Genomic DNA, 54,178 nt, shown 5'->3' on the forward strand with positions numbered 1-54,178 from the left:
GACGCTGGTGGCCTGGATCTGCACCAGTACCTCGCCCGCCTTGGGCGGCTCGACGTCGATCTCGGTGAGCTCGAGCGGCTTGCCCGCTTCCCAGGCAACGGCGGCGCGCGATTTCATGGCGAACTCCTGCAATTGGATTAAGTGGAGACGTGTAGTCTAGGCGCCCTTGCCGTAACGATGAAACTGCAACAGAATCATTACATTATTCCTGTTCAGCAATAATAATTGAGGTGGACCATGGCACGCTGGGACGGTATCGAAGCTTTCGTGGAGGTGGTTAGGCTCGGCACCTTCGCCGCCGCGGCACGCCAGTTACAAGTGTCCAACTCCCATATCAGCCGCCAGGTCGCCCAGTTGGAACAGCAACTCGGCCTTCCGCTGCTCTACCGCACCACGCGGCAAATTCGACTCACCGACGCTGGCGAGCGCTACTATGCGCGTTGTCGCGAACTGATCGAAGGCTTCCACGAAGCGGAGTCGGCCCTTCAAGCCTTACGCGAACGCCCCGAAGGCATCCTGCGCCTGAGCTCCGCCACGACCTTTGGCGAGCGCTTCATCGCCCCGCTGGTCAACGACTTCCTGCGCGAGCACCCGCAGCTCGAGACTCGCCTGCACCTGACCAACCGTCAGGTCGATGTCATCGACGAAGGCTACGACGTGGTGATCCGCATGGGTACCTTGCAGGACTCGTCATTGGTGGCTAGACGCCTGTGCCAACGACGCGAATTCGTGATCGGCTCGCCCGACTATTTCCAGCGCAACTCCCAGCCGCATACGGTCGCCGAGCTGGGCAAGCATCGTTGCCTGGTGGGTTCCCGCGATCTATGGCGCTTCGATATCGACGGCGTCCATCGCGAAGTCCGTGTTCACGGCCCGTGGCAGGCCAACTCCGGCCCTGCCCTGCTGGATGCGGCATTGAAGGGCCTGGGCCTGGCTCAGCTACCCGATTATTACGTACTGCCCTATCTGGCCAGTGGCGAACTGGTCGAGGTGCTCCATCCCTTTCGGTGCTGCGATGCCGGCGTCTGGGCGGTGATGCCTCGACACCGCCAGCATGCCGCCAAGGTGCGTCTGTTTGTCGACTATCTGGTCGAGAACCTGCCTACCCGGCTGACACAGGCCGCCTCATCCAAGCCGGCGTAATGAAACAGCGCCCCGCGGGGCGCCAGGAAAAGGCCTTGCGAAAATGGCCCTGCGCGAAGGGAGTCGCCTCACTTGAAATTCTTGCGATACATCTTCTGAATTTCGCCAACGATCCCGCTGCGAAAGCTGAGTACGCAGACCACGAAGATCAGGCCGAGGATCGGGCTCACCCAGTTGCCCAGCGGCGACTGGGCCAACAGGTGCTGCAGGCTGACCACCAGACCGGCGCCCGCCAGGGGGCCGAAAAGGGTGCCCACGCCACCCAACAGGGTCATCAGGATCACTTCGCCCGACATGTGCCAATGCGCGTCGGTCAGCGAGGCGAGCTGGAACACCACCGTCTTGGTGGAACCGGCCAGCCCGGCAAGACCCGCGGAAATCACGAAGGCCACCAGTTTATAGGCATCGACGTTGTAGCCGAGCGAAACGGCGCGCGGCTCGTTCTCGCGGATTGCCTTGAGCACTTGGCCGAACGGCGAATGAATGGTGCGCTGAATCAGAGCGAAGCCGAGCAGGAATACGGCGAAGACGAAATAGTACATCGCCAGGTTGCTGCGCAGGCTGATGATGCCGAACAGTTGGCCGCGCGGTACGCCATGCAGGCCATCCTCGCCACCGGTGAACGGAGCCTGGATATAGAAGAAGAACATCAACTGCGCCAGGGCCAGGGTGACCATGGCGAAGTAGATGCCCTGGCGACGAATCGACAAGGCGCCGAAAATCACGCCTAGCGCCACGGCAGCGACGGTGCCGGTGATGATGCCCATTTCCGGCGTCAAGGCCGGATAGCTCGACAGCAGATAGCCGGTCACGTACCCCCCGGTCGCCAGGAACGCCGCGTGGCCGAAAGAGAGCAGGCCGGCGTAGCCGAGCAGCAGGTTGAAGGCGCAGGCGAACAGGGCGAAGCACAACACCTTCATCAAGAACACGGGATAGACGGCCAGCGGTGCTACCAGTCCCATCGCGATCAACGCCAGATAGAAGGCGTTGCGCCGCAGATTGGCACGTCGGGCACGCGCCAAGGCTGGCGTCACTGTCTGTGTATTAACCATATCGTCATGCCTCCTTGCCGAACAGGCCGGCGGGTCGCAGCAGCAACACCAGTATCATCACCAGGAAGATCACTGTGTTGGCGGCTTCCGGGTAATACACCTTGGTCAACCCCTCGATCAGCCCCATGCCGAGACCGGTGAGAATCGCGCCCAATATCGAGCCCATACCGCCAATGACCACCACGGCGAAGACCACGATCAGCAGATTGGAGCCCATGGTCGGCGATACGGGATAGAGCGGTGCGGCCAGTACACCGGCGAAGGCCGCCAGCGCCACGCCGAAACCGTAGGTGAGCGTGACCAGTAGCGGCACGTTGACGCCGAAGGCCTGCATCAGCGCCGGATTCTCGGTACCGGCTCGCAGATAGGCACCAAGCCGCGTGCGCTCGATCATGTACCAGGTGAACAGGCACACGAGAATGGCCGCCAGCAGCACCCAGGCACGGTACTTGGGCAGGAACATGAAGCCCAGCTGATATCCGCCCTGAAGCGAATCGGGCGTCGGATAGCGGGCGCCGGAGACACCGAAGAAGTTGATCAGGCTGCCTTCGAAGATCAACGCCAGGCCGAAGGTCAGCAGCAGCCCGTAAAGATGATCGAGATGCGCGATGCGCCGCAGCAGCACACGCTCGACCAGCATGCCGCCCAGCCCCACCACCAGCGGTGTCAGCAGCAGAGCGGCCCAATAGTTGATGCCCAGATATTGCATTCCCAGCAGGGTGGTGAACGCACCCAGCATATACATGGCCCCGTGGGCGAAGTTGACGATCTTCAGCAGGCCAAAGATCACCGCCAGGCCCAAGCTCAACAGGGCATAGAAGGCGCCGTTGATCAGGCCTAGCAGCAACTGGCCCATGAACACCGCCAACGGCACCCCGAATATCATCGTCATGTCGGATTCTCCTCGCCGTCAGAGGAGCGGCGGCCGCAGCCGCCGCCGTAAGGTGTCACGCTCAGTTCTGGACCAGCTTGCACTGGCTCTCGGAAAGCGGACGGTAGGCCTCTTCCGCGGGAATGGAGGTGAGAATCTCGTAGAGATCCCATTCGTGGGTGGACGCTTCCGGCGACTTCACGCGGGCCAGGTACATGTCGTGCACCATGCGACCGTCCTCACGAATGCGGCCGTTGCGCGCGAAGAAGTCATGGACCGGCTGTTTCATCATGTAGTCACGCACCGTCTGAGTGTCGTCGCTGCCGGTCGCCTCGACGGCCTGAAGGTAGTGCATGGTGCTGGAGTAGATGCCGGCCTGGACCATGGTCGGCATGCTGCCCACGCGCTCGTAGTAGCGCTCGGCCCACTCGCGGGACTGTTCGTCCATGTTCCAGTACCAGCCGGTGGTCAACAGCAATCCCTGGGTCGCGTCGAGCCCCATGGCATAGACATCGTTGAGGAAAACCAGCAGGCCGGCGAGCTGCTGGCCGGCCTCGACCACGCCGAACTGGCTGGCGGTGTTGATCGCGTTGACGGTGTCGGCGCCAGCGTTGGCCAGACCGATGATCTTGGCTCCCGAGCCCTGTGCCTGGAGAATATAGGAAGAGAAATCATCGGTCGGGAATGGATGACGCACGCCACCGACGATCTCGCCGCCATTCTCCTCCACCACCTTGGTCACATCGGCTTCCAAGGCATGGCCAAAGGCATAATCGGCCGTCAGCATGAACCAGGTGTCACCCCCGTGCTCGACGATGGCCCGTGCGGTACCGTTGGCCAGCGGGTAGGTGTCGTAAACCCAATGGATATGATTGGGCGTGCAGTGCTCGTTGGTAATGCTCGACGCCGCAGAACCGGAGACGATACCGAAGCCGTCGTTCTCTTCGAGCACTTTGGTCACGGCGATCACCACCGAGGAGGCGACCATGCCGGCCACCAGGTCGACGTTGCGTTGATCGACCCACTCGCGCACGGTGTTGGCGCCAACGTCGGCGCTGTTGCGATCGTCGGCGCTGAACACTTCGATCGGCATGCCGCCGACGCTGCCGCCGAAATCCTCGATCGCCATCTGGAGGGCCTCGAGGCCACCCGGACCGGCCAGGTCGCGATAGGTGCCCGACATGTCGGCGAGATAGCCGATGCGCACCTCCCCATCGCTGATCTCGGCCTGGGCGGTCATGGCCGTCATCGAAGCAGTGGCGGCAATGGCGATATGGCTGGCGAGGGTCTTCTTGGTGAAGGTCATTTTCGTCTCCGTGGCCCGTTCGGGCGGCTTGTTGTTGTGGCGAGCTGCGTGACAGGTCGCGGTTGTGGTGGTGGTTACGAAAGTTGCTGTTAGGGGTTGGATGCGCCACCGACGCGGCGCGGGCAGTGTCGAGAGTGTCAAACACCCAGCAGCGTATGCAGGTGGTCGCGCTTCGATGGCAGCTCCGCCGCCGCGATCTCCTCGACGATACGTCCATGCTCCATGACGTAATGACGGTCGGCGAGCGGCGCGGCAAAGCGGAAGTTCTGCTCCACCAGCACGATGGTCATGCCGCGGTCGCGCAGTTGGATCAGCACCTCGCCAAGCGCCTGGACGATGACCGGCGCCAGCCCCTCGGTGATCTCGTCGAGCAGCAACATCTGGGCGCCGGTACGCAGAATGCGCGCCATCGCCAGCATCTGCTGCTCGCCACCCGAAAGCCGGGTGCCCTGGCTGCGACGCCGCTCGTAGAGGTTGGGAAACATCTCGTAAATTTCATCCAGCGACATCCCCCCCGATCGCACGGTCGGCGGCAGCAGCAAGTTCTCCTCCACATCGAGGCTGGCAAAGATGCCACGCTCCTCGGGGCAGTAGCCGATCCCGAGCCGCGGAATGCGATGCGGCTTCATGGCGATGGTTTCGGTGCCGTCGATCACGATCGAGCCGGTGCGGCGACCGACCATGCTCATGATCGCCTTGAGTGTCGTACTGCGCCCGGCGCCGTTGCGCCCCAGCAGGGTGACCAGTTCGCCACGACGAACCTCGAGGTCGACGCCATGCAGGATATGGGATTCACCGTAGAAGGCATGCAGATCCCTGATGCGCAACATGTCGACACGGTCATGATCCCGATACGGGGCGGCTGCGGGACGTTCCGCGACCTGATTCATGCACCGACCTCCTCTGCTTCGGCTTCGCTGCCCATGTAGGCTTCCCGCACCCGCGGGTCGGCGGAAACGGTGGCATAGTCGCCCTCCGCCAGTACGGCACCGCGCGCCAGCACGGTGATACGATCGCAAAGCCGACTCACTACGCTGAGGTTGTGTTCCACCATCAGCACGGTGCGCCCCTTGGCCACCCGGCGGATCAGTTCGACGATGCGATCCACGTCCTCGGCACCCATGCCTTGGGTCGGCTCGTCGAGCAGCATCAGGGTCGGCTCCATGGCGAGCGTCGTGGCCACTTCCAGCGCACGCTTGCGGCCATAGGGCATCTCCACGGTCAACACGTCGGCATCGTCGCGCAGCCCCACCTCGTCGAGCAGCTCGAGCGCGCGCACGTTGAGAGGCTCGAGGGTGCGCTCGGACTTCCAGAAGTGGAACGAGGTGCCGATCGGCCGCTGCAATGCCACACGTACGTTCTCGAGTGCGGTCATGTGACCGAATACCGCCGAGATCTGGAACGAGCGCACCAATCCCATGCGGGCAATCTCGTTGGCCTTCATCCGCGTGATCGACTTGCCTCGGTAATGAATCTCGCCACGGGTGGGAGACAGGAATTTGGTGAGAAGATTGAAGACGGTCGTCTTGCCGGCCCCATTGGGTCCGATCAGAGCGTGAATGTGTCCTTCCCGGACCTGCAGGTTGACATCGTCCACAGCCGTGAAGCCGCGGAACTGCTTGGTCAACCCGTGAGTTTCCAGTATGAACTCCTGGGTCATGTGACGTCCTCTCCGGATCGCTTGGCGGCGACCCATGCCGATTGTTGTCGTTGTCATGAAGGCTGCCGCTTGGCTCAGCCCGGGACTTCTAACCTTTACGTTAACGTAAGCTAGAGGAGAGATTCCTCGGTAGCAATAGCCTGAGGGCCATACTCGACCAATGGTGTAGAGATGCCTCCATTCAATAGCTTGCAAACGAAAACGCGACACCGTTCGGTGTCGCGTCTTCCGGCTCGGCGAGCCAAGGCGAAAGGGGAGCTCGAGTGCTCGCCCTCTTCAGCACTCGATGGCGTTGACTGCCAATCCGCCGCGGGAGGTTTCCTTGTACTTGTCCTGCATGTCGCGCCCGGTATCGCGCATGGTGCGGATCGCCTTGTCCAGCGAGATGAAATGGTCACCATCGCCGCGAAGCGCCATCTGAGCGGCATTGATCGCTTTGACCGAGGCAATGGCGTTGCGCTCGATGCAGGGTACCTGTACCAGGCCGCCCACCGGATCGCAGGTCAGCCCCAGGTTGTGTTCCAGACCGATTTCAGCGGCATTTTCCACCTGAGCCACACTGCCCCCCATCACCTCGGCAAGGCCCGCCGCGGCCATGGCGCAAGCCGAGCCGACCTCGCCCTGGCAGCCCACCTCGGCACCGGAGATGGAAGCGTTCTTCTTGCACAAGATGCCCACCGCCCCGGCGGCAAGCAGAAAATCCACCACATCCCGCTCGCAGGCGCCGGACTGGAACTTCATGTAGTAATGCAGCACGGCGGGAATGATGCCTGCCGCGCCATTGGTCGGCGCGGTCACCATACGCCCGCCTGCGGCGTTCTCCTCGTTCACTGCCAGGGCGAAGACGTTGACCCAATCCATCGCACCGAAAGTCGTGGCGATCAGGCCGCGGTCATCCTGTGCCGCCAGCAAGCGCCGATACAGCGCCGCGGCTCGCCGCTTGACGTTGAGCCCTCCGGGCAGTATGCCTTCATGTTGCAGTCCGGCGTCGACACAGTCCTGCATGGCTTGCCAGATCTGCCACAGGCCTTGGCGAACCTCGTCCTCGCTGCGCCAGGCCTTCTCGTTTTCCAGCATCAGCTCACTGATGCGCAGGTTATGCATGCGACACAGCGCCATCAGCTCGGCGGCGGAGTTGAAGTCGTAGGGCAGTACCGTCGTATCCTGGTCCAGCTCGCCCCGAGCCGCCTGTGCCTCATCGACGACGAAACCGCCTCCCACCGAGTAATAGGTGTTGTGCCATAGCGCGTCGGTATGCCCATGGGCGACGAGTGTCATGGCATTAGGGTGGTAGGGTAGGCACTCCTCGTACCATTGCATGTCCCGCGCCCACAGGAAGGGGATCGGCAACCGGCCATCCAGCATCAAGGTGCTGGACTCGAGCAATTCCTCGAGGCAGGGCGTGACGATGGCCGGATCGATCTTGTCGGGGCGCTCTCCCATCAGCCCCATGATCGCGGCACGATCGGTACCGTGCCCTTTGCCCGTCGCGCTGAGCGAACCGTAGAGCTTCACTTCAATCCGCGCGACCCGCTCCAGCAGGTCCCGCTCGCGTAGCGCCTGGATGAAATCGTAGGCAGCCCGCATCGGCCCCACGGTGTGCGAGCTGGAGGGTCCAAGGCCCACCTTGAAAAGATCGAAGACGCTGATTGCCATGCGGTTCACCTCGTTGTCGCCCAGGCCGCTCAATCCGGGACACGGACGGATCAGCCTGACTAAAACATCTTTGTCATTAGGGTGTGTCTGCCATTAGAGTGGTGGCATATTCCGCTTCAAACAAGCGAGAATAACTCCTTCTCAATATAGTATGACTAAACCATGAGTCGCCTCTTGCATGCCCAGACCCACGCTTGGCTGAAAGTCTTCGCCGTCAGCGCCCGTCATCTCTCCTTCACCCGCGCGGCGGAGGAGCTGCATGTCACTACCGGTGCGGTGAGTCAGCAGATCAAGCAGCTCGAGGAGCGACTCGGGTTCAAGCTCTTCCGCCGCCTGCCCCGACGCCTGGAGCTAACCGAAGAGGGTAAACGGCTCGCCGCCGTAGTCGACGAGGCTTACCAGTCGGTCGGCCTCGAGGTGAAGCGCCTGCGCAGCGGCGTAATGAGCGGCGTGATTCGGCTACGCAGCGTACCGGCCTTTCTCAGCAAGTGGCTGATGCCGAGACTGCCACGACTGCAGGCGCGTTTTCCCGATATCGAACTGCAGGTAATCGCCGAGGACAGCAGCCTGTCGCTGCGCGAGGGGGAGTTCGATCTGGCGGTCGATCTCAATGATGGCCACTATCCTGGGTTATCGATTACGCCACTGATGGAAGAGATCATTTTTCCCGTCTGCTCACCGGCGCTGATGCGCCGACGCCCCGCCCTATCGCGGCCACAAGACCTCGCCTGGTATCCGCTTCTACACGACGTTACCGCCTGGCGGGGTGGGCACCCCTACGCCGAATGGGAGCATTATCTGGAAGCCATCGAAGCTCCACCGCTCAATGTGCGCCGCGGCTACACGTTCAACCGACATCGCCTGACCCTGGAAGCGGCAGTGGCGGGCATGGGAGTCGCTATCGCGCGGCAGGCACTGCTGACCGACGAGCTACGGACCGGCAGCCTGATCGCGCCCTTCCCACAGCGCATACCGACCGGCAAGCGCTACGGCATCGTGTATGCGCAGGGCTCGCTCGACGACCGGCGTGTACGGGCCGTGCATGACTGGCTCTTGGAGGAGGCGTGCAGGGGAATGGTCATAAAGTGGTAAGAGAGGGAAGATGACGGTAAAATGACATACATCCTTGAATGTATTGTTGAAGTGTTCCCATGCCGCCTAATCCTACGACATACCCCATCGGCTTTGCCGCCACCTGCGCACGCGCCACGCTCTACATCCTGCTCGTGGCCGCGCTTCTCCAAGGCGCCTATCTGGAAGCGCTGTACCTGGATGAAACGCGCTTTACCGAACGCGGCTATACCGAACTGACCCAGAGCGCTCTGCTGGCGAGCGTTTCGCTGTTGCTAATCTATACACGTCAGGTGCTAAAAGCCGCCCCTACCCTGACGCTGCTGCTATTCGCCTTCGCCTTTAGCTCACTGATTCGGGAACAAGACGCCTGGCTGGATATCTATGTGGCCAAGCATACCTGGAAAGTGCTGGTGGCATTGGTCATTGTGCCCACCCTTTACTGGGTGATACAGAAACGACACCAATTTCTCGAGGAATTCGCCGCTTACTCCAATACCTTCTCCTTCGGCCTCTTCGCCTCGGGCTTCCTCGTCACCTACGTCTTCTCGCGCCTGTATGGACGCAGCGAGATGTGGATGGCCATCCTCGGGGAGCATTATCAGCGCACCTTCAAGGACGCCGCCGAAGAGATCACCGAGCTGCTGGGCTACAGCCTGATTCTTATCGCCGCCATCGAGCTGGTCCTGCTCGCGAGGCGCTGGCAGCAGGCCCGCTCCACGCCCTGAACGCCAGCGTCGCTCTTGAAAGACAGCCACCGTCGGCCAAACGCAAGACGCCCGCAGCCATGACTGCGGGCGTCTGCGTGATCGACCCCGGACCTATTCGTCGAGGAACGAGCGCAGCGGCTCCGAACGACTCGGGTGGCGTAGCTTGCGCAGCGCCTTGGCTTCAATCTGACGAATCCGCTCGCGTGTGACGTCGAACTGCTTGCCGACCTCCTCAAGGGTATGGTCGGTGTTCATGTCGATGCCGAAGCGCATACGCAGCACCTTCGCCTCGCGTGCGGTCAGACCGCCCAGTACGTTGCGAGTCGCCTCGATCAGTCCTTCCCCGGTGGCCAGATCGACCGGTAGCTGCATGGTCCCGTCTTCGATGAAGTCGCCCAGGTGGGAGTCGTCGTCGTCACCGATGGGCGTCTCCATGGAGATCGGCTCCTTGGCGATCTTGAGCACCTTGCGCACCTTGTCCTCGGGCATCTCGAGACGTTCGCCCAGCTCTTCCGGCGTAGGTTCGCGCCCCATCTCCTGCAGCATTTGACGCGATACGCGGTTGAGCTTGTTGATGGTCTCGATCATGTGAACCGGGATACGGATGGTCCGCGCCTGGTCGGCGATCGAGCGCGTGATCGCCTGGCGAATCCACCAGGTGGCATAGGTCGAGAACTTGTAGCCCCGCCGGTATTCGAACTTGTCCACCGCCTTCATCAGGCCGATGTTGCCCTCCTGAATGAGATCCAGGAACTGCAGGCCGCGATTGGTGTACTTCTTGGCGATGGAAATGACCAGGCGCAGGTTGGCTTCGACCATTTCCTTCTTGGCTCGGCGCGCCTTGGCCTCGCCGATGGAGAGACGCCGATTGATCTCCTTGAGCTCCGACACGGATAGTTGGACCATGTCTTCCTCGAAGGCGATACGCCGCTGGGCGCGCTGAATATCGGCACGCAGCGGCTCCAGACGATCGGCGAACTTGCTCTGTTCGGCCATGAACTCGTCGAGCCAGGCCTGGCGCGACTCGTTGCCCGGGAATTCCTTGATGAAATGCTTGCGCGGCACCTTCGCCTTCTTGACGAAGAGCTGCATGATCGCCTTTTCCTGCGTGCGGACCTGCTCCACGCTGATCCTCACTTGGCCGACCAGGCGCTCGAAGTGCTTCGGCACCAGCTTGATCGGCGAGAACAGTTCCGCCAGACGCGCCATTTCCGACCGGGCCTCGGCGCTTGCGCGACCGTGCTCGGCGATGGCGGCACGCACCAGCTCGTTCTGCTCACGAATCTGCTCGAAGCGGGCTTTGGCTTCCTCGGGGTCAGGGCCGCCGGTGCTCTCCTCCTCGGCCTCGCCGGCGTCGTCATCGTCTTCGTCGTCGCTATCGCTGTCGGCGCTGTCGGTGTCGTCGCTGAGGTCTTCCTCGGGGACTTCGGCTTCGGCCACGCCGGGAATCCCCTCGTCAGGATCGATGAACCCCGAGAAGAGATCGGAGAGGCGCCCCGGCGCCTCCTCGTCCTGAGTGGCGTCGTAGGCTTCGAGAATGGAGTCCACCGCCCCGGGCAGCCACGCCAATGCCGACATGACCTCGCGAGTGCCCTCCTCGATGCGCTTGGCGATCTCGATCTCGCCCTCGCGGGTCAGCAGCTCAACGGTACCCATTTCGCGCATGTACATGCGCACCGGGTCGGTAGTGCGACCGACGTCGCTCTCCACCGCCGCCAGCGCGGCCACGGCCTCCTCGGCAGCCGATTCGTCAGCGGAGTGATCGGACATCATCAAGGTATCTTCATCGGGAGCCTCCTCGACGACGCTGATACCCATGTCATTGATCATGCCGATGATATCTTCCACCTGATCGGGATCGGCAATATCCTCGGGAAGGTGGTCGTTGACCTCGGCATAGGTCAGGTAGCCCTGTTCCTTGCCGCGCGCGATCAACTCCTTCAGACGTGACTGCTGCTGCGCATTTCCAGCCATAGAAACCCTATCTCGACGAAGAAGAATGAAGCACCTGAGCGGTGAGGTGGAGAAAACTCATGAAGCCCAATAGTATAGCGGGAAACATCGCATCCCCGCCAGTACGGCCATTTGCTCTGTCATTCAGGTGTGTTAATTTAATCGGTTGTGCCGACGCTGGAACTCGTATCCTTCAATGTGGTGGCGACAGGGGAAAATTCAACCCATCGCCCGGCTACCCTTTCAGTTCCATCAGTAGCTCCATCAGCCGCCGCCTTGCCTCCACCGGCAGCCGCTCCCCGCCGCGCTCTCTTTCCAACAGCGCATCGAGCTCTTCCTGCGGCGACTGGCGCTGACGATGCCGCTGCAGATAAGCGATCAATCCCTCCAGCTCACGACCTCGCGTCTCGCGGGGAATCAGTAGTTCGCGCCGAGCCAGCGCCGCCAGCCGCTGCCCGGTCTCGCTGCCCTGGAAGTGGGCCAGCAGTACCTGCGGGCTGCGATAGCGTCCGGCACGCAGCAACCGCACCAGCTCACGGCATAGTTCGCTGTCGGCCTCCTCGGAGGGGTACCAGTCGTCCCCCTCGGGCAAACGCTCGATCAGCGCAGGCTCGTGAACCAGCAGCTGCACCACGCGTGCCACCGGCCCCAACGGCACACGCCCTCCCGCCTGCGAGACCTCCCCCGCCCCAGCAGGCTCGGCAGTGACGGGCTGACCGAGAGATGGCACCGCACGCGGCGACTCCTCGGCGGCAAGGTGGGACGACGCCTCGTCTTGACGTCGCATGAGCGCTTCGAAACGCGCCTGATCGACGCCGGTACGTCGCGAGAGCTCACCCAGCAATACCGTCCTGAGCACCCCCTCCGGCAATCGCTGCGCGGCCTTCAACACTTGGCTGGCAAAGCGTTCACGCTCCTCGACCCGTGCCAGGTCGCGTCCACGCGATGCCTGCTCGAACAAGAACTCGGACAGCGGACTGGCGCAGGTGATGCGGTCCTCGAAGGCGGCAGCCCCTTCGCGACGCACCAGGGTATCCGGATCCTCGCCCTCCGGCAGGAACAGGAATCGCGCCTCGCGACCGTCGATCATTTGCGGCAGCACCGTCTCCAGCGCCCGGCTGGCCGCTTGACGTCCCGCACGGTCGCCGTCGAAGCAGAACACCACCTCGCCGACCAGGCGAAACAGCCGGGCCAGATGCTCCTCGCTGGTCGACGTCCCCAGCGTGGCCACGGCATTGCGAATGCCGAACTGAGCCAGCGCCACCACATCCATGTAGCCCTCGACAATCACCACCCGCTCCAGGCGAGGGCTGGCCTGGCGTGCCTCGAACAGCCCGTAGAGTTCTCGCCCCTTGTGGAAGACCGGGGTTTCCGGCGAGTTCAGGTACTTGGGCTTGGCATCCCCGAGCACGCGCCCACCGAAGGCGATGGTACGCCCGCGCACATCGCGGATCGGAAACATGACCCGATCGCGAAAGCGGTCGTAGGTGCGCCCGCTCTCCTCGCGGTGCACCAGCAGGCCGTACTCCACCTGCACCGGCTCCGGGACACCCCGCTGACCCAAGTGGTGCTTGAGCGCCTCCCAGTCATCGGGCGCATAACCGATACCGAAGTCGCGCAGCACGTCAGGCGACAGACCGCGCCGAGCCAGATAGTCGCGAGCCGCTTGCCCCTCGGGCATTTTCAGGCGCTCTCGAAAGAAGCTGGCCGACAGTTCCAGCAGGTTGACGCCTTCCTGACGCTTGCGCTCGCGCGCCTGGGCCCGAGGGTCGTCGGCCCCTTCGCGCGGCACTTCGATTCCCTGCCTCGCGGCCAGTTGCTCCACCGCCTCGGGAAACCGCAGCTTGTCGTACTCCATCAGGAAACGCAGCGCGTTACCGTGAGCGCCGCAGCCAAAGCAGTGGTAGAACTGCTTGTCGGCACTCACGGTAAAGGACGGCGTCTTCTCCTGATGAAACGGGCACAGACCGGAGTAGTTGCGCCCAGCCTTCTTCAACGCCACCCGTTCGCCCACGACCTCGACCACGTCGACGCGAGCAAGCAGGTCATCGATGAAACGCTGGGGAATCTGGCCGGCCATTCGGGTCTTGCCACCTCCCGGCGGGACACAAGTGAAGAAAGGTGTGGCGCCGCTTGCGGAAAGACAAGCGGCCACCTGACGGCGGCCGCTCGCGCATCCTTCCAGGGCTACCGCCGCATGCTGCGTCGGTCACCCCCAGTACGGATCAATAGAGCCGTTCGAAGCGCTTGCGCTCACGCTGCAGCTTCTTGGCGTGACGCTTCACCGCAGCGGCGGCCTTGCGCTTGCGCTCCGCAGTCGGCTTCTCGTAGTGCTCACGACGACGCACTTCGGAGAGGATGCCGGCTTTCTCACAGGAACGCTTGAAACGGCGCAGCGCGACGTCAAACGGCTCGTTATCACGTACTTTGACAGAAGGCATTAAGCACTCACCTACCTTAGATCTTGAGTTCGGTTCGTACGTACACCCTCTTCGTCACTTCCCATCCGCGCCACGCGGTGCCGAATCGGCGGGGAAGCGTCTCTGGATGCACGACCCAGTTGTACAGCGCACGGTAGTTTAGTCGTCGAATCGACACTTTGCAAATCGTCACGGCCTTTCGGCTCGCAGGCGGGAAGCCGTCGGCGCGGCGTTTTGCTAGACTACCGCTTCTCACTTTGCGCGAGCCGATATCATGCGAGTACTGGGCATAGAGACCTCCTGCGACGAAACCGGCGTTGCGATCTACGACACCGAGCAGGGCCTGGTGGCCGACGCCCTCTACAGCCAGGTCGCCATGCACGCCGAGTACGGCGGCGTGGTACCCGAGCTCGCCTCCCGCGACCATACTCGCCGGCTGCTGCCGCTGATTCAGCAAGTGCTCGACGCCGCCGGCATGCGCCGCGACGAGCTCGATGCCATCGTTTATACCGCCGGGCCCGGGCTGGTCGGCGCGCTGATGGTGGGCGCCAGTACCGCCCATGGTATGGCGCGCGCTCTGAACGTACCGGTGCTCGGCGTGCATCACATGGAAGGCCACCTGATGGCACCGATGCTCGAGGACTGCCCGCCCGAGTTCCCCTTCGTCGCGCTGCTGGTATCGGGCGGCCACACTCAATTGGTCGAGGTGCGAGGCATTGGGCGCTATCGCCTGCTCGGCGAATCGGTGGACGATGCCGCCGGCGAGGCCTTCGACAAGACCGCCAAGATGTTGGGGCTGGCCTACCCCGGCGGTCCTGAGGTGGCGCGACTGGCCGAATCGGGCGATCCAGGACGCTTCCGCTTCCCCCGTCCCATGACCGACCGCCCCGGACTCGACTTCAGCTTCTCGGGATTGAAGACCCACACCCTGACGGCCCTACGCCAGTTGGAACAGGCGGGCGAGCTAGACGACCAGGCCCGTGCGGACGTGGCGCGAGCCTTCGAGGAAGCCGTCGTCGACACTCTGGTGATCAAGTGCCGCCGTGCACTGGACGACACCGGGCTGAAACGCTTGGTCATGGCTGGCGGGGTAAGCGCCAACGAACGCCTGCGCGAACGTCTGGCCCGTGAGGCGGACAAACGCAAGGCTCGGGTCTACTACCCCCGTGGACGTTTCTGCACCGATAACGGAGCCATGATCGCGCTGGCTGGCGCCCAGCGTCTGCTAGCCGGCGAGCGTGACGAGATCGGCTTCATGAAAGCGGTACCGCGATGGCCGATGGAGACGCTGAAAGCACCGACCGGCACCTGACGACCCGAAGCGATTCTAGCGGGTTAGAGTCCCGGTTCATCGCCGCGCCCCAGCCGGCGAATATTGAGCAGATGCCGCACCAGCACCAGCGCGGTGAAGGTCGTGACTACCAGCACATAATCCGGCGCCAGCCACAGGCTGGCCAGCGGCGCCACCCCGGCGCTCGACAGCGATGCCACCGCAGCGGTACGTACCCGCCATGCCAGCAATGCCCACAGGACGGCACAGCACATCGCCACCCCGGGAGTCAGCACCAACAGGACGCCGAAGGCACTGGCCACCGCCTTGCCGCCACGAAAGCGATGCCAGGGGGGATAGCTGTGGCCCAGCAGCACGGCGAGGCCGATCACGCCCTGAGCCCAGGGCGGCAAGCCGAACGCCATGGCCAGCCCCAGCGCAGGCATCCCCTTGACAGCGTCGAGCGCCAGCGTCGCCGCGGCCAGCCGTCGTCCGTACAGGCGTAGCACGTTGGAGAAGCCCGGATTGCCCGAGCCCGCCAGGCGCGGATCGTCCACGCCCGCCAGACGGCAGACCCATAGCGCCCCCAGCCAGGAACCGCTGGCATAGCCCAGCAGCAAACACGCCAACAGCTGCAGTAGCCCTTCATGCGTCACCTGACATCGCTCCCTCAACGGTCATCCTCGGATGATGCCAGCCGCGGCGCCGAGGGGACAGCGCTCGAATCTGTCATCGCCACCTGCGCTCACGTACAATCGGGCCTCTTTCACCATACGGGAGCCGCGCATGGACCGCGTACTGATAGAGTCGCTCGAGGTTGAGACGGTCATCGGCGTCTATGACTGGGAGCGCACCATTCGTCAGCGGCTTACGCTCGACTTGGAGCTCGCCACCGACATCCGCCCGGCCGCCGCCGACGACGACCTGGCGCTGACGCTCGACTATGCCGCGATCAGCCAGCGCATTGCCCATTTCGCCGACGAGCACGCTTTCTCCCTGGTGGAGACCTTCGCCGAGCGGTTGGCGCAGGCCCTGCTCGCCGAATTCCCCATTCCCTGGCTGCGGCTGACGCTGCGCAAGCCCGGCGCCGTGCCGGCGGCAGCAGCCGTGGGCGTACGCATCGAGCGCGGCACGCTTCCGGAGGCACCCTGATGGCTCGAGTCAGCGTCAGTATCGGCAGCAACATCGACCGCGAACATCATGTCCGCGCCTGCCTGGATGCGCTGACGGCCAGCTTCGGCGAGTTGCTCGTTTCGCGGGTCTACGAAAGCGAGCCGGTGGGCTTCGAGGACGGGCGCAACTTCTACAATCTGGTGGCGGCGTTCGAGAGCGACTGGTCAGTGGGTGACCTGCAAGCCTGGTGCAAGCGTGTCGAGCGCGTCAATGGGCGGCATCCCGGAAGCCCCAAGTTCAGTCCGCGCACGCTCGATATCGACCTGCTGACGGTGGACGATCTGGTAGGCGAGCACGATGGCGTCATATTGCCGCGCGGCGAGATACTGCACCATGCCTTCGTGCTGCTGCCGCTGGCCGAACTGCTGCCGGATACCCATCATCCCGTGGCGGGGCGTTCCTATGCCGAACTCTGGGCCGAATTCAATGCCGGCGATCAACGCCTGTGGCCGGTAACGCTTAATTGGGCATCGCGGCGCTGACAGGCTGCTAGGCCGGCCCCAGCTCGCTCTCAAGGATGGTCCGGCGCCGCCGGGCCAGCTCCGCGCCCAGCTCGCCGCCGCGAAACCCTTCCGCCAGCAGCTCGCGCGCTTCGAGTCGCGACACCGCCCGCCAGGCCCGCTCGAGCGCTTCGGCCATAGCCGGGGCGTCGATCGCCAGCAGCGCGACCAGGGGGCGAACACGTTCGCTTCGACGCCAGGCATCGACCCCATCCAGCCAAGCCTGTACCGCCCCGGCACCGAGCTCGCCCCGTTCGCGCAGTCGTCGGGTCAAGGCCGCCTGGCGTCCCAAGTCGCGATAGATGCGCGGCAATCGCAACCGCTCGGCCAGCGACTCCTGCTGCGCGTCATCAAGATGTTCCACCAGTCGTGCCCAGCGCCAGCGGGGGCGCTCCTCCTCTTCTAGCTCGGCGGGCAGGCGCTCCATCCGCCCCAAGGCGCTCTCCAGGAATTCGACATCGTCGACGAGCTCCGGCATCAGCACCGTCAGCGCCCCGCAGTCGCCCAGCGTGCGGAAGTAGACCGCAGGCGCCGGTTCGCCCAGCGCCTTCTCGGTCTCGGTCCAGACCCGCTCGGCCACCAGATGGGCAAGTTCGCCGCTGTCGGCGAGCTTGCGCATCAATGCCCGGGTTTCGTCGGCAATGACGAAGCCGAGGCCGGCGTAGCGGGCCAGAAAACGCGCGGTGCGCAGCACCCGCAGCGGATCTTCGACGAAGGCCGACGAGACATGGCGCAGCACGCCGGCACGCAGGTCGGCCAGGCCGCCGTAGGGATCGACCAGCGCCCCTCCTGGCGTCTCAGCCATGGCGTTGATGGTCAGATCGCGCCGGGCCAGATCCTCTTCCAGCGTCACATCGGGGCTGGCGTGGATCTCGAAGCCGGTATAGCCGTGACCCGACTTGCGTTCGGTGCGAGCCAGAGCGTACTCCTCGTGCGTTTCGGGGTGCAGGAACACGGGGAAATCACGGCCCACCGAACGAAAACCGCGCTGGCGCATTTGTGCCGGCGTGGCACCTACCACCACCCAGTCGGTGTCGGCGACCGGCCAACCCAAGCGGGCATCGCGCACTGCGCCGCCCACACGATAAACCTCGAGCCCCTCGAGGCTTCGATCGCGCTCACGGCTCATGAACCGCTGCGCTCCACCCGGGCCGGCAAGCGGTATTCCCATTCGGTGAAACCGCCGTCGAGACTGTAGACCTCGGCAAAGCCCTGGCCGGCCAGCCAGGCCGCGGCCTGCTGGCTGGAATGGCCATGGTAGCAGACCACCACCAGCGGCTGCTGGCGCGGGGCGGTCTCGAACAGCGTCGGCACGCTGTCGTTGCTCAAGTGGCGACTGCCGGGGATATGGCCGGCGTGGAAACTCATCGAATCGCGGATGTCCACCAGCGTGAGCAAGGTGTCGTTCTCGAGCCAGCGCTCGAGGGTCTCGATCGTCAGATGCTGAAACGAGGGGGTCGTCATGCGGGCCTCCCGGGTCGCGAAAAGGTCAACGGCGTTGATGGCTGGGCACGTCAATGCGCTCGCCGCTGGACAGGTTCAGGGCCGTGAGGGTGCCGCCCCAGACACAGCCGGTATCAAGCGCCTCGGCACGAACCTGGGCGCCTTCGGCACGGCCTTCGAGCGCCGCCCAGTGCCCGAATACCAGGCGCAGGTCGTCGCCGCGCGGGTAGCGAAACCAGGGCGCGAATCCAGGTGGCGCGCTATCGAGCCCTTCCTTGGCACTGAAGTCGAGGCAACCCCCGGCATCGATGAAGCGCATCCGAGTCAGCACATTGACGATGGCACGCAGGCGTTCGATACCCTCGAGCGAAGCTTTCCAGCAGGCGGGAGCATTGCCGTACATGCGCTCAAGGAAAGACCCGCTGCATTCGCCGCCGAGTCGCGCTTCCACCTCGGCGGCAAACCCAGCCGCCTCGTCCTGGGTCCACTGCGGCAGCAGCCCGGCATGGGTCATCACGGTATCGCCCTGTCCGTCGAAGGCTTGACGTACCAGCAGCGGCCGCGACTGCAGCCAGTCGAGCAAGGCGTCCCGGTCGGGGGCGTCGAGAATCGCCGCCAGCGTATCCTTGCGGTTCAATCGACCGCCGCCGCGAGCCACCGCGAGCAGGTGCAGGTCGTGGTTGCCGAGCACGGTGATCGCCGCCTCGCCCAGTGCCCGAACCTCACGCAGGCAAGCCAGCGACGCCGGGCCACGATTGACCAGGTCACCCGCCAGCCACAGCCGGTCATGGCGTGGGTCGAAGTCGATCCGCTCCAGCAGTTCGACGAATTCTGCGTGGCAACCCTGCAGATCCCCGATGGCGTAGGTAGTCATGGCACGTTCCCTATGGCGCTATGGCAAAAAAAATCGGGCATCTTCCCTGTCGGCATCGATGCGCGTCAGTGAACCTGGTTGGGGCTGGCCAGACGGAAGGGGGCGATGGCGACCTCGAAGGGACGCTGGCTGGCCGTGTCGACGCAGGTATAGGCGCCCTCCATCACGCCCACCGGTCCATCAAGGATGGCCCGACTGGTGTACCGAAAGGTCTGGCCGGGACCAATCATGGGCTGCTGTCCCACCACGCCCTTTCCGCGCACTTCCTGCACCTTGCCACTGCCTTGGGTGATCCGCCAATGCCGAGCCAGCAATTGCAGGCTGCGCGTCGAGTGGTTGTGGATGGTCACGGTATAGCTGAAGACATAGCGTGATTCTTCGAGAGAGGACTCGTCGACGCGAAAGACGGGTTCCACATCGACGAGCACCTGACGCTCCAGCGGGATGTCCGAAGAAGCCTGGGTCATGTCGTCGCCTCCGTTGCGGCCAGATGATTGGCGATGCGCACGAACTCCTCGACGCCGAGCGTCTGGGGACGCCGTCCCGGATCGATACCCAGCGCCCCGAGCGCATCGGCATCGACCACCCCCTTGAGGTTGTTGCGCAGCGTCTTGCGCCGCTGGGCGAATGCCTGGCGCACGACATGGAACAACAACGTCTCGTCATCGGCCGGCCACGGTAGCACCGTGTGTGGCCTTAGCCTGACGATGGCCGAGTCGACCTTGGGACGGGGCACAAAGGCCTCCGGTGGCACTGTGAACAGAGCATCCACGCGACAGCGATACTGCGCCATGACCGAGAGCCGTCCCCAGTCGGGGCCTCCCGGCTCGGCAGCCAGACGCTCCACCACTTCCTTCTGCAGCATGAAATGCATGTCGGCAATGGCGTCGCCCGCTTCCAGCAGATGGCCGATCAATGGCGTTGAGATATTGTACGGCAGGTTGCCGACCACCCGCAGCGGAGGGCCCTCGCCACGCAGGGCGCGGAAGTCGAACTTCAGCGCATCGCCTTCGTGGATGATGAAGCCGGAATGGTTGAAGAACTGCACGCGCAGTCCCGGAATCAGGTCGCGATCCAGCTCGATCACTTCCAGATGGCCATCGGCCGCTTCGAGCAATGGCTCGGTCAGGGCCCCCTGACCGGGGCCGATCTCGACCAGCCGGTCGCCGGAGCGGGGCCCGATGGCGCGCACGATGCGCGAGATGATGCCGGGGTCACGCAGGAAATTCTGGCCGAAGCGCTTGCGAGCGCGATGGACCGGCGGGCGCGAAGCCATGGTAAATCCTTGTCTTGGTCGTATCGTCAGGAAGCGGCCGCGCCACGGCGGGCCATGTCGGCGGCGAGCGCGACGGCGATGCGCAGGCTGCCGATATCGGCGACCCCATGGCCGGCCAGGTCCAGTGCCGTACCGTGATCCACCGAGGTACGTACGAACGGCAACCCCAAGGTCACGTTGGCGGCCCGGCCGAAGCCGGCGTACTTCAGCACAGCCAGCCCTTGATCATGATACATCGCCAGCACGGCATCGATAGCGGCCAGGTGACGAGGCGTGAACAGGGTATCGGCCGGCAGCGGCCCGTCAAGCGCCAGCCCCTCGCGACGCAGCTGTGCCAGGCAGGGCGAAATCACCTCGAGTTCCTCGCGGCCGAGGTGACCGCCTTCGCCGGCATGAGGATTGAGTCCACACACGGCGATGCGCGGCGTCGCGATGCCGAACCAGCGCGCGAGGCCGGCGTGAAGGATAAGCAGAATGCGCTCAAGGCGCGTGGCGGTGATCGCGTCGGCCACCTCCCGCAATGGCAGATGCGTGGTGGCCAGCGCCACGCGCAACGCCGAGCTGCCCTGCCAATCTGGCACGCGAGCGTGCAGGGCACTGTCCGTTGCCAGCATCATGACCACTTCCTCGATGCCGCAGGCATCGCGCAGGTATTCGGTATGGCCCCGAAAGCCGGCGTGGCCGGCATCGAGAATCACGCCCTTGTGCAGCGGCGCGGTGACCATGCCGTCGGCCTGCCCGCGATGGCAGGCGTCGATCGCCATGTCGAGCGTTTCGAGCACGTAGCCGGCATTGGCCACATCGAGCTTGCCGGGGTGGCTGGGTCGGCGCAGCGCCACCGGCCACACCGGCAACACGCCAGGCCTCGTCGGCGGTACCGCTTCGCCCGGAGCCAGCGCGCGCAGGGCGACCTCGAGACCGAGCGTGGCCGCTCGCTCGGCCAGCAGCCGCGGATCGCCTATCGCCACGATCCGCCCCGGCAGCTCCTCCTCCGTCATCAACTGCAACACCAGTTCGGGCCCGATGCCGGCGGGTTCGCCGGTGGTGAGAGCCAGTACGGGCGCATCAGGCGGCATCGTCATCAGCGACCTTCGGCGAGCCGATTGTCGACGAACGCCTCGGCACGGATTTCCTGGAGCCAGGCCTCCAGCGCCTCGTTGGCCTTGCGCTGGAAGACCATCTGGCGCGCTTGCTCGCGGCTCACGTTGCCGCCCTGCTGCTCCATAAAGCGCTCGACCTCGCGCTCGCTGACGTTGACGCGGCCTCCGATGCGACGCTGATGCAGTTCGCGCAGCAGCATCTCGCGACGGATCTCCTCACGCACGGTCGACATGGTCAGTCCGTCGGCCTCCAGCGCATCGGCGAACTGATCGAGGGTCATGCCGTTGCTCTCGGCAATTTCACGGATCTGGCGGTTGAGTGCGGTATCGTCGACGGAAAGCCCGGCATCCGCCGCCATTTGCAGTTGGATTTCCTCGACGATGATCTGCTCCAGAACCTGCTCCCGCAGCATCGCCTCGGGAGGCAACTGTTGGCCACGCGCGGCCAGTTGGCTGCGCGCCTGCGCCATGCGTTCCTCGAGTTGGCTCTGCATGATGGCCTGCTGGTTGACCACGGCCACGATGCGGTCCAGGGATTGCCGCTGTACCGGCTGATAGTCCTGGGCCTGGGCCGCGAACGGCAAGACGCCAAGGCACAGGGCCAACCCCAGGGTGGCCCCCAGGGACGCGAGTCGCGGAATCCGCATGTCGTTCTTTCCTCTCATGATGTGACTGCCAAAGGGCCAACCCGGGTCGGCTCAGAAATCCTGCCAAGGCTCTGCTCAGAACTCTGTGGCGCGATAGCCGGGTATGGCCGTTTCGAAATATCCGGCGGCATTGCCGCCGACGCCGCCCAGTCCTTTGAACACGAAGCGCAGGAAGATACCGCGCTCGGTGGTGTCATCCTCGATGGTATTCGCAGTGTCGTTGTCCTCGATCCACTCACGCCATACCAGCTGCAGACCATAGCAGCAGTCGTTCCACTGTACACCGGCCATCTGATCCAGGCTGCGACGGTTGGTATGGTCGTGGAGATAGCGTCCGATGACATCGATCCTCGGATTGACCTTGTAGGCGAAGGAGAGCTCGTACTCCTCGCGATCGTACCCCAGGCGATCTTTGTCTTCCCCGGACGGATCGAATCCTTCGAGTTGCCAGCGATAGGCAAGGTTCAATACATGGCCGCGGGGATCGCGATAGGCAACGCCTACGCTGCTGCGCTCCGTGCGACTCCGATGGTCGTCGTAGAGCCACTCGTAGCGCGTGCTCCAACGGTCGTTGATTCGCCAGTCCAGGCGCGTCACCCACGGAGATCGGTCGCGTATCGCCTGATAGAGGCGCTCACCGTCGTCGGCTCGCGGTGAAGGCAGCGTGTCGGGATCGCCGGCCATGTCGATGCTGCGGTCGTCGAAGTAGTACGCTTGTCCCACGCCCAGCATGAAGCGGTCACGACCGCTCCCGTCTTCCAGGAAACGACTGCTCACCGCGTAGGAGATACGGTTGAGGTCGCCGATGCGATCAGAGCCCGTGAAACGGTATGGCGACCAGAGCTGATTCCAGGAAAAGGCGCGTTCGTCGCTATCGAAATCGGGAAACTCGCTCTGGTCGCGGGCCGGCACGTAGGCATAGTTGAGCCGCGGCTCCAGGGTCTGACGGTAGTCGCGCCCTCCGAGCTCGAGCTCGCGCTCGAATATCAGGCCACCGTCGATCGAGGCGACCGGCACTGCACGCTGCAGCGAGGTACTGCGTTCGGTTTCCCGTTCGCCGTAGTCGAGGTCGTAGGCGGTGTAGAGCCACTCCACCCTCGGCTCCAGGTGCCCCCAGGATTCATCGAAGCGCCAGCCTGTCGCCGGCGACAGGTGCAGTCTCGTTCCGGTGGCGGATTCCCGCAGCGGCACGCGGGTGCGATCGACGTCGCGCCAGAAGTAGGTGACGTCGGAGCGCCACTGCTGGTAGAGCCCACCGGGTTGGGACCAGCGCGCGGCGGCGCTAAGGCTGGGCAGTCGATAGAACGGTTTGTCACGGTCACGCAGCGGGTGTTCGAGCCGCTGGTAGCCCTGGGCGCGCGCCTGCAGGTTCCATGTATCACCGCGGTAGTTGAGCAGGGCCAGCCGTGGCATGTTGCTGGGCCCCTCGCCGAAGGCGCTGCCGAAGTCGTCGAAGTAGCGACCGTCGCTGGCCGCGCCGTAGCGCAGGTTGTAGCGGGTGCGGGCGTCGAACGAACCGCTATGCATGTAGTCGACGTACCAGCGATCCTCGCCTTCGAAGCGCCGGGTTTCATCATCGCTGGCGCCGCCGTCGTCGTTCGACAGGTAGGCCCCCTCGATCTGACCGGCATCGGTGGGGAACAGGTAACGGTATTCGCCCCCCAGCAGCAAACCATGCTCGGTAATCCAACGCGGCGTGATGGTGGCGTCGTGATTGGGCGCGATGTTCCAGTAGAACGGCTGGGCGTAATCGAGACTGTCGCTGGAGAGTCCCAGCGCGGGCCACAGGAAGCCCGTATGACGTCGGTCGTCGATGGGAAAGCGCACCCAGGGCCAGTAGAATACCGGGACCCGTCCCACTTCCAGGCGCGCGTGACGCGCGGTACCGAAGCCGCTCTCGCGGTCGAGAATCAGGTCGCGCGTCGCCAGTCGCCACAGGGAATCGCCGGGATCGCAGGTAGTGAAGTTCGACGAGATCAGCCGATAGCGCCCATCTTCCAGCCGCGACAGTTGCACCGCATCGCCGCGCAGGTGCTGGTCATGGATCACGTAGTGGGCCGAATCGACACGGGCCGCGTCGCTGTTCAACGAAACCTCGGCGGCCTCCCCACGCACCAGCAGATTGAGATCGCGCAGCGCCAGCGGCCCCTCGGCCTCGGCATGCTCACGCCCGGAAGGCATGCGCACCTTGGGGGATTCGAGCTGGCTGTCGCCGCGACGCAGGATCACCTCGCCATTGAGAATGGTCTCGCCATCCTCACCGTAATAGGCGCTGTCAGCTTCGGCGCTGACCCTCCCTGGGTCTTCGGTCGCGGGCAAACGATAGGCGGGCATCACGTAGACACCGCGGCACAGCGCCTCGTCGGGTCGATCGCTTCCCCAAGGGTGCCAGTCCAGTTGCCAGGCCGGCAATGGCTCAAGTGCCATCGCCAGCGGCGCACCGATCGTCAGGCCGGAAGAGATCAAGCCGGCCAACGCCGTTCCCGCATGTCGCTTGCCCATGGTCCCTCGATGTCCTTGGCGAAGAGAATCGGTATTATACAGACCGCACCCAGCCTGTCGTATGTGCCGGAGCGGTCAGCATGCGGCGGTGCCCCACGGGCGTCAACCGGCACCGTCCGACACAGCAAGGAGCCAGCATGACCCAGGCCGACACATCGACGCGCTTCGACGCCCTACGCCACTGGGCAGCCGAGCGGCACCGGTTACCCGCCGAGGCGCTCGACCTGCGTCTGGCCGCGGGCGACGCCAGCTTTCGCCGCTACTTTCGCCTGACCCTGCCCGGTGGTGACACGCGCATGCTCATGGATGCGCCACCCGTCCAGGAAGACAGCCGCCCCTTCGTCGACATCGCGCGCCGCTGGCGGGCCGGGGGCCTGCCGGTGCCGGCGCTGTACGCGGTGGACCTGGAGGCCGGTTTTCTCGAACTCGATGACCTGGGCGATACCCCGCTGCAGACCCGTTTTGCCGGCGAAACCCATCCGGAGACCCTGACCTGGCACGAACGCGCTTTCGAGCTGATTCACCAACTGCAGGATCGCGCCGGTCCCGGCGCGCTGCCGAACTACGATGCCGCCCTGCTCGGCCGCGAGCTGGATCTGTTCATCGATTGGTGCCAGGACAGGTGGCTGGGCATGGCCACGCCACCGCCCGGCTGGGGCGAACTTCGCGAAGCGCTGATCGACTCGGCCCTGGCCCAACCGGTGGTGACGGTGCACCGCGATTTCGATGCCATGAACCTGATGGTGCGCGACGAGCGCCTCTACCTGATCGATTTCCAGGACGCCGTGGCCGGCCCCATCAGTTACGACCTGATCTCGTTGCTGCGCGGTCGCTACTGTCACTTTTCCGCAGAACGCTTCGCCTCCTGGACCGAAGCCTTCCGTCAGCGGGCGATCACAGACGGTCGCCTGCCGGGCACCATGACTGCCGAGGGTTTCCACCGGCAGGTGCAGGCCATGGCCGCCCAGCGCTCGCTCAAGGTACTCGGTATCTTCTGCCGCCTGACCCTGCGTGACGGCCGCTCGGGCTATCTCGAACGATTGCCTCACTTTCTCGCCCACCTGGAAGCGAGCCTCGTCGACCTGCCCGAGCATCAGCGCTTCTATCGCTGGCTCCTCGGAGAGTTCCGCCCCGCTCTGGCGCATCGCCTGGCTTCCCTGGCCCAAGGAGGGCCCCGATGAAGGCGATGATCCTTGCCGCCGGCCTCGGAAAACGCATGCGACCGTTGACCGACCGCTGCCCCAAACCGCTGCTGCCCGTGGCGGGCAAGCCGCTGATTGTGCACCATCTGGAGCGGCTGGCGTCGGCGGGGATCCGGGATGTGATCGTCAACGTCAGCTATCGCGCCGAGCAGATCGTCGAGGCGCTGGGCGACGGCAGCGCCTATGGTGTGTCGATCGCCTGGAGCCGCGAGAGCACCCCGCTGGAGACCGGCGGTGGCATCCGCCAGGCGCTGCTGCTGCTGGGTGACGCCCCCTTCCTGCTGGTGAATGGGGACGTCTGGAGCGATTTCGATCCTGCCAACCTGCCCCCGCTGGGCGACGACCTGGCCCACCTGGTACTGGTCGACAACCCCGCGCACCACCCCATGGGGGATTTCCACCTCGGCGCCACCGGGCGGGTACACGCTCAGGGTGAGCCACGGTTGACCTACGCCGGGCTCGGCCTGCTTGACCCGGCCCTGGTCGCCGACCAAGCGCCGGGTGAGTTCCCCCTGGCCCCGCTGCTGCGCGAGGCGATGCACGCCGGACGCGTCGGCGGCACCCATCATTGCGGTCGCTGGGTCGACGTGGGCACGCCTGAGCGCTTGGCCGAACTCGACCGCGAGCTGTGCCGGCGCCGGGGCTGAGCCCGAGGCAACACAGTGGTAAGCTGCCCGAAATTGCCGTGGATCAGCGCATCTAACCAATAGGAAGGAGTTCAGCTCGTGAAAGCCAGCGTCAAGTGGACCGATAATTGCCAGTTCGTCGCCTGGGGTTGTAGAGAGTGGGCAGCGGCCACGGGGCCGTCGCGGATCAGCGCATCTAACCAATAGGAAGGAGTTCAGCTCGTGAAAGCCAGCGTCAAGTGGACCGATGGTCGCCAGTTCGTCGCCGAGTCCGGCAGCGGCCATAGCGTCGTGATTGACGGTCCGCCCGATCATGGCGGCCGCAACACCGGGCCGCGCCCCATGGAAATGTTGCTGATGGGCCTGGGCGCCTGCACGTCCTTCGACGTGCTGGAGATTCTCGAGAAGTCGCGCGCCGGCGTCACCGACTGCGTGGCGAGCATCGAGGCGGAACGCGCCGACACGGTGCCGAGCGTATTCACCAAGATCCACGTTCACTTCACTGTCAGCGGCCACAAGCTCAAGGAGAACCAAGTCAAGCGCGCCGTGGAGCTTTCCGCCGAGAAGTACTGCAGCGCCTCGATCATGCTGGCCAAGGGCGGCGTCGAAGTCACCCACTCCTACAGCATCGTCGACGATTGATTCGGCGAAACCACCTCGCCTCATGAACGCAAGGGGCCCGCCAAAGCGGGCCCTTGCGTTCGTGCCGTGCCAGCTAGACGGGCGGCGCGTCCACGTGTCGCCAGAGATACAGCGCCAGGTGCGAGCGGTACGGAGCGAAGCGTGCGGCTGTACGCTGGGTCTTGCGCCGTGGGCTGGTGAGTCGCGCCAGCGTCTTGCGTGCGGCCACGTCCCCTTCCGGCCAGACATCCGGCTCGCCGAAATAGAAGATCGATACCATATCGGCCGTCCACTGCCCCACGCCCCACAGCGCGGTCAGGCGCCTCGATCGCTCGGCATGATCGAGTTCACGCAGGATGTCGGCCTCGAGGCGACCGGCCCGCGCCTCCTCGGCGATCAGGCACAGCGCCCTGACCTTGGCGCCTGACAGGCCACAGCCACGCAGGACGTCCTGGTTGGATGCGGCAAGGAACTCCATCAGCGGGGCATCGCCCGCTGCAGCGAGCACGCGCCCCCAAATCGAGCGCGCCGCCTTCACCGAGAGTTGCTGTCCCGCCACCGAACGACACAGACGTTCGGCCAAGGGCTGGCGGTTGTCGACCATGAGCGTTATCGGCCCGCCCCGCTCGATGGCATCGGCGAGCAGAGGACTCAGCTCTCGAGCGACCTCGACGAAGCGTTCATGGATGTCGGACATGGCCTGGGCTCGGCTCAGAGATGATAGACGCTCTTGGTCATTACCCTGGACATCAGGCTCATGCCGAACTTGACCGGCGCCGGGAAACGCGCCCCACCCGCCTCCAGCGCCAGTTGCGCATGGTGAGCCTCGTCGATGGCCATCTGGCGCAATACGGCGCGCGACCGATGATCCCCCGCCGGCAACTTGACCATATGCTCATCGAGGTGGCGCCCGACCTGCTCCTCGGTGGCCGCAACGAAGCCGAGGCTGATGCGGTCGCCAATGGCACCCGCCACCGCGCCCAACCCGAAGGAAGCGGCATAGAAAAGCGGGTTGAGTACGCTGGTATGGCTGTCCAGCTCATGCAGCCGGTCGTCGCACCACGCCAGATGATCGATCTCCTCCTGAGCGGAATGCTCCATCTGGGTGCGCACTTCAGGCAGCTTGGCAGTGAAGCCCTGGCCTTGGTAGAGGGCCTGGGCGCAAACCTCGCCGGTATGGTTGACCCGCATCAGCCCCGCGGCATGCCGCCGCTCCTCGGCGCTCATGTCGTCGTCGTGGACGTCCGGTGTCGCCGGTGAAGGCCGCGACGCACGCGCGGCATGCGGCAGGAGGGTACGCAGCACGGTGTCGAACTGGTGAATCAGATTATCGGCACGGGAGTAATGACGGCTCATCTCATCCTCTTAGCGATGCGGACGGTGTGGCGACCTCGTCGGCGCGCCGTCCGCTCGATGACCATGGCACATCGCATCGACGCCACCTCGAAGGTGTCGTCGGCGGAACGAGGTGCACCTGATGGCGTCGCACGCCTCGACGCGCGCGGTGTTTCACCGTAAGGCGCCAGCTAGCCAGCCGGCCAAGTAAAGCGGCGACCGCCCATCAGGTGCATATGGATATGATAGACCGTCTGGCCTCCCTGGTCATTGCAGTTCATCACCACGCGGTAGCCATCCTCGGCAAAGCCGCGCTCCTCCGCCAATCGAGCCGCGACGTACGGCAGTCTCCCGACCAGCGCCAGGTCACGCTCCTCAATGTCGTTGAGGGTGGCGATATGGGCCTTGGGTACGATCAGGATATGGGTCGGGGCCTGCGGATTGATATCGTTGAACGCCAGCACGCGTTCGTCCTCGTAGACGATATCGGCCGGAATTTCGCGATTCACGATCTTGCAGAACAGGCAGTCCATCGGCTCGTGCTCCTGTCAAGGGTGGCGAATGGCGCGGTCAGCGGAAGCGGCGCTGGGCCAGCAGATGGCGCACCAGCGGCGCCAGGATCAGCTCGATCGCCAAGGACATGCGCGCGCCTGGCACCACCAGCGTATGTGGGCGACTCATGAACGAATCCTGGATCATCGCGAGCAGCCAGGGGAAGTCCACCGTCGAAGGGTCGCGAAAGCGGATCACCACGAACGACTCGGCGTCGTTGGGGATGTCCTGCACCTCGAAGGGATTGGACGTGTCCACGGTGGGTACGCGCTGGAAGTTGATATGCGTGCGCGAGAACTGCGGCTGGATGTAGCGCACGTAGTCATCCATGCGACCGAGGATGGTGTCGATCACGGCTTCCTGCGAGTAGCCGCGCATCTTGATATCGCGATCGATCTTCTGGATCCACTCCAGGTTCATGGTGGGCGCCACGCCCACCAGCAGATCGACGTGCCGCGCGATGTCGTGCTCCGCCGTGACCAGCCCGCCATGCAGCCCTTCGTAGAAAAGCAGGTCGGTGCCGCAGGGCAGCGGCTGCCACTCGGTGAAGGTGCCCACCTGGTAGCCTGCCTCGATCATCTGCTTGTCTTCGGCATGAATATAGTGGCGGAAAGTGCCGGTGCCGTGCTCGCCGTACTCGAGGAACAACGCCTCGAGACGATCGAGCAGGTTGGCCTCCACGGCGAAATGGGAGAGTTGATTCTTGCGCTCGGGCTCCTCGCGAAAGATCCGCGCCAACTCTTCCCGGGTATAACGATGGAAGGCGTCGCCGTCGACGAAGGCGGCGTGCACGTCCTCGCGCGCGAACATGCGCTCGAAAGTACGCTTCACCGTGGTCGTCCCGGCCCCGGAGGAGCCGGTCACGGCGATGATGGGGTATTCGCGCGACATCAGGCAGCCCCTGCCCGGGCCAGGGTGTCGCTGACGCTCTGCGGCACCGCGACGGGGCGCCCTCGCGCGGGGTCGAGCAGCAGCAGGTTGAGGCGCGCGGTGGCCACCGGCCGGCCCCCCTCGGCGTGGCACACGCGATGAAAGACGGTGATTGATTTGCCGGCCGGCGCCGGTATCGCCGTCTCCACCACCAGCGCATCCGGCCAGCGGGCCTCGGACTGATACTGCACGGCCAGGTCGACCACGACGCTGGGATAGCCGCCCAGGTCCCATTCGACGAGCCCGAGATCGGCAAAGGCCTGAATACGCGCCTCGTGGAGCAGCGACACCAGAGCGTCATGCCCCAGATGACGGCCATAGTTCATGTCGGCAATGCGCACCGACAGGGGGTGACGATGGACGACGTCGCTCTGCGGAAAGTCCAGCTTGATGCGCTCCATGCTCGCTCCCTGAATCTTGTTATAGGTCGTGTCGGTGAGTTTCAGCCGACCTGGCACTTGCGGGCAATGGCACGGTGGGCGATGTCACACCGGTACTGTGCCCCTTCCCAGCGGATCGCCGCCACGCCTGCGTAGGCCCGGTCGCGGGCCTGCGCCACGTCCTGTCCCAGTGCCGTGACACACAGCACACGGCCGCCGCCGGTCACGATACGCCCTTGGTCGTCTTCGGCGGTTCCGGCATGGAATACCTTGCAGCCAGCCGCGGCGGCGGCCTCGAGACCTTCGATCGCGTCGCCTTTGCGGTAGCTACCGGGATAGCCACCTGCGGCCATCACCACGCCCACCGCGGCGTGCGGGTCCCACTCGCAGGTTTGCCCGGCCAGTTCACCGCGCGCTCCGGCCAGACACAGCCCTGCCAGATCCGATTGCAGGCGCAGCATGATCGGCTGGGTCTCGGGATCGCCGAAACGGCAGTTATACTCGATGACCTTGGGGTTGCCCTCGGCGTCGATCATCAACCCGGCGTAAAGAAAACCGGTATAGGCGTGGCCCTCCGCCGCCATGCCGTACACCGTGGGCATGATGACGCGCTCCAGGATACGCTCGTGCACGCTGTCGGTGACCACCGGCGCCGGCGAGTAGGCGCCCATGCCGCCGGTATTGGGCCCGGCATCGCCATCCAGGGCACGCTTATGGTCCTGACTGGTGGCCATGGGCAGCACCGTGGTGCCGTCGACCATCACGATGAAGCTCGCCTCCTCGCCCTCAAGGAACTCCTCGATGACCACGCGGGCACCGGCATCGCCGAAGGCATTGGCCTCGAGCATGTCGCGCACCGCCGCCTCGGCCTCGGCCAGGGTCATGGCCACGATCACGCCCTTGCCCGCCGCCAGGCCGTCGGCCTTGATCACGATCGGCGCCCCCTGCTCGGCGAGATACGCCAGTGCCGGCTCGACCTCGGTGAAGGTGCGGTACTCGGCGGTAGGGATGGCATGACGCGCCAGAAAGTCCTTGGTGAAGGACTTCGATCCTTCGAGCTGGGCGGCGCCCCGGGTCGGCCCGAAGATCGCCAGTCCCGCCTCGCGGAAACGATCGACCACGCCCTCGACCAGCGGTGCCTCGGGGCCCACCACGGTCAGCTCGACGCCTTCGTCACGAGCAAACGCCACCAGGCCCTCCAGGTCTGACACCTCGATGGCGACATTGGTCAGGCCCGGCTCATGCGCCGTGCCGGCATTGCCGGGTGCCACGAAGACCCGCTCCACGCGGGGCGACTGGCCAATTTTCCAGGCCAGGGCGTGTTCGCGGCCACCGCCGCCGATGATCAGAACCTTCATCCGCTGCTCTACCTGTCTCTCGCTGATATCGCCGTGGGGTTCGGCGGGGAAAACGTCGCGGCATTATGGCAGAAAGCCTCGGCGTTCGCCGCTCAGGAGGATTCGCCGCTGCCCTTTTCTTCCTCCTCCTTGCTTTCCTCTTCCTTCGAAGCCTTCCTGCCGGGCTGCCCCCGGCCAATGGCCTGCTGCCAGAAGCGCATGTTCTCTTCGGCCATCTCCCGCATCAACTCCATGGGTGAATGCCGCATGGCCTGCTGCCACTGGTCCTGCATGCGCTTCTGCTGTTCCAGCATCAGTTGGGTGCCCTGCTCGAGGTAGCGCGCCAGCGGCAACGGCTGAGCCATGTCGTAGACCCGGATGAACTGGGCCAGCAGATCGTTGGAAAACACCTCGGCCTCGCCGTCGGCCTGCTCCTGCTCGATGATGATCGACAGCAGGATGGTGCGGGTGAGGTCCTCGCCGGTCTTGGCGTCCTCGACCCGGAAAGGTTCCTCGTCGAGGATGAGGCGCCGCAGATCCTCGAGCGTCACATAGCGGCTCTGTTCGGTATCATAGAGCCTGCGGTTGGCATACTTGCGAATCACGCGCACGACGGCACTCCTTGTCATAGGGGCAGGTTTGCCCATAGCTGCTATTGTGCACCGCGTTACCGCCCATGCAAATCGAACCGAGACGAGAGCCGATGAACCTGATCCTGCTTACCCCCGCGGAGATCCAGCGCGAGCGCCTGGCATGCGTGCGCGACCCGCGCCGTCTGCGTCACCTCAGGGAGGTTCACCGGGCGCAGGTCGGCGATCGCCTGACGCTCGGCGTGACGGGGGGAGGAATCGGTTACGGCGAGCTCGTGCGGCTGACCGATGACGAGGCCCGCTTCGCCTTGGGCGCATTCGACACGCCCCCCCCGCCACCGCTACCGGTGCACTTGGTGTTGGCTCTGCCGCGGCCGCGCATGCTGGCGAGAAGCCTGGAGCATCTCACCGCGCTCGGTGTGAAGCAGGTCACGCTTTTGCATACGCAACGCGTGGAGAAGAGCTATTGGCAATCACCGGAGCTCGCCGCGAAGAAGATTCACGAGCATCTCGTGCTGGGTCTCGAACAGGCGCGGGACACGATGCTGCCCGACGTGAGCCTGGCCAAGGGATTTCGCCCCTTCGTCGAGGAATGCCTGCCGGCCCTGCTCGATGGCCGCCGCGGCCTGCTCGCCCATCCCGGCATGGCGCAGTCGTGTCCGCGAGGACTGAATGAGCCCACCGTACTGCTGGTGGGCCCCGAAGGCGGCTTCATTCCCTACGAAGTGGAACGGCTGCTCGCGGCCGGCTGCGAGGGCATCCATTTGGGGCCGCGCATCCTGCGCGTGGAAACGGCGGTCACCGCCCTGCTTGCTCGCCTGTTCTGACACTCTGCAACCAGGCGATCCGCGTCATTCCTCATCGTCCTCGATATCGCCCTCCTCATCGTCGTCATAGCGCATGACTTCGGCATCTTCGTCGCAATCGGGCGAATGGAGAAACGTCCGAGTCACGTCAAGCAATCCCAAGTGACCGATGGTGCGCCGCCCCAGCAGCAGCGGGTAGTGCATCTCGCCGCGGTCGCGCAGGCTGAACTGTTCCTCATAGAGGGTATCGCCCATGCAGACCTCCATCAGCACTACCGGTCGCTCGTCGCGGCCACCGGCGCCACGCACGCGAATGTCGCGGAACAACGGCAGCTCCAGCTGCTTCTCGAACGCTTCGCCGCTACGCTCGTCGGTCAGCTCGAGACGAAAGCGCACCCACTCCTCGCCCTCCTTGTCGAAGGTCTCGATGTCGCGGGCATCGAGCGAGGAGGTCAGCGCGCCACTGTCCAGCTTGGCCTTCACCTCGACGCCCCAGGGCTCGATCGTGCTCTTCTCGACCCAGCCGAACACCGGCGTCTCGTCCGCTACCACTCCCGGTGCCAGGCCGGCCGCAAGCCATAGCCCGCCGACCAGGCCGAGCAGGTTCCACTGACGGCCTCGCCGTGCGCGGCCGAACCCATATCCCTTCTGGGGCATGCCTTCCTCCCTTTGCATGATTGACGCTTGATGGACCCGATCCATGGCGGTCGGTTCCGTCACTGACACGCACGTTACGTCGTCTACACTGTCCGTGTCACCAAGGATAAGGAGGGCAAAACGATGATACCGTCACGTCTGACAAGGACCGCACTCGTCGCTTCCACCGGCCTGCTGGTGGCCGGCCTGGCCATTGGCGTGCAGGCACAGTTCGAGGCGCAGGGGCTATATTCCGCACGCGACATCCTCGATGCCGAGGTGCATTTCGAATCCGCCCCCGAGGGACAGCCCAGCGAGGTCGCCGACATTCTCCTCGGCGATGACCGAAAGGTCCACGCGATCGTGGTCGACACCCACGACTCGGTGGGCCAGAACGGCGATACGCTGGTCATTACCAATCAGCACTATCGGCTGGTCAACTTCGAGGAGGAAGGCGAGACCCAGCACGACATTATCGTCGGGACCGACGCCGAGGCGCTCGAGGCCATGCCGCGTTATGACCAGGAGTGGATGAACACCGCTCGTCAGCGCGCCCGCGAGGCCTGGGACAGTGCCGGCGAGGGTGCCGAGAGCGCCTGGCATCAGACGCGCGAGGGCCTGGAGCGTATCGGCGAAGGCGCCGAGAGCGCCTGGGAGCGTACCCAGGAGGGGGCCGAGCGGGCCGGACGTCGCATCAGCGAGACGCTCGACGAATGGACCCGCGATAGCGAGAACTGATCTCCACGGCAGGTGGCATGCCGGGCTCCACGTATAAGCCCGGCCGGCACCTCAACGTCGCTGCAGTCGTTCCAGCAGGCTCACGGTGGCGAAACCGTCCGGCGTCTCGCCAATGCTGCGCTGGTACTCGCGCAGGCCGCGGCGAGTATTCGGCCCCATCACGCCGTCCGGCTCACCGACATCGAAACCGCGCTCGTTGAGCGCTCGCTGCAGGTCGCGCACTTGGCTGCGCGAGAGCGGCTGCGCATCGCGCGGCCATTCGCCTTGTATACCCGGATCACCGGCGATCCTGTCGGACAGCGATGCCACGGCCAGGGCGTAGCTCGTCGCGTTGTTGTAACGCAGGATGGCGCGGTAGTTGGCCCCCACCAGGAAGGCCGGCCCACGAGCACCGGCGGGCGCGATCACCGAGGCCTGCCCGAACGACGGCAGCGTATCGTCGCGTATGCCGCGCACGCCCTGCTCCGCCCACTCCTGGCTACTACGGCGGGTCGTCAGTTCGGTCTGGGAATAGTCGAAGCCTTGCGGCAAACGGACTTCCATGCCCCAGGGCTGTCCGCTCTGCCAGCCGGCACGCGCCAGGTAGTTGGCCGTCGACGCCATGACATCGGGAATGCTGCCCCAGATGTCGCGTCGCCCATCGCCGTCACCGTCGATGGCATAGGACTCGAAGCTCGAAGGCATGAACTGGGTATGGCCCATGGCACCCGCCCAGGAGCCGATCATGCGCTCCGGGGCGATGTCGCCGGCGTCGAGGATACGCAGCGCCGCCATCAGCTCGCCACGGGCGAAATCGCGTCGCCGCCCCTCGAAAGCCAGGGTGGCCAGCGCCTCGAGGGTGGAAAAATCGCCGAAGTTGCCGCCATAGTTGCTCTCGAGACCCCAGATCGCCACGACCACTTCGGCCGGCACGCCATAGCGCTGCTCCATACGCCGGGCCGTCTCGCGATGTTCGGCGAGCTTGGCACGCCCTTCGCTGACCCGGGCCGACGACACGGCGCTATCCAGGTACTGCCAGATGGGACGCACGAACTCGGGCTGCGAGCGGTCGAGCTCGATGACGCGTGGCCGATAGCGCACGTCGTCCAGCGCACGCGCCAGCGTCGCCTCGCTGATCCCCTCGGCATGTGCCTGGCGCCGGAAGTCCTGCAACCAATCCGGAAAATCGTCCGGTGCGCTCCGGTCGGCTTCATTGCGGGCCGTATCGTCAACGGTCCGAGGCGAGACCTCCGCTGACTCGGCGACCTCCTGCTCGCGCTCGTCGGCCACGGCGCTGGTCAGCGGGCCATGCTGGCACCCGGCCAGCAGCAGGGTCAGGGAAACGACAGGCAAGAGTGGACGTAACATTGGCTAGCATTCCTTGCATCGAAGCCACCGTTGAACAGCAGCGATTGGAAGTCAGAAACGGAGGCTAGACCAGCGCATCGCCGCCGGCAATCGCTATCGCCCTTCTCGACGTCGGCGCTAATCGCTTCCCCCATCCCGGAGGGGCCGCTTCCGAGCGTCGTCGTCGGGCTCCATGCCGCTTCTGAGTTCGTGGGTCAGGGGGTCGTAGTGGGGGCGCAGTTCGTCCTTCACCGTGCCGTGCCACAGTTTGGAACCGACGAAGTAACCGGCCCGGCCGATGACATGGGCGGCCACCGGCGCTGTCAACATGATAAACAGAATCACCCCGAGCGCCCGCGCCACCACCGCCACCTCGCCGAAATGCAGAGCCACCGCCAGCATGATCAGCGAGGCCCCGAGCGTAGCCGCCTTGGTGGTGGCATGCATGCGCGTCAGCAAGTCAGGCAGGCGCATCAGGCCGAGAGCGGCCAGAAACATGAAGAGGGCGCCGACCAGGATCAGGCCGGCCTTGAGCGTCTCAATCATCGCGCGGCCCTCCGCGTTCCAGGAAACGCGCAAAACCAATGGCCGCCATGAAGGCCATCAGCGCCATGACGATGGCCACATCCAGCAGGCTGGGCACGTCGGTGGCGATGGCCACCACCCCGATGATGCCGACGATCATCGAGGAGAAGAGTTCCAGCGCCACCACTCGGTCCGGCAGGCTGGGTCCTATGAAGAGGCGCACGAAGGCGAGGCACAGCGCCAGCGTCATGAGTATCAGGCTCAGCATGATCACGGTCGACACGAATCGCCTCCTCTCCTAGTGGAACAGTTCCAGCGCACGGCGCTCCAGCTCCGCCAGATTGCGGCGCAGCTCGGCCTCGTCGTCGAGGAACATGGCATGGATGTAGAGCACTCTTCGGTCGTCGGAAACGTCCAGGCTCAGGGTACCCGGCGTCAGCGAGATGAGGTTGGCCACGAGAGCGATCTCGAATTCGCTGCGCGCCTTGAGCGGCATGGCGATCACGCCGGGCTTCATGTACCAAGGCGGCGTGACGACATCGAAGGCGACCTTGAGATTGGCCAACAGCAGCTCCTTGAAGAAGAAGCCCACGAAGAGGATCAGCCGCGGCAGGCGCTGGGCGTAGCCGGCAAGCGCCGGTACCTGGGGCTGGATCAACGCCAGCACCAGGTAGCCGAAGGCCAGGCCGGCAAGCAGGTTACGACCGCTGAAGTCGCCGGTCAGTACGACCCAGGCGACACCCAGCAGCAGGTTCCAGGCGGCCCCGATCATGGCGAAGTCTCCCCGAGCGGACCGAGCACCGCCTCGATATAGCGCTCAGGCGCGAGCAACTCGTCCGCCGAAGCCTCGGCCAGGGCATAGAGAGGTGCGGCGTTGAGCCCGATGAACAACGTGCACAGCGCCAGGCCCACCGCCGGCAGCGACATCAGCCATATCTCACGCTGGTCGACCGCCGGATTGGCGTCGACCTCGTCTCGGTCGGGCGCTGTTTTCCAGAACACTTCGGACCAGATCTTGATCATCGAGTAGAGCGTGAGCAGCCCCACCAGTAGCGCAATGGCGGTGATTCCGTAGGCCTCTGCCTCGAGACCGGCCCGGATCACGATGAACTTGGCGAAGAAGCCCGACAGCGGCGGCATGCCGGCCAGCGACAGCGCCGGTATCAGGAACAGCACGGCCAGCCATGGATGGCTGCGATAGAGCCCACCCAGGCGCTTCAGCTGGTAGCTGCCCTGCAGGCGATGAACGATGCCGCTGACCAGGAAGAGATTCGTCTTCACCAGGATGTGGTGCATGATATAGAAAACGCCGCCGATGATGGCCAGCGGCGTGAACAGCGCCAATCCCAGGATCATGTAGCCGATCTGGCTGACGATATGAAACGACAGGATGCGACGGAACTCGTATTGCGCCGCCGCTCCCAGCACCCCCGAGAGCATGGTGAGACCCGCTCCCCACAGCAGGATCTCATGGGTGTACCCCGGGCTGTGGTGGAAGATCAGCGTGAACACTCGGAACAGGGCGTAGACGCCGACCTTGGTCAACAACCCGGCGAACAGCGCCGATACCGCCACCGGCGGCGTGTGATAGGAGGCTGGCAGCCAGAAGAACAGCGGGAAGGCCGCGGCCTTGATGCCGAACGCGACCATGAACATCATCGCCAGGACGTCGGCCATGCCGCTATCCTCCAGGCTCGCCATCCGCCGAGCGATATCGGCCATGTTGAGCGTGCCGACCATGCCGTAGAGCAGCCCCACGGCCACCAGGAAGATCACCGATGACAGCAGGTTGAGGGTGACGTACTTGATCGCCCCCTCCATCTGCGCCTTCTCGCTGCCGAGTATCAGCAACGCGAAGGAAGCGACCAGCATCACCTCGAACCAGACGTAGAGGTTGAAGATGTCGCCGGTGAGAAAGGCACCGGCGACTCCGGCCAGCAGCAAATGCATCAGCGGAAAGTAACCGTAGGCTTCGTGGCCGCGGCCGGTGGTGGCCAGCGAATAGAGCGCCACCGCGAAACCGATGATGCCGGTGAGCACCACCATGATGGCGCCGAGCAGATCGGCCACCAGGCTGATGCCGAAGGGAGCCGGCCAGTCGCCCACTTGCAGCACCAGGATCCCCTCGCGAACGACCGAGACCAGCAACCAGACGCTGGCCAGCAGCAGCAGCCCGGTGCCGGCCACTGCGATCAGCCGTTGCATCAGGCGTGAGCGCCAGAACATCAGCGATACGGCCCCCGCCAGCAGCGGGATCAGGATGGGCAGTGCGATCTGCGGGTTCACGTGTCGGTATCCCTCATCCGGTCGAGGTCGTCGGCACGCACGATCTCCCAGGCGCGGCGTACCAGCACCACGGCGAACGACAGTACGCCGAAGGCGATGACGATGGCGGTCAGCACCAGTGCCTGGGGCAGCGGATCGGCCACGACGCCCTCCGGCGCGGCCATGCCCTGCGGCACCAGCGGCGGCCCGCCGCGGGTCAGCCCCGCAGAAACGAAGATCAGCAGATTGGCCGCGTTGGAAAGCAGCATCAACCCGATCACCAGCTTGACGATGGAGCGGCGCAGCATCATATAGATGGCTGCGGCGAACAGGATACCAATGGCAATCGCTAGCAGGGGTTCCATGGAGTCTCCTCGTCGTTAGGCATCATCTTCCCTGTCGGTGTCCACCAGGGCGGTGATGGCGGTCAGCACGGAGCCCAGCACCACGAGATAGACGCCGATATCGAACAACAGCGGCGTTGAAGCCTTGAAGCCGATCACCGGAATCGTCCACCACTGGGCGGTGAAGAACGGCTCGCCCTGCCACCATGCCGGCAAGGTCGAGATGACGCCGAGCGTCAGGCCGACGCCGATCAGGTCCCGCGGCGAAACCTTGAGCATGGCATGCATCGCCCGACCGCCGTAGGCGAAGAGATAGAGCGCGAAGGCACCTGCTGCCACCAACCCGGCGATGAAGCCGCCCCCTGGCTCGTCGTGGCCGCGCAGCAGCAGGAACAGCGAGAACAACAGTTGCAGCGGCAGCAGCAAGCGCGCCGCCACGCTGAGAATCAGCGTACCGGATCTAACCATCGTCGCTCTCCCGCTGCGGGATGCGCCCGGTGCCGCTTGCCTCGGCATGGAAGCGCAGCATGGCCAGCACACCGATGGCCGCCAACGCCAGGACGAACATTTCGCCCAAGGTATCCAGGGCACGAAAATCCACCAGGATAACGTTGACGATATTGTGCCCATGGCCCTGCGGCTGACTGTTGGCGATCAGGTAGTCGGAGATACGCGGCAGCCGCTCGCCGGTCAGCACCGAGAGCATCAGCAGCGTGACCAGCATCCCGCACAACCCGGCCACGATCAGATCGCGCACGCGCTCGGTGGGCGTGGACAGGGTGGCGAAACGCGGCAGGCGAAACAGCACCAGCACCAGCAGGATGACCGTCAGGGTCTCCACCAGCAGCTGGGTGATCGCCAGGTCAGGGGCGCTGAATAGGACGAAGGTCAGGGCGATGGAGAAGCCCATGATGCCCACCGCCGCGACGGCCGCCAGGCGCGAGCGCATCACGCAGGCGGCTATCGCCCCGGCGACCATCAATCCGGCGACCACGGCCTCATGCAGATAGAGATCGAGGGAAGCGTCGAGATTCGGCGCGTGGCGGAAGAACAACGCATGGCCGACCAACCCCAGCAGCGTCAGCAGCGTCACGATCAGATAGTTGCGCATGTGGCCGTTCTGAAGCATGCGGGTCTGCCATTCGGCACCGGCGACCATTCCCGCCATCAACGCCTCGTAGCCGGCTTCGGGGCCACGCGCCATGAGCGGCGCGAGACGGGCCAGATACGCCCGCAGGCGATCCCAGCGGTACCACACCACCAGCCCCAGCGCCAAGCTCGCCAGCGATAGCAGGAGCGGAAGATTGATACCGTGCCAGAGTGCCAGATGCACCTCATGGTCAACGACGCCAAGCCCGCCCACGGTTGCCGCCACCAGTGTATCGAGCCGACCCGGTGCCAGGCCGAGCAGCAGCGACAACCCCGCCAGCAGGGCCGGCCCCAGGAGCATGCCTGCCGGGGCCTCGTGCGGCGAACGTGGCGTTCGTCGGGGAGGGCCGAAGAACGGCTTCAAAGCGACGATGGCCGCCACGGCCAGGGTCAGGAAGGCCGCCACGAACGCTAACGCCACGATCAGCAGCCGGTATCGCTCGGCGGCCAGCACCGTCTCCAGCATCAGTTCCTTGCCGACGAAGCCCAGCAGGGGCGGCAACCCGGCCAGCGATAGCGCGGCAACGGTGGCCACCGCAGCGGTGCGTGGCATCACGTGGCGCAACCCGCCCATGTGGGTGACGTCCTTGGTGCCGGTCTCGTGATCGAGGATACCGGCCACCATGAACAGTGCCCCCTTGTAGAGGGAGTGGGCCAGCAGGAAAGTCACGAACGCGACGAGCGCGCCGGGGGTGCCGATCCCCAGCAGCAGGGTCAGGGTCCCCAGCGCCATGACCGTCGAATAGGCCAACAGCTTCTTGATATTGGTGTGCTGGATCGCCAGGAAGGCACCGCTGGCCATGGTGACGGCCCCCACCAGCGACAGGCAGGTCACCCAGGCTTCGGTACCGCCCAGAGCCGGATGCAGCCGGGCCAGCAGATAGATGCCCGCCTTGACCATGGTCGCCGAATGCAGGTAGGCGGAAACCGGTGTCGGCGCGGCCATGGCGTTGGGAAGCCAGAAGTGGAACGGGAACTGGGCCGACTTGGTAAAGGCCCCGATCAGCAGGCAGAACAGTAGCGGCGGGTACAAAGCATGGTCGCGCAGCGTATCGCCCCGGGTCGTCAGCTCGCTCAATGACCAACTATCTCCCGCCACGGCCAGCATGACGAAGCCGGCAAGCAGCGCCAGCCCGCCTCCAACGGTAACGTAGAGCCCCTGTTGCGCGGCCTTGCGCGCCGAGAGATCAGCGTGGTTGAAGCCGATCAGGAGAAACGAGGTGATACTGGTCAACTCCCAGAACACGAACAGAGTGACCAGGTTATCGGCCAGCACCAGGCCAAGCATCGACATCATGAAGGCGATGATCACGACCAGGAAGCGCGGCAGGTCGCGATGGCCGCGCAGGTAGTCGCCGGTATAGACCAGCACCAGGCTACCGATCACCGTGATCAGCATGGCAAACAGCCAGGCCAGGCCATCGATCAGGAAATTCAGGGTGATGTCGAGCCCCGGCACCCAGGCCCATTCGAGCAGCAGCGTCTCACCCGACGCAATGGCCGGCCACTGCCCGAGTAGCCAGATCGTCATCGAGGCCGGTAGCAGTGCCAACATCAACGGCGTGCGATCACCGAACCAGCGATGCAGCAGCGGCGCCATCCCCGCCACCACGAAGCCTCCCAGCACGGCCAGCTGCATACGGCGCCCTCCCAGTTATCGTCGGAGCCACGCCCTGGCATCGCTCCCATCGGTTCGACGCCCTACTGTATAGAGACAAGGTGTTGAATGGCAAGGAACCTCGGGCGCGCACGCTTTGCGTTGATGCTGCGGGAGGCGGCATTATAGGAGCGACCTGGCCCAAGGACGGGAAACAAGCGCTTTATGCTTGCGTCGTCCCGTCCCGTAGGCAAACTATGCCCTCTCCTCACGGAACCGCGCAGGATGAGCGAACGATGACATTATTGTGGATACCCCTGCTACCGCTGCTGGGCATGCTGGTGCCCATGCTCAGCGCGCACCGTGGCCGTCGCTTCTGCACGCTGGTCACCTCTGTTCCACCGGCGCTCGCCCTCATCCTTGCACTGCTCCAGTGGCCGGCAATCGCGGCCGACGAAGCGCTGCGCTTCTCGCTGGAGTGGCTACCCGCCCTAGGCCTGGAGCTGGCCTTCCGGCTCGATGGACTGTCGCTGCTGTTCAATTTGCTGATCCTCGGCATCGGCCTGTTGATCCTGCTCTATGCGCACTACTACCTTTCGCCGGAGGAGCCCTTCGGACGCTTCTATGCCTACCTGGTCCTGTTCATGGCGTCCATGGTCGGCATCGTCATGGCGGACAACCTGATTCTGCTGTGGCTCTATTGGGAACTGACCAGCATTTCCTCCTTCCTGCTGATTGGGTTCTGGTCCCACCAGAGCGATGCCCGCAAGGGCGCGCGCATGGCTTTGACCGTGACCGGCGCGGGCGGCCTCGCCCTGCTCGCTGGCCTGCTCCTGCTGGGCGACATGGCGGGCGGCTTCTCCATGGATCGGGTGTTGGCGAGCGGCGATGTCATCGTCGCCGATCCGCGCTATCCGATGATGCTCGTTCTGGTGCTGCTGGGCGCCTTCACCAAGTCGGCCCAGTTCCCTTTCCAGTTCTGGCTGCCGCATGCCATGGCGGCGCCGACACCGGTCTCCGCCTACCTGCACTCCGCCACCATGGTCAAGGCGGGCATTTTCCTGATGGCACGGTTGCATCCGGCCATCGCCGACAGTGCACTGTGGTCGGTAACGGTATCGCTCGTGGGTGCCGCCACGCTACTGTACGGCGCTTGGTTCGCGCTGCTCAAGACCGACCTGAAAGGCATCCTGGCCTTTTCCACCGTCAGCCACCTGGGCCTGATCACCCTGTTGCTGGGGATCGGTAGCCCCATGGCCGTGCTCACGGCACTTTTTCATATCCTCAATCACGCCACCTTCAAGGCGGCGCTGTTCATGAGCGCAGGCATTGTCGACCATGAAACCGGCACTCGTGAACTCGGACGCTTGGGTGGGCTGCGCCGCGCCATGCCGGTCACCGCGGCGCTGACCACTTTGGCGGCAGCGGCCATGGCCGGCGTACCGCTGCTCAACGGTTTCCTCTCCAAGGAGATGTTCTTCACCGAGACGCTGGCCACCCCGGTGCTGGGAGGACTGAGCTGGCTGTTGCCGGCACTGGCCACCGTGGGAGGTGTGCTTTCGGTCGCCTACTCCCTGCGCCTGGCGCATGCGGTCTTCTTCAAGCCCGCCCAGGAACCGCCGCCGAAGTCACCCCACGAGCCCCCTCGCCTGATGCGCGCGCCGGTCGAACTGCTGGTGGTACTGTGCGTGGCCGTGGGGGTCGCGCCGGTATTGGCGGAGGGCGTGCTTGCCCCCGCCACTCGCGCCGTGCTGGATGAGCCGCTGGTCTTCCATTTGGCGATCTGGCACGGGGTCAACCTGCCTCTCTTCATGAGCCTGATCGCGCTGGTCGCCGGCGTGGCGCTCTATTGGCGTCACGCGGACCTGCAGCGCTTCGTTCGCAGTTTCGACACTATCGACGCCCGGCTCGTCTTCGAGGCGGCCGTACAGCGCCTGGGCAATGTCGCCGAGGCCGGCCTGGCCTGGTTCGATGGCGGTTCGTTGCAGCGCTACATGACCTGGCTGCTGCTCGCCACCCTGGTCGCCGGTGCGCTGGGGCTCGCCGGCATGGCCGGCCTTACCGGAGAAAAGGGCAACCAGCCACTGGACGGCATCCTGCTGCTGGGTGCCGGCCTGCTGCTCTTCGGGGGTCTCGGCACCGCGATCACGCATCGCTATCGCCTAATCTCGCTGTTATTGTTGTCAGTGGTGGGCTTGGTAGTGTCGCTGACCTTCGCCCGCTTCTCCGCTCCCGACCTGGCCCTGACCCAGCTTTCGGTGGAAGTGGTGACCATGATTCTGCTGATGCTGGCGCTTTTCTTTCTGCCGCAGAAGACACCGCCGGAATCCTCGAATCGCCGCAGCCTGCGCGATGTGATCCTGGCCGGCTCCCTCGGCTTGGTGGTGGCGAGCCTCAATTATGCCGTGCTGACCCGCGACAACGCATCCATCTCCGGTTTCTTCCTGGAGAACAGCGTGCCCGGTGGTGGCGGCCACAACGTGGTCAACGTCATTCTGGTCGACTTCCGCGGCTTCGATACCCTGGGCGAAATCACCGTGCTGGCGCTGGCCGGCCTGGCCATCTTCAAACTGCTCAATCGCCTCCGGCTGTTCATGCCGCACAGCGACGGCGAAGGGCGCGTGTGGACGCCGGACCGCTACCCGGCGATCCTCACCTCGATCTCCATGGCATTGCTGCCGCTGGCCCTGCTGGTGTCCGCCTTCATCTTCCTGCGCGGCCACAACCTGCCCGGCGGCGGTTTCATCGCCGGGCTGATCACCGCCGTAGCGTTAATCCTGCTCTACATGGCGCGTGGGGTGGAATGGGCACAGGAAAGGCTCGACTTCCCCTACCAACCCGTCGCTGTCGCTGGTGTCGGCATTGCCACGCTGACCGGCCTCGGCAGTTGGCTGTTCGGCTATCCTTTCCTGACTTCGGCCTTCGGCTACTTCAGCCTGCCGCTGGTGGGCAAGTTCGAACTGGCAACCGCCCTGCTCTTCGACCTCGGCGTCTATCTCGCCGTGGTGGGCGCCACGCTGATGATCCTGGCCAACCTGGGTAAGGTCACCACGCCACATCGTCCGGCCAAGGAGCCCGTCGCGAGCTTCACCGACGCCCCCCCTCTGCGCCCCAGCAAGGAGAAGTCCTGATGGAAAGCCTCTATGCCATCACTACCGGCATGTTGACCGCCTGCGGGCTCTACCTGACCCTGCGCGGCCGCACCTTCCCGGTCGTCGTCGGCCTGACCCTGCTCTCCTACGCGGTCAACCTGTTCCTGTTCTCCATGGGGGGGCTCACCACCGACGGGGCGGCCATCGTCAATGGCGGCGGTTCCTATGCCGACCCACTGCCGCAGGCGCTGGTGCTCACCGCCATCGTCATCGGTTTCGCCATGACCGCCTTCGTGGTGATTCTGGCGATGCGGGCCCGCAGCGAGGTCGGCAACGACCACGTGGACGGCCGCACCCATGAAGACGAGGAGCGCAGCTGATGGCGCACCTCATCGTACTGCCCGTCGTGTTGCCCCTGGTGGCGGGGATACTGCTGCTCTATCGCCGACAGGGCGGCACCTACCTGAAGCGAATGATCGGCGTGGGCAGCACCGCCCTGCTGGTATTGGTCGGCATCGCTCTGGTCGCCCGGGCCGGAAGCGGCGACGTGACCTATTATGCACTGGGCGACTGGCAGCCCCCCTTCGGCATCGTGCTGGTACTCGATCGCCTGTCGGCGTTGATGGTACTGCTCACCGCCGTACTGGCCTTGGGCGCCGTGGTCTTCGCCTGCGACGGGGACGACGAGCGCGGCAGCAACTTCCACGGCCTGTTCCAGTGGCAGCTGATGGGCATCAACGGCGCCTTCCTGACCGGCGACCTGTTCAACCTCTTCGTCTTCTTCGAGGTGCTGCTGCTGGCCTCTTATGCCCTGCTGCTGCACGGTGGCGGCAAGGCACGCATTCAGGCCGGGGTGCATTACGTGGTGCTCAACCTGGCCGGTTCCGCGCTGTTCCTGATCGCTGTGGGCGTGCTCTATGGCGCCACCGGCACCCTGAACATGGCCGACATGGCGGCGCGCCTCGCCGAGCTGCCCGCCGAACGGGCGGGGCTGGTTACCGCCGGCGGGCTGATGCTGCTGGTAGTGTTCGGGCTCAAGGCCGCCATGCTGCCGCTTTATTTCTGGCTCCCGCGCACGTATGCCGCGGCGCCCGCGCCGGTGGCGGCGCTGTTCGCCATCATGACCAAGGTGGGCGTCTATGCCATCCTGCGCGTCTATTCACTGATCTTCGGCGAGGCAGCGGGGCCGCTTGCCAACCTGGAGCAGGCCTGGGTCTGGTGGCTGTCGCTGGCCACCCTGGTCGCGGCCGGCATCGGTGTGCTGGCGGCACGCGACCTGCGCCTGCTGGTGGCCTACCTGGTGCTCGTCTCGGTGGGTACCCTGCTCGCCGGTATCGGCATGGGGTCGCCGCGAGCGGTCTCCGCCCTGCTCTATTACCTGATCCATACCACCCTGATTACCGGCGGGCTGTTCCTGCTGGCCGAACTGATCGGCCAGCAGCGCGGCAAGGCCGGCACCCGCCTGGTGCGGGGCCGCCCGCTGCAGCAGGGAGGCTGGCTGGCGGTGCTGTTCTTCCTCGGCGCCGTATCGGTGGCCGGCTTGCCGCCCCTCTCCGGTGCCATCGGCAAGGCCCTGCTCCTGGCCGCCGCCGAAGGCGAGCAGCGCCCCTGGCTATGGCCGACCCTACTGCTCACCGGCCTCTGCTCGTTGATCGCGCTCTCCCGTGCCGGCTCCACGCTGTTCTGGCGTAGCCAGGGCGAGCCCTCCGGTGATCCGCTGACCTGGCGCAAGTGGTTCGGCGTGACCTGGCTGCTTGCCGCCTCGCCGCTACTGGTGATACTGGCCGGCCCAATCAGCCACTATACCAATGCGACTGCCGACCAGTTGGCCGCCCCCCAGCTCATGATCGATGCGCTGCTGCCCAGCGCCGGAGACGCCCAATGATCAAGCCTCGTCAATGGCTGCCGACACCACTGCTGTCGATCCTGCTGCTCGTGGTCTGGTTGCTCTTGGTGCGCAGTCTGGCTTTCGGCCACGTGCTGCTGGGCAGTTTCCTGGCAATAACGATCCCTCTGGCGACCCATCGCTTCTGGGATGCCCAGCCTCACATTGCCAAGCCTTGGCTGTTGCTGCGTTTCGTCTTTCGCGTGCTGGGGGACATTCTGATCGCCAATATCGAGGTGGCTTGGTTGATCATCAATCCACGTCGACGTCTGCATCCGCACTTCGTGGAATACCCACTGATGCTGAAGGAGCGCTTCACCATCACGCTGCTGGCCAACACCATTAGCCTGACGCCGGGGACGGTCTCGGCCAACCTGCGCATGGATGGAAAGACGCTGCTGATCCACGCCTTGAATGCGAAGGATGAGGCGGCACTCATCGCGCACATCCGCGAGCGCTACGAGCAGCCGTTGAAGGAGATCTACGAATGCTAGACATCGCGCTGACGATCAGCCTGACGCTGGTGGTCCTCGCCCTGCTGCTGAACGTCTACCGGCTTGCAGTGGGGCCGGACATGCCCGACCGTATTCTGGCGCTGGACACCATGTACATCAACTCCATCGCGCTGATCGTACTGATGGGGCTGTGGCTCAACACCAAGACCTATTTCGAGTCGGCCCTGTTGATCGCCATGCTCGGCTTCATCAGCACCGTGGCGGTATGCAAGTACCTGCTGCGCGGCGACATCATCGAATAGGAGGTCCCATGACCCTATACGTGATCCTCGAGGGCGTAATTGCCTTCTTCCTTGTCGCTGGCGGCGTTTTCGCCTTCATCGGCTCGTTGGGCATGGCCCACCTGCGCGACTTCTACATGCGCCTGCACGGCCCCACCAAGGCCACGACATTGGGGATCGGCTGCATGTTGGTCGCCTCGATGCTCTATTTCTGGGTCACCCAGGGCAAGCCTGATATTCAGGAGATGCTGATCACGCTGTTCCTTTTCATCACCGCCCCGGTGAGCGCTCACCTACTGGCCAAGACCGGGCTGCACATGCAGCTCAAGCATATCGACGAAACCGGTGGGCGCCCCCCGGAGCTGCGCCCCGAGGAGATCGGCGAGAAGCCCGTCCCCCACCCGGATCGCGGCCACGGCTGATTGACGGGCCAGCAGGTTACAGCCAGCCGGCCAGTTCGTTCTCGACGATCGTCAGCAGCGCAGCGATATGGTCGTCCCGATCGTTGAGGCAGGGAATGTAAGTGAAGCGCTCGCCGCCGGCCGCCAGAAAGCTCTCGCGGATTTCCTCGTTGATCTCCTCGAGCGTCTCCACGCAGTCGGAAGCGAACGCCGGTGAGATTACCGCTATATGCTTCCTGCCCTGGCGCGCCAGCTCCGCCACATGGTCCACGGTCGGCGGACCCACCCACGCTTCGGGTCCGAACTGGGACTGGAAGGCGGTCTGTATCGCACTCTCTTCCCAGCCCAGCCGCTCGCGCAGCAGGCGCGTGGTCTTCTGACACTGGCAATGGTAGGGGTCGCCTTCCGTGAGGAAGCGCTTGGGTACGCCGTGGTAGGAAGCCACCAGTACTTCCGGCGGCGTCTCCGCAGCGTCGTATGCCTCGCGTACCGAATTGGCCAGGGCCTCGAGGTAGGCAGGGTGCTCGAAGTAGGCCGGCACGGTGCGAATGGCCGGCTGCCACTTGAGCCTCATTAGCGTGCGAAAGGCATGGTCGTTGGCGGTGGCGGTGGTCGGCGAGGCATACTGCGGGTAAAGCGGGAAAAACAGGATGCGCTCGCAGCCCTCGGCTTGCAGCCGACGCAGCACGCTGTCGGTGGAAGGATTGCCGTAGCGCATGCAGAAATCGACCCGCACCCGGTCGCCGTGACGCGCCTCCAGGGCTTCGGCCATCTTGCGGGTCTGCTCGCGGGTGATGGTCAACAGCGGGCTCTCGTTCTTCTCGCTGTTCCAGATACTGCGGTAGGCCTCGCCGGATTTGAACGGACGCCGGCTGAGAATGACCAACTGCAGCAGCGGCTGCCACTTCCAGCTCGGATAGTCGACCACTCGCTTGTCGGAGAGAAACTCACTGAGGTAACGCCGCATCGACCAGTAGTCGGTAGCGTCCGGCGTGCCCAGGTTCGCCAGCACGACGCCCACCCTGGCGCGCGCTACGGGAGGATGATCCGATGAGGCAAGGGCGGGACGTTCGCAGTCCGATGGCTCCTGCTCTACTTGCGGTGAGGGCATGCAGTGCGCTCCTTACTGAAACGACGGAGCGCCTAGTGTATCAGGCCGGAGCCGGGGGCGGCATGAAGTTATACTATCGAGACAATTTGTATAACTTGAAGAGAAGGCAACAGGCTCGGATACGTCAGAAGACCAGCGGCGTGCGCGATGATAAAGGATCGTGATAATGCGCCTCGCGACCGATCACCTCGTCCTCCGGTACGTGCTGGACCAGAAAGGCATGATGAATGCCGGCACGCTGAAGTTCGAGGTAAACGTCCTCCAGCGCACGAAACACCATCGGCTTGCCGCGCCGCGTCAGCATGTGCCGGCGGCCTTCGAGGTCTTCGAGTTCCACTTGGTAGCAGCGGCTGCCGGCGTGAGTGATGACCCGAATCTCGAAGTTGTCGTTCCGCTCAGCAAAGTCCTTGAGTTCTTCGAATTGCATGGCTCCCTCCATGTCTCATTCAATGTTCGTTTGAGAATATACGATTCGGGCACAGCTTGACTGTGCCCGATATCAATTACATGACGAAATTCTAACTTTTGTATGACAGCGCTCTTGCCCAAGGGTTCAGAACGGTGTTCGGAGCTACTGGTAATTCGAAGGATCGATCGCCCTGGCCAGGGAGTTGCGATCGACCCACTTGCCTGCCTTGGTCTCCTTGTAGCGAAACACCACGCGGTCGCCAACCGCCACGGCAAGCTCGGCATCCTCGGTCTGGTAGCTGTAGGCTTCGCCGTCGACGACCAGGTGAAAGCGGTAGAGATCCGGCATACCCAACCACTCCTTGAAAGGTCCTTCGCGCTCCAGCGACTGGAGTTCACCGCGCGCCTCCAACTTTGGGGTGCGCTGGCGCTTGCCGCGCCGAAATCCGCCTGCCATGGTCTCTCCTCGGTTGCCAGCTATCGGGGGTCGGCATTATACGGCTTCGCACACAAGGCTCAAGCGCGCTTTGGCTACTCGCCGAATGCCTCGCCGTAGCTGTCCGGCGCCAGGTCCTCGAAGCGCGTGTACTTGCCGATGAAGGCCATGTGCACCGTGCCGATGGGGCCGTTACGCTGCTTGCCGATGATCAGCTCAGCCAGCCCCTGATTGTCGGGATTATCCGGATTGTAGACCTCATCGCGATAGACGAAGGCGATCAGGTCGGCATCCTGCTCGATGGCGCCGGATTCGCGCAGATCCGACATCACAGGCCGCTTGTTGGGGCGCTGCTCGAGCGAGCGATTGAGCTGGGACAGGGCGATGACCGGACAGCCGAACTCCTTGGCCATGCCTTTCAAAGAGCGTGAGATCTCCGAGATCTCGCCGGTGCGGTTCTCGGAGAAGCCGGGTATCTGCATCAGTTGAAGGTAGTCGATCATGATCATCGCCAGGTTGCCGTGCTCGCGCACCACCCGACGAATGCGCGAGCGCATCTCGTTGGGTGACAGCGCGGCGGTATCGTCGATGAACAGCTGCTTGTCCTTGAGCAAGTTCACCGCCGAGGTCAGCCGCGGCCAATCCTCGTCCTCGAGCTGACCGGTGCGCACCCGGGTCTGATCGATACGGCCCAGTGACGACAGCATGCGCAGCATCAAGGCATCCGCCGGCATCTCCATGGAGAACACCATCACCGGCTTGTCGCTGGCGATCACCGCGTGCTCGACCACGTTCATGGCGAAGGTGGTCTTGCCCATCGAGGGGCGACCGGCAATGATCACCAGATCCGAGGGCTGCAGGCCCGAGGTCATCTCGTCGAGGTCGCGAAAGCCGGTCGACAGGCCGGTCATCTCGCCCTTCATGTTGAACAGCTCGTCGATACGATCCACCGCCTTGGCCAGCAGCTCGCTCATGCCGATGGGGCCGCCCGACTTGGGGCGCTCCTCGCTGATCTGGAACACGAGCCGCTCGGCTTCGTCGAGCAGTTCGTCGGCCGGCCGCCCCTGGGGACTGAAGGCGCCGTCGGCGATCTGGCTGGCGGCGCGAATCAGCTTGCGCAGCGTCGCCCGCTCGCGAACGATATCGGCGTAAGCGCGGATGTTGCTGGCCGAAGGCGTGTTGCGCGCCAGCTCGGCCAGATAGGCGAGTCCACCGATAGTGTCGAGCTGATCACGCCCCTCCAGCGCCTCGGAGAGCGTCACCACATCCAGCGGACGCCCCGTCTCGGCGAGGCCCGCCATGACATTGAAGATCAGGCGATGCTCGTAGCGATAGAAGTCGTCGGCCACCAGACGGTCGGCCACGTTGTCCCAGGCGGCGTTGTCGAGCATCAGCCCCCCGAGCACCGACTGCTCCGCTTCCAGCGAATGCGGCGGCACCTTCAGCGCGGCGGCTTCCCTATCGAGCTCGAGCGTATCGTTCATGGCGTGACAACCTTGGTGATGGCGGGCCGTGCCATTCTACCCGATGGCCGGGGTCCGCCCTACTCTCGAAACCGTAAAGACACTCCGATCGCTACCGCATTTCCGTCAGAGACGAACAAGGGGCGCGAGGAAACTCCTCGCGCCCCTTGGCGTCGATGCGTGGCGAAACTTACTCGGCCACGACGACCACGCGAACGGTAGCGTCGACTTCGGCATGCAGGTGCAGATCGATGTCGTATTCGCCGGTCTGGCGAATCGGGCCTTCGGGCATGCGAACCTCGCTCTTGGCGACTTCGATGCCGGCCTGACCCAGCGCCTCGGCCAGATCACGCGGGCCGATGGAACCGAACAACTTGCCCTCTTCACCGGCCTTGGCGACCAGCGACAGCTCGATCTCGGCCAGCTGAGCGGCACGAGACTCGGCGATCGCCTTGCGCTCGGCGGCCTGCGCCTCGAGCTCGGCGCGCTGCGCCTCGAAGGCTTCCACGTTATCCTTGGTAGCCGGCACGGCCAGGCCATAAGGCACCAGGTAGTTACGACCGTAGCCAGGCTTCACGGCGACCTTGTCGCCCAGGCCGCCCAGCTTGCCAATGTTGTCGAGCAGAATGACTTCCATCTCGTTAACCTCATGTCAGTCGCTGCGAGGGGCCAGACGGCCGCGGAAATCCACGAACACATCGATGAAGGCCGCCAGCAGCACGATCAAAATCATGGGCCAGGTAGTGATCAACAATCCGTAGAAAGCGACCAGCCACAGCCCGTTCATACCCTTTATTCCGATAAAACCATGGACCAGCGCGATGCCAGCCACCAACAGCGGGACCCAGGCCAGCATGGAGAGCGAGGGCAGCCCCAACACCATGCCGACCACGCCCAGCAGCACCAGCAACGCCAGCTCGCGCGGTACCAGACGCAGCGCGTGGAACTCCTCGCGAAAGCCGCCGGGGTTGTAGAGCCCCGCTTGCCAGCTGCGCGCCAGCGCCAAGCAGCCGATGGCTGCGATCAGCACCATCAGGCCGGTGATGCCACCGATCAGAAGCGTGGCCAGCTCTTCGGTATCATACCCTTGGCGTACCAGCTCGCCGAGCACCTGATCGATTTCATCCGAGCTCTGGCGCAGCTGCTCCAGCAGCGGCCCCGTGCCGCCCGGCGGAATGAAGACGCCCAACTGAATCAGCACGGCGCCGGCCAAGGTGCCGGCGATCAATGCCTCGCTCCAGCGCATGCGCTCGCGCAGCACCACCGCCATCAGCGTGACCAGCAGCACGCTGGCCAGCGGAATGACGTCGCCCTGCATCCACCACCAGCCGGCAGGCAAGGCGCCCGCCGCCAGCACCGGCAGTGCCGGCAGCATGCCGCGACGCAGCGTCACCAAGGCGACGATGGCGGCACTCAGCCAGAACAGCCAAGGTACGATCGCAGCCAGGGCCGCCCCGCCAGTCGCGTAGGGCGTGCCCCGCATCAGCCAGCGGGCAATCGGCAGCATCGGGCCAGCGGCTTACTGATGGCTGTCGGTGTAGGGCAGCAGGGCCAGATAGCGCGCGCGCTTGATGGCGGTGGCCAACTGGCGCTGATAGCGCGCCTTGGTGCCGGTGATGCGGCTGGGTACGATCTTGCCGGTCTCGGTGATGTAAGCCTTCAGCGTGTCCAGATCCTTGTAATCGATCTGCTTGACGCCTTCAGCGGTGAAACGACAAAACTTGCGACGGCGGAAAAAGCGTGCCATGTCAGGACTCCTTGGACGTGCGATCAGTTGGCTTCGGCAGTTTCTTCGGTACGCGGACGCTCATCGCGACGCGCACGCTTGTCGTCTGCCGGCTTCATCATTGGCGAAGCTTCGGTGATGGCTTCCTTGCAGCGCACCACCAGGCTGCGAATGATGGCGTCGTTGAAGCGGAAGATATTCTCGATCTCCTCGAGAGTCTCGCCGCTACACTCGACGTTCATCAGCACGTAGTGAGCCTTGTGAATCTTGTTGATCGGGTAGGCCAGGTGACGACGGCCCCAGTCCTCGAGACGATGCACGGTGCCGCCACTCTCGGTGACGATGCTGGAGTAACGCTCGACCATGGACGGCACTTGCTCGCTCTGGTCCGGGTGGACCATGAACACGATTTCGTAATGACGCATGGGGTCTCCTTGCGGGTTGGCAGCTTCCTCGGGAGGCGTTCGCACTCAAGGGAAGCAAGGAGTGATAGTCAAATAATTACGCCCGCTCACACAGGAACGGGCGCATGCATTCTAGTGAGCCACGCCGCCACTTGCAAGGCGGCGAGCGTTTTTCAGCTCCGCTCTGCACCGCGCTGACGCACCGCCTCGAACAAACAGATGCCGGTGGCCACCGATACGTTGAGACTGGGGACGCTGCCGGCCATGGGAAGCTTGACCAGGCCATCACAGGCCTCGCGGGTCAAGCGGCGCATGCCCTTGCCTTCGGCCCCCATCACCAAGGCCATGGGACCGGATAAGTCGGCCTCGAAGAGCATCGCCTCTGCCTCACCGGCGGTTCCGATGACCCAAACACCGAACGCCTTGAGCCGGGCCAGGGCGCGCGCCAGATTCACGACCTGATAGACCGGCACGCTATCCGCAGCGCCGCAGGCGACCTTGCGCACCGTGGCACTGAGTGGCGCGGCCCGGTCCTTGGGCACGACCACGCCATGCGCACCGGCGGCGTCGGCGCTACGCAAGCAAGCACCGAAATTGTGCACGTCGGTGACACCGTCGAGCACCAGCAGCAAGGGAGGCGCCTCGTGGGGCCAGGCTTCGAGTTTGAACCAAAGCGATGCCTCGCTCTCGAAGGCAAGCGGCGCGGCGAAGGCGACGATGCCCTGGTGGGCCGACTCGCGCGCCAGTTCATCCAGCATGTCGCGCGGCTGGCGCTTCACCCGGCAGCCACCGGCGCGGGCCTGCTCCACCAGTTCGGCCAGTCGACTCCCAGCGTCGCCCACCTGCACCCATAGCTCTTGCGGCGTTTCGCCTCGCTGCAGCAGGGCGCGTACCGCATGCACCCCGAACACCGCATCGAGGCCGGCAGGT

60 protein-coding genes and 1 pseudogene (1 of these 61 cut by a window edge) are annotated in these 54,178 nt (G+C 64.5%); 17 read left to right on the plus strand and 44 right to left on the minus strand.

Translation table 11 applies throughout. The annotated features are described in order from the left end of the window. Positions 1-117, minus strand: a pseudogene (locus F0A17_RS10150) (S-(hydroxymethyl)glutathione dehydrogenase); the annotation flags it as partial. 120 nt (positions 118-237) lie between these two features. On the opposite strand from F0A17_RS10150, the gene F0A17_RS10155 reads away from it, so the two are divergent. After that, positions 238-1,143: a LysR family transcriptional regulator gene (locus F0A17_RS10155; protein ID WP_149328250.1), complete on the plus strand. Its 906-nt coding sequence runs from the start codon at positions 238-240 to the stop codon at positions 1,141-1,143. A 68-nt stretch (positions 1,144-1,211) separates the two neighbouring features. Here F0A17_RS10155 and F0A17_RS10160 read toward each other — a convergent pair whose 3' ends face one another. The 6 genes from F0A17_RS10160 to F0A17_RS10185 all read right to left on the minus strand — a co-directional run bounded on the left by F0A17_RS10160 (position 1,212) and on the right by F0A17_RS10185 (position 7,688). After that, the gene (locus F0A17_RS10160) at positions 1,212-2,195 is read right to left on the minus strand and encodes a branched-chain amino acid ABC transporter permease (RefSeq protein WP_149328251.1); all 984 of its coding nucleotides are present in this window, start codon (positions 2,193-2,195) and stop codon (positions 1,212-1,214) included. 4 nt (positions 2,196-2,199) lie between these two features. Next, positions 2,200-3,087, minus strand: coding sequence for a branched-chain amino acid ABC transporter permease (locus F0A17_RS10165; protein ID WP_149328252.1), 888 nt, complete (start codon positions 3,085-3,087; stop codon positions 2,200-2,202). Between the two features lie 61 nt (positions 3,088-3,148). Next, entirely contained in the window at positions 3,149-4,372 is a 1,224-nt protein-coding gene (locus tag F0A17_RS10170) for an ABC transporter substrate-binding protein (RefSeq protein WP_149328253.1), read from the minus strand. Between the two features lie 137 nt (positions 4,373-4,509). Beyond that, positions 4,510-5,262, minus strand: coding sequence for an ABC transporter ATP-binding protein (locus tag F0A17_RS10175; protein WP_149328254.1), 753 nt, complete (start codon positions 5,260-5,262; stop codon positions 4,510-4,512). Continuing rightward, entirely contained in the window at positions 5,259-6,032 is a 774-nt protein-coding gene (locus tag F0A17_RS10180; RefSeq protein WP_149328255.1) for an ABC transporter ATP-binding protein, read from the minus strand. The genes F0A17_RS10175 and F0A17_RS10180 overlap by 4 nt, the downstream gene beginning before the upstream one ends. 276 nt (positions 6,033-6,308) lie before the next feature. Next, entirely contained in the window at positions 6,309-7,688 is a 1,380-nt protein-coding gene (locus tag F0A17_RS10185; protein WP_149328256.1) for an L-serine ammonia-lyase, read from the minus strand. Positions 7,689-7,850: 162 nt separating this feature from the next. Here F0A17_RS10185 and F0A17_RS10190 point away from each other — a divergent pair, with 162 nt between their 5' ends. Continuing rightward, entirely contained in the window at positions 7,851-8,780 is a 930-nt protein-coding gene (locus tag F0A17_RS10190) for a LysR substrate-binding domain-containing protein (RefSeq protein WP_149328257.1), read from the plus strand. Between the two features lie 59 nt (positions 8,781-8,839). Then, positions 8,840-9,487 (plus strand): hypothetical protein, encoded by a 648-nt coding sequence (locus F0A17_RS10195; RefSeq protein WP_149328258.1) that lies wholly within the window; start codon positions 8,840-8,842, stop codon positions 9,485-9,487. Between the two features lie 93 nt (positions 9,488-9,580). Here the strand turns inward: F0A17_RS10195 and rpoD are convergent, their stop codons facing one another. The 3 genes from rpoD to rpsU form a co-directional block, all read right to left on the minus strand. Continuing rightward, entirely contained in the window at positions 9,581-11,443 is a 1,863-nt protein-coding gene (gene rpoD / locus F0A17_RS10200) for an RNA polymerase sigma factor RpoD (protein WP_149328259.1), read from the minus strand. Positions 11,444-11,657: 214 nt separating this feature from the next. After that, complete coding sequence (gene dnaG, locus F0A17_RS10205; protein ID WP_149328260.1) at positions 11,658-13,502, minus strand: DNA primase; 1,845 nt, start codon at positions 13,500-13,502, stop codon at positions 11,658-11,660. Positions 13,503-13,647: 145 nt separating this feature from the next. Then, positions 13,648-13,863: a 30S ribosomal protein S21 gene (rpsU, locus tag F0A17_RS10210; protein ID WP_010629611.1), complete on the minus strand. Its 216-nt coding sequence runs from the start codon at positions 13,861-13,863 to the stop codon at positions 13,648-13,650. A 253-nt stretch (positions 13,864-14,116) separates the two neighbouring features. Here rpsU and tsaD point away from each other — a divergent pair, with 253 nt between their 5' ends. After that, a complete protein-coding gene (gene tsaD, locus F0A17_RS10215; RefSeq protein ID WP_149328261.1) occupies positions 14,117-15,154 on the plus strand; it encodes a tRNA (adenosine(37)-N6)-threonylcarbamoyltransferase complex transferase subunit TsaD in 1,038 nt (345 codons plus the stop codon). Between the two features lie 23 nt (positions 15,155-15,177). Here the strand turns inward: tsaD and plsY are convergent, their stop codons facing one another. Beyond that, on the minus strand, positions 15,178-15,786 hold the full coding sequence (gene plsY / locus F0A17_RS10220; RefSeq protein WP_422670703.1) for a glycerol-3-phosphate 1-O-acyltransferase PlsY: 609 nt from the start codon (positions 15,784-15,786) through the stop codon (positions 15,178-15,180). A gap of 112 nt (positions 15,787-15,898) precedes the next feature. Here plsY and folB point away from each other — a divergent pair, with 112 nt between their 5' ends. Beyond that, complete coding sequence (gene folB, locus F0A17_RS10225; RefSeq protein WP_149328262.1) at positions 15,899-16,264, plus strand: dihydroneopterin aldolase; 366 nt, start codon at positions 15,899-15,901, stop codon at positions 16,262-16,264. Next, positions 16,264-16,767, plus strand: a complete 504-nt coding sequence (gene folK / locus F0A17_RS10230; protein WP_149328263.1) for a 2-amino-4-hydroxy-6-hydroxymethyldihydropteridine diphosphokinase — start codon at positions 16,264-16,266, stop codon at positions 16,765-16,767. Before folB ends, folK begins: the two co-directional genes overlap by 1 nt. Positions 16,768-16,774: 7 nt before the next feature. Here folK and F0A17_RS10235 read toward each other — a convergent pair whose 3' ends face one another. From F0A17_RS10235 to F0A17_RS10270, 8 genes are all read right to left on the minus strand, one after another. Beyond that, on the minus strand, positions 16,775-17,914 hold the full coding sequence (locus tag F0A17_RS10235) for a polynucleotide adenylyltransferase (protein WP_149328264.1): 1,140 nt from the start codon (positions 17,912-17,914) through the stop codon (positions 16,775-16,777). Continuing rightward, on the minus strand, positions 17,911-18,249 hold the full coding sequence (glpE, locus tag F0A17_RS10240; RefSeq protein ID WP_149328265.1) for a thiosulfate sulfurtransferase GlpE: 339 nt from the start codon (positions 18,247-18,249) through the stop codon (positions 17,911-17,913). The genes F0A17_RS10235 and glpE overlap by 4 nt, the downstream gene beginning before the upstream one ends. A 25-nt stretch (positions 18,250-18,274) precedes the next feature. Then, the gene (locus F0A17_RS10245) at positions 18,275-19,102 is read right to left on the minus strand and encodes a symmetrical bis(5'-nucleosyl)-tetraphosphatase (RefSeq protein WP_149328266.1); all 828 of its coding nucleotides are present in this window, start codon (positions 19,100-19,102) and stop codon (positions 18,275-18,277) included. 65 nt (positions 19,103-19,167) lie between these two features. Further along, positions 19,168-19,569, minus strand: coding sequence for a Co2+/Mg2+ efflux protein ApaG (gene apaG, locus F0A17_RS10250; protein ID WP_149328267.1), 402 nt, complete (start codon positions 19,567-19,569; stop codon positions 19,168-19,170). Further along, complete coding sequence (gene rsmA / locus F0A17_RS10255; RefSeq protein WP_149328268.1) at positions 19,566-20,378, minus strand: 16S rRNA (adenine(1518)-N(6)/adenine(1519)-N(6))-dimethyltransferase RsmA; 813 nt, start codon at positions 20,376-20,378, stop codon at positions 19,566-19,568. Before rsmA ends, apaG begins: the two co-directional genes overlap by 4 nt. 26 nt (positions 20,379-20,404) lie before the next feature. After that, positions 20,405-21,454, minus strand: a complete 1,050-nt coding sequence (gene pdxA / locus F0A17_RS10260) for a 4-hydroxythreonine-4-phosphate dehydrogenase PdxA (RefSeq protein ID WP_149328781.1) — start codon at positions 21,452-21,454, stop codon at positions 20,405-20,407. Positions 21,455-21,459: 5 nt separating this feature from the next. Then, positions 21,460-22,125: a SurA N-terminal domain-containing protein gene (locus tag F0A17_RS10265; protein WP_149328269.1), complete on the minus strand. Its 666-nt coding sequence runs from the start codon at positions 22,123-22,125 to the stop codon at positions 21,460-21,462. A gap of 75 nt (positions 22,126-22,200) precedes the next feature. Then, positions 22,201-24,627: an LPS-assembly protein LptD gene (locus F0A17_RS10270; RefSeq protein WP_149328270.1), complete on the minus strand. Its 2,427-nt coding sequence runs from the start codon at positions 24,625-24,627 to the stop codon at positions 22,201-22,203. 137 nt (positions 24,628-24,764) lie between these two features. Here F0A17_RS10270 and F0A17_RS10275 point away from each other — a divergent pair, with 137 nt between their 5' ends. From F0A17_RS10275 to F0A17_RS10285, 3 genes are all read left to right on the plus strand, one after another. After that, a complete protein-coding gene (locus tag F0A17_RS10275) occupies positions 24,765-25,808 on the plus strand; it encodes an aminoglycoside phosphotransferase family protein (protein ID WP_149328271.1) in 1,044 nt (347 codons plus the stop codon). Next, entirely contained in the window at positions 25,805-26,476 is a 672-nt protein-coding gene (gene murU / locus F0A17_RS10280) for an N-acetylmuramate alpha-1-phosphate uridylyltransferase MurU (RefSeq protein ID WP_149328272.1), read from the plus strand. The genes F0A17_RS10275 and murU overlap by 4 nt, the downstream gene beginning before the upstream one ends. Positions 26,477-26,677: 201 nt before the next feature. Then, complete coding sequence (locus F0A17_RS10285; RefSeq protein ID WP_149328273.1) at positions 26,678-27,097, plus strand: OsmC family protein; 420 nt, start codon at positions 26,678-26,680, stop codon at positions 27,095-27,097. Between the two features lie 73 nt (positions 27,098-27,170). Here the strand turns inward: F0A17_RS10285 and F0A17_RS10290 are convergent, their stop codons facing one another. The 7 genes from F0A17_RS10290 to phaR all read right to left on the minus strand — a co-directional run bounded on the left by F0A17_RS10290 (position 27,171) and on the right by phaR (position 32,221). Then, positions 27,171-27,773, minus strand: coding sequence for a DNA-3-methyladenine glycosylase family protein (locus F0A17_RS10290; protein ID WP_149328274.1), 603 nt, complete (start codon positions 27,771-27,773; stop codon positions 27,171-27,173). A gap of 14 nt (positions 27,774-27,787) precedes the next feature. Next, complete coding sequence (gene coq7 / locus F0A17_RS10295) at positions 27,788-28,432, minus strand: 2-polyprenyl-3-methyl-6-methoxy-1,4-benzoquinone monooxygenase (RefSeq protein WP_149328275.1); 645 nt, start codon at positions 28,430-28,432, stop codon at positions 27,788-27,790. A gap of 170 nt (positions 28,433-28,602) precedes the next feature. Further along, positions 28,603-28,944 (minus strand): histidine triad nucleotide-binding protein, encoded by a 342-nt coding sequence (locus F0A17_RS10300; RefSeq protein ID WP_149328276.1) that lies wholly within the window; start codon positions 28,942-28,944, stop codon positions 28,603-28,605. 37 nt (positions 28,945-28,981) lie between these two features. Beyond that, positions 28,982-29,854, minus strand: coding sequence for a phosphoribulokinase (locus F0A17_RS10305; RefSeq protein ID WP_149328277.1), 873 nt, complete (start codon positions 29,852-29,854; stop codon positions 28,982-28,984). Further along, positions 29,854-30,294, minus strand: coding sequence for an acyl-CoA thioesterase (locus F0A17_RS10310; protein WP_149328278.1), 441 nt, complete (start codon positions 30,292-30,294; stop codon positions 29,854-29,856). Before F0A17_RS10310 ends, F0A17_RS10305 begins: the two co-directional genes overlap by 1 nt. A 41-nt stretch (positions 30,295-30,335) precedes the next feature. Then, positions 30,336-31,631, minus strand: a complete 1,296-nt coding sequence (gene purD / locus F0A17_RS10315) for a phosphoribosylamine--glycine ligase (protein WP_149328279.1) — start codon at positions 31,629-31,631, stop codon at positions 30,336-30,338. Between the two features lie 92 nt (positions 31,632-31,723). Beyond that, a complete protein-coding gene (gene phaR, locus F0A17_RS10320; RefSeq protein WP_149328280.1) occupies positions 31,724-32,221 on the minus strand; it encodes a polyhydroxyalkanoate synthesis repressor PhaR in 498 nt (165 codons plus the stop codon). A gap of 92 nt (positions 32,222-32,313) precedes the next feature. Between phaR and F0A17_RS10325 the strand changes: the two genes are divergently transcribed. Then, positions 32,314-33,027, plus strand: coding sequence for a 16S rRNA (uracil(1498)-N(3))-methyltransferase (locus F0A17_RS10325; RefSeq protein WP_149328281.1), 714 nt, complete (start codon positions 32,314-32,316; stop codon positions 33,025-33,027). Between the two features lie 24 nt (positions 33,028-33,051). Here F0A17_RS10325 and rloA3 read toward each other — a convergent pair whose 3' ends face one another. Next, positions 33,052-33,663: a retropepsin-like aspartic peptidase RloA3 gene (gene rloA3, locus F0A17_RS10330; protein ID WP_149328282.1), complete on the minus strand. Its 612-nt coding sequence runs from the start codon at positions 33,661-33,663 to the stop codon at positions 33,052-33,054. 123 nt (positions 33,664-33,786) lie between these two features. Between rloA3 and F0A17_RS10335 the strand changes: the two genes are divergently transcribed. Next, positions 33,787-34,380 carry a hypothetical protein gene (locus F0A17_RS10335; RefSeq protein WP_149328283.1) on the plus strand — a complete coding sequence of 198 codons (594 nt, stop codon included), beginning with the start codon at positions 33,787-33,789 and terminating at the stop codon, positions 34,378-34,380. Between the two features lie 51 nt (positions 34,381-34,431). On the opposite strand, the gene F0A17_RS10340 is transcribed toward F0A17_RS10335, so the two are convergent. The 8 genes from F0A17_RS10340 to F0A17_RS10375 form a co-directional block, all read right to left on the minus strand. Then, positions 34,432-35,727 carry a lytic murein transglycosylase gene (locus F0A17_RS10340; protein WP_149328284.1) on the minus strand — a complete coding sequence of 432 codons (1,296 nt, stop codon included), beginning with the start codon at positions 35,725-35,727 and terminating at the stop codon, positions 34,432-34,434. Positions 35,728-35,844: 117 nt separating this feature from the next. Beyond that, on the minus strand, positions 35,845-36,252 hold the full coding sequence (gene mnhG, locus F0A17_RS10345; protein WP_149328285.1) for a monovalent cation/H(+) antiporter subunit G: 408 nt from the start codon (positions 36,250-36,252) through the stop codon (positions 35,845-35,847). Beyond that, positions 36,245-36,514 carry a monovalent cation/H+ antiporter complex subunit F gene (locus F0A17_RS10350; RefSeq protein WP_149328286.1) on the minus strand — a complete coding sequence of 90 codons (270 nt, stop codon included), beginning with the start codon at positions 36,512-36,514 and terminating at the stop codon, positions 36,245-36,247. The genes mnhG and F0A17_RS10350 overlap by 8 nt, the downstream gene beginning before the upstream one ends. Before the next feature lie 15 nt (positions 36,515-36,529). Next, positions 36,530-37,003 carry a Na+/H+ antiporter subunit E gene (locus tag F0A17_RS10355; RefSeq protein WP_149328287.1) on the minus strand — a complete coding sequence of 158 codons (474 nt, stop codon included), beginning with the start codon at positions 37,001-37,003 and terminating at the stop codon, positions 36,530-36,532. Next, positions 37,000-38,517, minus strand: a complete 1,518-nt coding sequence (locus F0A17_RS10360; RefSeq protein ID WP_149328288.1) for a Na+/H+ antiporter subunit D — start codon at positions 38,515-38,517, stop codon at positions 37,000-37,002. Before F0A17_RS10360 ends, F0A17_RS10355 begins: the two co-directional genes overlap by 4 nt. Then, positions 38,514-38,861 carry a Na+/H+ antiporter subunit C gene (locus F0A17_RS10365; protein WP_149328289.1) on the minus strand — a complete coding sequence of 116 codons (348 nt, stop codon included), beginning with the start codon at positions 38,859-38,861 and terminating at the stop codon, positions 38,514-38,516. The genes F0A17_RS10360 and F0A17_RS10365 overlap by 4 nt, the downstream gene beginning before the upstream one ends. A 15-nt stretch (positions 38,862-38,876) precedes the next feature. Further along, complete coding sequence (locus tag F0A17_RS10370; RefSeq protein WP_149328290.1) at positions 38,877-39,308, minus strand: Na+/H+ antiporter subunit B; 432 nt, start codon at positions 39,306-39,308, stop codon at positions 38,877-38,879. Next, positions 39,301-41,628 carry a putative monovalent cation/H+ antiporter subunit A gene (locus tag F0A17_RS10375; protein WP_149328291.1) on the minus strand — a complete coding sequence of 776 codons (2,328 nt, stop codon included), beginning with the start codon at positions 41,626-41,628 and terminating at the stop codon, positions 39,301-39,303. Before F0A17_RS10375 ends, F0A17_RS10370 begins: the two co-directional genes overlap by 8 nt. A 254-nt stretch (positions 41,629-41,882) precedes the next feature. On the opposite strand from F0A17_RS10375, the gene F0A17_RS10380 reads away from it, so the two are divergent. The 6 genes from F0A17_RS10380 to F0A17_RS10405 are packed head-to-tail and all read left to right on the plus strand — an operon-like array spanning position 41,883 to position 47,721. Next, entirely contained in the window at positions 41,883-44,717 is a 2,835-nt protein-coding gene (locus F0A17_RS10380; protein WP_149328292.1) for a monovalent cation/H+ antiporter subunit A, read from the plus strand. Next, positions 44,717-45,058, plus strand: a complete 342-nt coding sequence (locus F0A17_RS10385; protein WP_149328293.1) for a Na+/H+ antiporter subunit C — start codon at positions 44,717-44,719, stop codon at positions 45,056-45,058. Before F0A17_RS10380 ends, F0A17_RS10385 begins: the two co-directional genes overlap by 1 nt. Further along, positions 45,055-46,563 (plus strand): monovalent cation/H+ antiporter subunit D, encoded by a 1,509-nt coding sequence (locus F0A17_RS10390; RefSeq protein WP_149328294.1) that lies wholly within the window; start codon positions 45,055-45,057, stop codon positions 46,561-46,563. The genes F0A17_RS10385 and F0A17_RS10390 overlap by 4 nt, the downstream gene beginning before the upstream one ends. Then, positions 46,560-47,057, plus strand: coding sequence for a Na+/H+ antiporter subunit E (locus F0A17_RS10395; RefSeq protein WP_149328295.1), 498 nt, complete (start codon positions 46,560-46,562; stop codon positions 47,055-47,057). Before F0A17_RS10390 ends, F0A17_RS10395 begins: the two co-directional genes overlap by 4 nt. Further along, a complete protein-coding gene (locus tag F0A17_RS10400; protein ID WP_111413250.1) occupies positions 47,051-47,320 on the plus strand; it encodes a K+/H+ antiporter subunit F in 270 nt (89 codons plus the stop codon). The genes F0A17_RS10395 and F0A17_RS10400 overlap by 7 nt, the downstream gene beginning before the upstream one ends. Positions 47,321-47,328: 8 nt before the next feature. After that, on the plus strand, positions 47,329-47,721 hold the full coding sequence (locus F0A17_RS10405; RefSeq protein ID WP_149328296.1) for a Na+/H+ antiporter subunit G: 393 nt from the start codon (positions 47,329-47,331) through the stop codon (positions 47,719-47,721). A gap of 16 nt (positions 47,722-47,737) precedes the next feature. On the opposite strand, the gene hemH is transcribed toward F0A17_RS10405, so the two are convergent. The 9 genes from hemH to rlmB all read right to left on the minus strand — a co-directional run. Beyond that, the gene (hemH, locus tag F0A17_RS10410; protein WP_149328297.1) at positions 47,738-48,811 is read right to left on the minus strand and encodes a ferrochelatase; all 1,074 of its coding nucleotides are present in this window, start codon (positions 48,809-48,811) and stop codon (positions 47,738-47,740) included. A 124-nt stretch (positions 48,812-48,935) separates the two neighbouring features. Continuing rightward, entirely contained in the window at positions 48,936-49,238 is a 303-nt protein-coding gene (locus tag F0A17_RS10415; RefSeq protein ID WP_149328298.1) for a DUF6482 family protein, read from the minus strand. 144 nt (positions 49,239-49,382) lie between these two features. Then, positions 49,383-49,676, minus strand: a complete 294-nt coding sequence (locus tag F0A17_RS10420; RefSeq protein WP_149328299.1) for a hypothetical protein — start codon at positions 49,674-49,676, stop codon at positions 49,383-49,385. 74 nt (positions 49,677-49,750) lie between these two features. Continuing rightward, a complete protein-coding gene (gene dnaB / locus F0A17_RS10425) occupies positions 49,751-51,139 on the minus strand; it encodes a replicative DNA helicase (RefSeq protein WP_149328300.1) in 1,389 nt (462 codons plus the stop codon). A 169-nt stretch (positions 51,140-51,308) separates the two neighbouring features. After that, the gene (rplI, locus tag F0A17_RS10430) at positions 51,309-51,755 is read right to left on the minus strand and encodes a 50S ribosomal protein L9 (RefSeq protein ID WP_149328301.1); all 447 of its coding nucleotides are present in this window, start codon (positions 51,753-51,755) and stop codon (positions 51,309-51,311) included. 15 nt (positions 51,756-51,770) lie between these two features. Beyond that, on the minus strand, positions 51,771-52,625 hold the full coding sequence (locus F0A17_RS10435) for a YybS family protein (protein ID WP_149328302.1): 855 nt from the start codon (positions 52,623-52,625) through the stop codon (positions 51,771-51,773). Positions 52,626-52,637: 12 nt separating this feature from the next. Then, entirely contained in the window at positions 52,638-52,865 is a 228-nt protein-coding gene (rpsR, locus tag F0A17_RS10440) for a 30S ribosomal protein S18 (protein WP_010629658.1), read from the minus strand. A gap of 23 nt (positions 52,866-52,888) precedes the next feature. Then, on the minus strand, positions 52,889-53,269 hold the full coding sequence (gene rpsF, locus F0A17_RS10445) for a 30S ribosomal protein S6 (RefSeq protein ID WP_149328303.1): 381 nt from the start codon (positions 53,267-53,269) through the stop codon (positions 52,889-52,891). A gap of 152 nt (positions 53,270-53,421) precedes the next feature. Further along, a protein-coding gene (rlmB, locus tag F0A17_RS10450) for a 23S rRNA (guanosine(2251)-2'-O)-methyltransferase RlmB (RefSeq protein ID WP_149328304.1) crosses the window boundary here: on the minus strand, positions 53,422-54,178 show its 3' portion. The gene runs 62 nt beyond the window's last position; only the last 757 of its 819 coding nucleotides appear in the window; its start codon lies off the right edge, out of view; its stop codon occupies positions 53,422-53,424.

This window comes from Billgrantia pellis, from assembly GCF_008297955.1.
Classification (GTDB): Bacteria; Pseudomonadota; Gammaproteobacteria; order Pseudomonadales; family Halomonadaceae; genus Halomonas; species Halomonas pellis.

What these genes read in the sequence shown, in the direction of transcription:
- F0A17_RS10155 (WP_149328250.1), top strand. Translation starts at nt 238, where the DNA reads ATGGCACGCTGGGACGGTATCGAAGCTTTCGTGGAGGTGGTTAGGCTC.
- F0A17_RS10160 (WP_149328251.1), bottom strand. Translation starts at nt 2,195, where the DNA reads ATGGTTAATACACAGACAGTGACGCCAGCCTTGGCGCGTGCCCGACGT.
- F0A17_RS10165 (WP_149328252.1), bottom strand. Translation starts at nt 3,087, where the DNA reads ATGACGATGATATTCGGGGTGCCGTTGGCGGTGTTCATGGGCCAGTTG.
- F0A17_RS10170 (WP_149328253.1), bottom strand. Translation starts at nt 4,372, where the DNA reads ATGACCTTCACCAAGAAGACCCTCGCCAGCCATATCGCCATTGCCGCC.
- F0A17_RS10175 (WP_149328254.1), bottom strand. Translation starts at nt 5,262, where the DNA reads ATGAATCAGGTCGCGGAACGTCCCGCAGCCGCCCCGTATCGGGATCAT.
- F0A17_RS10180 (WP_149328255.1), bottom strand. Translation starts at nt 6,032, where the DNA reads ATGACCCAGGAGTTCATACTGGAAACTCACGGGTTGACCAAGCAGTTC.
- F0A17_RS10185 (WP_149328256.1), bottom strand. Translation starts at nt 7,688, where the DNA reads ATGGCAATCAGCGTCTTCGATCTTTTCAAGGTGGGCCTTGGACCCTCC.
- F0A17_RS10190 (WP_149328257.1), top strand. Translation starts at nt 7,851, where the DNA reads ATGAGTCGCCTCTTGCATGCCCAGACCCACGCTTGGCTGAAAGTCTTC.
- F0A17_RS10195 (WP_149328258.1), top strand. Translation starts at nt 8,840, where the DNA reads ATGCCGCCTAATCCTACGACATACCCCATCGGCTTTGCCGCCACCTGC.
- rpoD (WP_149328259.1), bottom strand. Translation starts at nt 11,443, where the DNA reads ATGGCTGGAAATGCGCAGCAGCAGTCACGTCTGAAGGAGTTGATCGCG.
- dnaG (WP_149328260.1), bottom strand. Translation starts at nt 13,502, where the DNA reads ATGGCCGGCCAGATTCCCCAGCGTTTCATCGATGACCTGCTTGCTCGC.
- rpsU (WP_010629611.1), bottom strand. Translation starts at nt 13,863, where the DNA reads ATGCCTTCTGTCAAAGTACGTGATAACGAGCCGTTTGACGTCGCGCTG.
- tsaD (WP_149328261.1), top strand. Translation starts at nt 14,117, where the DNA reads ATGCGAGTACTGGGCATAGAGACCTCCTGCGACGAAACCGGCGTTGCG.
- folB (WP_149328262.1), top strand. Translation starts at nt 15,899, where the DNA reads ATGGACCGCGTACTGATAGAGTCGCTCGAGGTTGAGACGGTCATCGGC.
- folK (WP_149328263.1), top strand. Translation starts at nt 16,264, where the DNA reads ATGGCTCGAGTCAGCGTCAGTATCGGCAGCAACATCGACCGCGAACAT.
- F0A17_RS10235 (WP_149328264.1), bottom strand. Translation starts at nt 17,914, where the DNA reads ATGAGCCGTGAGCGCGATCGAAGCCTCGAGGGGCTCGAGGTTTATCGT.
- glpE (WP_149328265.1), bottom strand. Translation starts at nt 18,249, where the DNA reads ATGACGACCCCCTCGTTTCAGCATCTGACGATCGAGACCCTCGAGCGC.
- F0A17_RS10245 (WP_149328266.1), bottom strand. Translation starts at nt 19,102, where the DNA reads ATGACTACCTACGCCATCGGGGATCTGCAGGGTTGCCACGCAGAATTC.
- apaG (WP_149328267.1), bottom strand. Translation starts at nt 19,569, where the DNA reads ATGACCCAGGCTTCTTCGGACATCCCGCTGGAGCGTCAGGTGCTCGTC.
- rsmA (WP_149328268.1), bottom strand. Translation starts at nt 20,378, where the DNA reads ATGGCTTCGCGCCCGCCGGTCCATCGCGCTCGCAAGCGCTTCGGCCAG.
- pdxA (WP_149328781.1), bottom strand. Translation starts at nt 21,454, where the DNA reads ATGCCGCCTGATGCGCCCGTACTGGCTCTCACCACCGGCGAACCCGCC.
- F0A17_RS10265 (WP_149328269.1), bottom strand. Translation starts at nt 22,125, where the DNA reads ATGCGGATTCCGCGACTCGCGTCCCTGGGGGCCACCCTGGGGTTGGCC.
- F0A17_RS10270 (WP_149328270.1), bottom strand. Translation starts at nt 24,627, where the DNA reads ATGGGCAAGCGACATGCGGGAACGGCGTTGGCCGGCTTGATCTCTTCC.
- F0A17_RS10275 (WP_149328271.1), top strand. Translation starts at nt 24,765, where the DNA reads ATGACCCAGGCCGACACATCGACGCGCTTCGACGCCCTACGCCACTGG.
- murU (WP_149328272.1), top strand. Translation starts at nt 25,805, where the DNA reads ATGAAGGCGATGATCCTTGCCGCCGGCCTCGGAAAACGCATGCGACCG.
- F0A17_RS10290 (WP_149328274.1), bottom strand. Translation starts at nt 27,773, where the DNA reads ATGTCCGACATCCATGAACGCTTCGTCGAGGTCGCTCGAGAGCTGAGT.
- coq7 (WP_149328275.1), bottom strand. Translation starts at nt 28,432, where the DNA reads ATGAGCCGTCATTACTCCCGTGCCGATAATCTGATTCACCAGTTCGAC.
- F0A17_RS10300 (WP_149328276.1), bottom strand. Translation starts at nt 28,944, where the DNA reads ATGGACTGCCTGTTCTGCAAGATCGTGAATCGCGAAATTCCGGCCGAT.
- F0A17_RS10305 (WP_149328277.1), bottom strand. Translation starts at nt 29,854, where the DNA reads ATGTCGCGCGAATACCCCATCATCGCCGTGACCGGCTCCTCCGGGGCC.
- F0A17_RS10310 (WP_149328278.1), bottom strand. Translation starts at nt 30,294, where the DNA reads ATGGAGCGCATCAAGCTGGACTTTCCGCAGAGCGACGTCGTCCATCGT.
- purD (WP_149328279.1), bottom strand. Translation starts at nt 31,631, where the DNA reads ATGAAGGTTCTGATCATCGGCGGCGGTGGCCGCGAACACGCCCTGGCC.
- F0A17_RS10325 (WP_149328281.1), top strand. Translation starts at nt 32,314, where the DNA reads ATGAACCTGATCCTGCTTACCCCCGCGGAGATCCAGCGCGAGCGCCTG.
- rloA3 (WP_149328282.1), bottom strand. Translation starts at nt 33,663, where the DNA reads ATGCCCCAGAAGGGATATGGGTTCGGCCGCGCACGGCGAGGCCGTCAG.
- F0A17_RS10335 (WP_149328283.1), top strand. Translation starts at nt 33,787, where the DNA reads ATGATACCGTCACGTCTGACAAGGACCGCACTCGTCGCTTCCACCGGC.
- F0A17_RS10340 (WP_149328284.1), bottom strand. Translation starts at nt 35,727, where the DNA reads ATGTTACGTCCACTCTTGCCTGTCGTTTCCCTGACCCTGCTGCTGGCC.
- mnhG (WP_149328285.1), bottom strand. Translation starts at nt 36,252, where the DNA reads ATGATTGAGACGCTCAAGGCCGGCCTGATCCTGGTCGGCGCCCTCTTC.
- F0A17_RS10355 (WP_149328287.1), bottom strand. Translation starts at nt 37,003, where the DNA reads ATGATCGGGGCCGCCTGGAACCTGCTGCTGGGTGTCGCCTGGGTCGTA.
- F0A17_RS10365 (WP_149328289.1), bottom strand. Translation starts at nt 38,861, where the DNA reads ATGGAACCCCTGCTAGCGATTGCCATTGGTATCCTGTTCGCCGCAGCC.
- F0A17_RS10370 (WP_149328290.1), bottom strand. Translation starts at nt 39,308, where the DNA reads ATGGTTAGATCCGGTACGCTGATTCTCAGCGTGGCGGCGCGCTTGCTG.
- F0A17_RS10375 (WP_149328291.1), bottom strand. Translation starts at nt 41,628, where the DNA reads ATGCAGCTGGCCGTGCTGGGAGGCTTCGTGGTGGCGGGGATGGCGCCG.
- F0A17_RS10380 (WP_149328292.1), top strand. Translation starts at nt 41,883, where the DNA reads ATGACATTATTGTGGATACCCCTGCTACCGCTGCTGGGCATGCTGGTG.
- F0A17_RS10385 (WP_149328293.1), top strand. Translation starts at nt 44,717, where the DNA reads ATGGAAAGCCTCTATGCCATCACTACCGGCATGTTGACCGCCTGCGGG.
- F0A17_RS10395 (WP_149328295.1), top strand. Translation starts at nt 46,560, where the DNA reads ATGATCAAGCCTCGTCAATGGCTGCCGACACCACTGCTGTCGATCCTG.
- F0A17_RS10400 (WP_111413250.1), top strand. Translation starts at nt 47,051, where the DNA reads ATGCTAGACATCGCGCTGACGATCAGCCTGACGCTGGTGGTCCTCGCC.
- F0A17_RS10405 (WP_149328296.1), top strand. Translation starts at nt 47,329, where the DNA reads ATGACCCTATACGTGATCCTCGAGGGCGTAATTGCCTTCTTCCTTGTC.
- hemH (WP_149328297.1), bottom strand. Translation starts at nt 48,811, where the DNA reads ATGCCCTCACCGCAAGTAGAGCAGGAGCCATCGGACTGCGAACGTCCC.
- F0A17_RS10415 (WP_149328298.1), bottom strand. Translation starts at nt 49,238, where the DNA reads ATGCAATTCGAAGAACTCAAGGACTTTGCTGAGCGGAACGACAACTTC.
- F0A17_RS10420 (WP_149328299.1), bottom strand. Translation starts at nt 49,676, where the DNA reads ATGGCAGGCGGATTTCGGCGCGGCAAGCGCCAGCGCACCCCAAAGTTG.
- dnaB (WP_149328300.1), bottom strand. Translation starts at nt 51,139, where the DNA reads ATGAACGATACGCTCGAGCTCGATAGGGAAGCCGCCGCGCTGAAGGTG.
- rplI (WP_149328301.1), bottom strand. Translation starts at nt 51,755, where the DNA reads ATGGAAGTCATTCTGCTCGACAACATTGGCAAGCTGGGCGGCCTGGGC.
- F0A17_RS10435 (WP_149328302.1), bottom strand. Translation starts at nt 52,625, where the DNA reads ATGCTGCCGATTGCCCGCTGGCTGATGCGGGGCACGCCCTACGCGACT.
- rpsR (WP_010629658.1), bottom strand. Translation starts at nt 52,865, where the DNA reads ATGGCACGCTTTTTCCGCCGTCGCAAGTTTTGTCGTTTCACCGCTGAA.
- rpsF (WP_149328303.1), bottom strand. Translation starts at nt 53,269, where the DNA reads ATGCGTCATTACGAAATCGTGTTCATGGTCCACCCGGACCAGAGCGAG.